A 57,532-nucleotide genomic window follows, 5' to 3' on the forward strand; every position below is an offset into this window, starting at 1 on the left:
GGGCGGGACGACCCTCGCGCTCGTGCCGTTCGGCTACGCGGACGGCATCCCGCGGAGCCCCGCCCGCTCCGCCCTCGGCCGCGTCGCAGCCGTCGGTGCCGCTCGCCGACTCCGCACCGCCGGCCTACGGGTCGCCGCCGCCGCCGCCCGCGTACCCCTCGGCGCCCGCCTACTCCTCCGCGCCCGGCCACCCCGCCGCCTACGCGGCCGCTCCGGCGCCCGTCGTCCCCCGCACGCTGAGCCTCGTCGGGATGATCCTCGGCATCGTCGGCCTGGTCATCACGCTCTTCGCCGCCGGTTTCGGCTTCCTGCTGTCGGCTCCGGCCGTCGTGCTCGGCTTCCTCGGACGCCGGCGCGAGCCGGCCGCGCGCGGCTTCGCGCTGACCGCGATCATCACCGGGTTCGCCGGCATCGCCGTCTCGCTGATCTACCTGGCGGTCTTCCTCGTCTTCGTCGTGGTCGCCCTCGCCGCCGGCACCTCCGGCTACTGAGCCGGCGCGGGCCGCTCGACGCGCTCCGCGAGCAGCGCGCGGTGGCGCCCGGCGATCCGCGTCAGGATCAGCACCGCGCTGCCGGTGCCGGAGAGGCCCAGCCGCTTGCGGAAGCGGGCGGGGTCGACGTCCACCCCGCGCTTCTTGATCTCGAGCACGCCGATGCCGCGGGTGCGCAGCTCTTTCGCCAGCGTGCGCTCGTCCAGCGGCAGCTCGGCGAGGACCCGGAAGCTGCGGAGGAAGGGCGAGGCGGCCGCATGGTCGCCGGTCAGGTAGGCGATGCCGGGCGAGAGCATCCGCGAGCCGCTGGAGCGCGCGAGCTCGCCCAGGAGGCGCGCGCGGATCGCGGAGCCGTCCGGCTCGTGCACGAACGCGCCGAGGGGGCCGACCTCCTCGTCCTCGCTGTCGCCCGCCGCGGTGAGCTCGGAGGAGCCGGTCGCGCCGAGCAGCAGAGCGGAGCGGCGCACGCCCGGGCGCGCCAGAGAACCGAACCAGAGCCCGGTCTCGACCAGCTCCCCGTCGACCGAGACCCACTGCGCCTCGGCGTCCCGCGGCAGGCGCTCGCGGTCGAAGCCGGGACCCACCTTCACGCCCACGGGACGATGCTCGGCCAGGCCGAACGCGAAGTCGAGCGAGGGGGAGTAGTCGTCCGGATCGTCGAGCCGGCGGGTCTCGCGGTGGCCCGCCGTGCGGCGTGCCGGGTCCAGGTAGACGGCGTCGAAGCCGTCGAGGTCGAAGGCCTCGGCCGTCGAGTGCACGGCGCTCGCCGCGGGGAACGGGGCGAGGTTGAAGCTGGCCAGGGTCGCGGTGACCTCGTCGGCCTCGACGGCGGTGACCGCCAGGTCGATCGCGGCCATCGCGAGGGCGTCGCCGCCGATCCCGCTGCCGAGGTCGGCGACGCGCGCCGCTCCCGCCGCGGCGAACCGGCCGGCGTGCAGGGCGGCGACGCGCAGCCGCGTCGCCTGCTCGAGTCCCGCGTCCGTGAAGAGCATCGAGCGGGCGAACTCTCCGAACTTCGCCTCCGCCTTCTGCCGGAGCCTCGCCTGGGTGAGCACCGCGGCGACGAGGACGGGGGAGTGGCCGGCGGCCCGGAGGCGTGCCACGGCCCGCACCAGGTCGTCGGACCGGTAGCCGTCGAGGGAGTCGAGGAGCCGGAGGCCCTCGGGGGAGAGGAGCTCGACCAGCTCGTCGCGTCGCATCCGGCCATGGTAGGCCACGGCCTCCCGGCGGGTCCGCCGCCCCGCTTGGCACTCTGATTGCACGAGTGCCAGCGGAGCCCCTACGATGGATCTAGCACTCTCGGAGCGTGTGTGCCAGAACCGCGTTCCGCCCACATCGTCGTCAAGAAAGAGGTCAACCGTGTCGGTGTCCATCAAGCCGCTCGAAGATCGCATCGTCATCAAGCAGGTCGAGGCGGAGCAGGTGACCGCTTCCGGTCTCGTCATCCCCGATACCGCCAAGGAGAAGCCGCAGGAGGGCGAGGTCGTCGCCGTCGGACCCGGTCGCATCGACGACAACGGCAACCGCGTGCCGCTCGACGTCGCCGTCGGCGACAAGGTGATCTACTCCAAGTACGGCGGAACCGAGGTCAAGTTCGGTGGCGAGGACCTGCTGGTCCTCTCCGCTCGCGACGTCCTCGCGGTCGTCGTCCGCTAGGCAGCATCCCTCGGAAGGGCCCGTCGACCTCGGTCGGCGGGCCCTTCCGTCGTTCCCGGTCCTCCTCGCGACCAGTGGCCTGATCCGCCCGCTGCGGGGCCGTCCTCCCACCCCGCGCCTGCGTAGCATCGGGGGAGTGACCAGCTCCCGCACCCCTGCCGAGGCCGTCTCGCCGTCCCCTTCGGACGTGCCCGTCGGCGAAGGAGTGGAGGCGCTCGGAGCGGCGGGACGCCCGGGCGGGATGTCCGGCACGGGGCTGCTGTTCGCGTTCTCGGCCTACCTGCTCTGGGGTGCGATGCCCCTCTACTTCATCGCGATGGCGCCGGCCTCGCCGTTCGAGATCGTCGCGTTCCGGGTGCTCTTCTCGCTCGTCTTCTGCGTGATCCTGCTCACGGTCCTCCGCGGCTGGCGCTCCTTCGGCGCGCTGCTGCGCCGCCCCCGCCTGCTCGGCGTGATGGCGATCGCGGGCGTGCTCATCTACGTCAACTGGCAGGTCTACGTGATCGCCACGACCACGGGCCACGTCATCGAGGCGGCCCTGGGCTACTTCATGAACCCGCTGGTCACGGTGCTGCTGGGCGTCCTGGTGCTGCGCGAGCGCCTCCGGCCCCTGCAGTGGGCCGCGATGGGCGTCAGCGCGGTCGCGGTGCTGGTCATCGCGGTGGGCTACGGATCCTTCCCGTGGATCTCGCTCGCCCTCGCCTTCTCGTTCGGCCTCTACGGCCTGGTGAAGAGCCGCGTCGGCGGCACGGTGGACGCGGTCGGCGGGCTGACGCTCGAGACGCTCTGGCTGACGCCGCTCGCCGTGGTGCAGCTGGCGGTCGTCGGCTCCACGGTGGGGCTGACCCTGACGACGGAGGGGACGGGGCACGCCCTCATCCTCGCCTCGGCCGGGATCGTCACGGCCGTCCCGCTGCTCCTGTTCGCGGGCGCCGCCCGGCGCCTCCCGCTGTCGATCGTCGGCTTCGTGCAGTACCTGACGCCGTTCCTGCAGTTCCTCGTCGGGGCCTTCGTCCTGCACGAGGAGATGCCGCTCGAGCGCTGGATCGGCTTCGCGCTGGTGTGGGCCGCCCTGGCGATCTTCTCAGGCGACCTCGTCGCCGCGGAGCGCAGACGGCGCCGATCCTCCGTCTGATCTGCGGAACGCGTCGTCCTGGCGCGGCGCGACAGCGGAATGGTAACGATCCGGTCGCGAAACGTATTGGTAACACCCCTGTATTGTTCACGGCTGCTTCGAAGGTTAGGTTGGCCGAGCGGTTGCCACCGGCGCCGCTCCCACTGACACACACCTCTCAAGGAGCAACATGGGCGTTTACGCGAAGGCCGGCTCGGCCCGCGCGCGGTCCCTCCGGGCAACCCTCGGCGGCGTCGCCATTCTGGGCGCCAGCGCTCTCGTCCTCGCCGGCTGCGCCGGCGGCGGCGACAGCGGATCGAGCGGCGACAGCGGCTCGGGCGACCTGTCCCTCAAGATCGGCACGATCCTCCCGCAGACCGGCACCCTCGCCGTCCTCGGCCCGCCCGAGATCGCGGGCGTCGACCAGGCGGTCGTCGACATCAACGACGCCAAGGCCGGCATCACGATCGACGTGGAGCAGAAGGACTCGGGCGACACCACGACCGACATCGCGACGCAGTCGGCCACGTCCCTCATCGCCGACAACGTCTCCGCCATCATCGGCGCGGCGTCCTCGGGCGTCTCGAAGACCTTCATCGACCAGGTGACCCAGGCGGGCGTCGTCCAGATCTCGCCGGCCAACACCTCGCCGGACTTCACGACCTACGACGACGACGGCTACTACTGGCGCACCGCTCCCTCGGACGTGCTCCAGGGCCGGATCCTCGGCAACAAGATCCTCGGCGACGGCAAGACCAACGTCTCGATCCTGTACATGAACGACGCGTACGGCACCGGCCTCGAGAAGAACATCAAGGAGACCCTCGAGGCGGGCGGAGCATCCGTCGCGGCCGAGGAGATCTTCGAGCCGGCCTCGACCGACTTCAACTCGGCGCTGACCTCGGTCCTCGCCCCGAACCCCGACGCGCTGGTCGTCATCTCGTTCGACGAGATCAAGACCATCGCGGAGCAGCTCTCGGCCAAGGGCTTCGACTTCTCGAAGCTCTACGGCACGGACGGCAACTACGGCGTCATCGGCGAGTCCGACACCAACGTCGACATCGCCGGCGCCCAGTTCACCAACCCGGGCGTCCAGGCGTCCGAGGACTTCCAGGGCAAGCTGCAGTCGCTCGTCGAGTCGCAGGGCAACGACGCGCTGACCGTGTTCAGCTACGCGCCGGAGTCGTACGACGCCACGGTCCTGACCGCTCTCGCCGCGCTCCAGGGCAAGGCGACGGACGGTGCGACCATCCGCGACAACCTCATGTCGGTCTCGGAGGGCGGCACCAAGTGCACGACCTTCGCCGACTGCGCGAAGCTCATCGCCGACGGCGAGGACGTCGACTACGACGGCCTCTCCGGCCCGATCTCGTTCGACGAGAACGGCGACACCAGCGAGGCCTCGGTCTCGATCTACAAGTACGGCACGGGCAACACCACCTCCTTCGAGGAGACCGTCGAGGGTTCGCTGAACTGACGACGCGGTGACGCGGCTCCTGCCGCATCCCTGAGGGGCTCGGTCTTCGGACCGGGCCCCTCCGCCGTTCCCGGAGCGGAGAGCAGGAGACGCGCCGGTCGTGCGGACGCAGCGAGGCGCGGCGGTCGTCCGGGAGGGTGGCCGCTGTCGGGTGCGGGCGGACGGCTCCGCGGCGTCCAGGGCCCGGCGTGGCGTCGAGGAGCCACCCGGGAGGAGGAGCGGCTCTGACGGCCTGTACGCGCCTCCGAGCGCCTCTCCCGGCCTCGAGGGGGCGCCCTGCCGAACCGCGGGCGGGAGCGACGACGTCGAGCGGGAACGCAGAAGCGCGCGCCCTCCAGTGGGAGGACGCGCGCTCGTGGAGTGCGGAGGGCCTAGGAGGCGCGGAGCAGCTCCGCCTCCTGCGCCAGGCGGTACGTGACGAAGGAACGGCTGTAGTTGCGGCGCTTGCCGCCGGTGGTCTCGGCGATGACGACCTGGGCGTAGACGCCGACGACGCGCCAGCGCTCGTAGTCGCCGATCGCACCGGTGCCGAAGCCGGCTCCGAGTTCCACAGGGGCGGGGGTGTATCTCTTCATGGTCGGCTCCTTCGAGGCGGACGACGCGGCGCTCGAGGCGCTGCGGGGAGGGGAGGAGATCGGCGGCCGATCGCGGTCCCTACCGGGGGAGAGGGGAGCGGGACGTCCCCCTGCAGGGCTGTCCCGTGTACCCAAAACTACGGCAGGCAGGGCGATATCCTGTCCCCCTCGTGGGTGTCGCTGGTGCGGAGAGACTCTCGCTGTCCTGCCCTCGTCCCGCGGACAGGAGACCGAGGGTCCGGCCCGCCGTTCCGCCGACTTCCCGGGGGTTCGGCGGGCATCGCGGAGAGACCGGTGAAGGCCTGTCCGCGCCGGGAGAGCGGCCCCCCCGCCTCCCTTCTGCGGCACCCCGTGCCGGCGCGTCTCCGGGCACCGAGCCGCCTGCCTTCCCGCCCTGCTCGGAGTGGTCTCCGAGCCGCCCGGCGCCCTGCGCGAGCGGCCCCGCCTCCGCCCCGGAGCCGCACCGGCCCCTCGGCCCGCTCGCGCCCGCTCCGCGCCCCGGCAACGACGAAGGGCCCGCCGTCCGGAGACGACGGGCCCTTCGCAGCGGGGGTCAGCCGCCGACGGTCGGGGTGCTCGTGGTGACCTCGTTGGTCGTCGCGAGCGTGCCCAGGTAGAGCTCGATGACCTTCGGATCGTTCATCAGCTCCCGGCCCGCGCCCTCGTAGGCGTCGCGGCCCTGGTCGAGGACGTAGCCGCGGTCGCAGATCTGCAGCGCCCGCCGCGCGTTCTGCTCGACGATCATGATCGAGACGCCCGCGCGGTTGATCCGCTGCACGTTGACGAAGGTCTCGTCCTGCCGCATCGGGGACAGGCCGGCGCTGGGCTCGTCGAGCAGCAGCATCGACGGGTCCATCATCAGAGCCCGCGACATCGCCACCATCTGGCGCTCACCGCCCGAGAGCGACCCCGAGCGCTGCTTGAGCCGCTTGCTGAGCTCCGGGAAGAGCTCGGTGACGAACTCGAGCCGCTCCTTGTACAGCTTCGGCTTCTGGTACATGCCCATCTCGAGGTTCTCCTCGATGGTGAGCGACGGGAAGACGTTGTTGTTCTGCGGCACGAAGCCCACGCCCTTGGACACCAGCTTGTCGGCCTTGAGGCCGGTGATGTCCTCGCCGTTCAGCAGGACGGTGCCCTGGCGGATGTTGACCAGGCCGAACATCGCCTTCAGCAGCGTCGACTTGCCTGCACCGTTCGGGCCGATGATTCCGACCAGCTCGCCGCGCTTCACGTAGACGTTCGAGCCGTTGAGGATGTTGACCCCCGGCACGTAGCCCGCGTGCAGGTCGTGCGTCTCGAGGGTGTTCGGAGTCGTCGTGTCGGCGGTCATCTCTCGTCCTTCTCGAATTCGACGGCCGGGGCGTCGGTCGTCGGGGCGACGCTCGTCGGCGCGGAGGCCGACGGGGACGCCGTTCCGGCCGCCGGAGCGTCGTGGCCGGGCGTCGGGATGCCGGCCTGCTCCGCCTGCCGCTCCACGTCCTCGCGGACGAGGTCGGAGTCCATCTCCTCGGCGATCTCGAGCTGGCCCTCGATCGTGCCCAGGTCGGTGTCGTGGTGCGCGCCGAGGTACGCGTCGATGACGGCCGGGTCGTTCATCACGGTCGAGGGCGGGCCCTCGGCGACGACCTTGCCCTCGGCCATCACGATCACCCAGTCGGCGATCGTGTTGACCATGTGCATGTCGTGCTCGACGAAGAGCACGGTCATGCCCTCGTCCTTCAGGTTCACGATGTGACCCAGGAGCGACTGCGTCAGCGCCGGGTTCACGCCGGCCATCGGCTCGTCGAGCATGACGAGCTCGGGCTCCGACATCAGCGCCCGCGCCATCTCGAGCAGCTTCTTCTGGCCGCCCGACAGGCTCGACGCGTAGTCGTCCCGCTTGGTGTCCAGCTTGAACTTCTCGAGCAGGCGGATCGCGCGCTGCTCGATCGAGTCCTCCTCCTTCGACCACAGCGGGCGGATGAGCGAGGTGAAGATGTTCTCGCCCTTCTGCCCCTTCGCGCCGAGCAGCATGTTCTCGAGCACCGTCATGCCGCCGAGCGCCTTGGTGAGCTGGAACGTGCGCACCATGCCCATCCGCGACACCCGGTAGGCCGGGACGTTGGCGAGGTTCTTGCCCTTGAAGTTCCACTTGCCGGTGTTGGGCTTGTCGAAGCCCGTCAGCAGGTTGAAGAACGTGGTCTTGCCGGCCCCGTTCGGGCCGATCAGGGCGGTGATGGATCCGCGGGGGATCTCGAGGTGCTCGACGTCGACCGCGGTCAGGCCGCCGAAGCGGCGGCTGACGTTGTCGGCGACGACGATGGGGTCCTTCTTCCTGACCCCGGGGACGATTGCTTCCTCGGTGATGTCCGAGACCGGCGTCTTAGGCAAAGTGCAGATCCTTCTTCTTGCCGAAGATCCCCTGGGGTCTGAAGATCACCAGGAGCATGAGGGCTACCCCCACCACGATGAACCGGATGGGTCCGGTCTGCACGGTGGTGAGGCGGATGAGGTCGTTGTTGAGGACCCCGGTGTCGATCCCGAGCGTGAGCAGTCCGTCGGTCAGACCGAGGACGACCCAGAAGATGATCGAGCCGACGACGGGTCCGAAGACCGTCGCGGCGCCGCCCAGCAGCATGATCGTGTAGAGGAAGAACGTGAGCTGGGTGCCGTAGTTGTCGGGCTGGAGCGAGCGGGGGAGGATGAACAGCGCTCCTGCGAGGCCTCCGAGCACGCCGCCCAGGATGAGCGCCTGGATCTTGTACGAGAAGACGTTCTTGCCGAGCGAGCGCACGGCGTCCTCGTCCTCGCGGATGCCCTTGATGACGCGGCCCCAGGGGCTGCGCATCAGGAGGAACACCAGGAGGCAGGCCAGGAGCACGAGGCCCCAGCCGACGATCCGCACCCACCACTGGTCCTGGCTGTAGGTGAGGACGCCGATGCCCCAGCGGCCCTCGGGGAGCGGGTTGAGGTCGTTGAACGCCTTCGCCGCGCCGTTGATGCCCTCCGAGCCGCCGGTGATCGCCGAGAACTCGGGGGTCTTGACCGAGAGCCGGATGATCTCCGCCGCCGCGATCGTCACGATCGAGAGGTAGTCGGCCCGCAGCCGGAGCGTCGGGATGCCCAGGATGAGCGCGAAGACGGTCGCCGCGACGATCGTCGCGAGGAAGGAGCCCCAGACGGGCCATTCGAACTTGACCGAGGTGATGGCGAAGGCGTAGCCGCCCACTGCCATGAAGCCGGCCTGTCCGAAGTTGAGCAGCCCCGTGAATCCGAAGTGGATGACCAGGCCGATGGTCGCCAGCGCGTACGCGGCGACAGTGGGATCGACGATCTGCCCGATCGCCAGCCAGATGAAGTTGAGGTTCATGGTGTCCTAGCCGATCCGTTCCTTGCGGCCCAGGATTCCCTGCGGCCTGACCAGGAGGATGATGATCATGAGAACGAGCGGAGCCACGTACTTGAGGTTCTCCGGGATCCAGATCGTCGAGATGTTCATCATCAGTCCGATGATGAGCGAGCCGACCAGCGCGCCGTAGGCGGAGCCGAGTCCGCCGAGCGTGATCGCCGCGAAGATCAGCAGCAGGATCGACGCTCCCGTGTCCCAGCGCAGCGACTGGTAGTAGCCGATGTAGACGCCCGCCAGCGCGGCGAGAGCGCCCGACATCACCCAGACGACGCGGATGACGCGCTCGACGTTGATGCCCGAGGCGGAGGCGAGGGCCCGGTTGTCCGAGACCGCCCGCATCGCCTTGCCGATCTTCGTCTTCGTGAGGACGTAGGCCACGGCGACGATGCAGACGACGCCGACGACGGCGCCGACGATGTCGGTGAACTTCAGGCTGATCCCGAGCTCCGGCACCGTGAAGAACGGAGCGGTGCTGTTGGGGAGCGAGAGGCGGTCGGCTCCGAAGAAGAAGACGAACACGTAGCGCAGGGCCAGCGAGAGGCCGATCGTCACGATCATCAGCGGGATGAGCTGGATGCCCTTCTTCCGCAGCGGCTTCCAGAGCAGTCCGTCCTGGACGAAGCCGAAGGCCCCGCCGAGGATCACCGCGATCGGGATGGCCAGCAGCGCCGGGAGTCCGAAGACCCCGGAGAAGAGGTACGCCATCAGCGCGCCGAAGGTGACCAGCTCGCCGTGGGCGAAGTTGTTCAGGCCGGTCACGCCGTAGATCAGCGAGGCGCCGATCGCCGCGAGGGCGATCAGGAGCCCGAAGATCAGTCCGGTGACGACCTTCGGCCAGAAGATGATCCAGAACGTGTCGGCCGACACCGGCTGGTTCACCGCGTTGGACGTCCCGTCGGGGTTCGTCGCGTCGTTGCCGGTCGTGCCCTCGGTCGCGGGGCTCGTCGGAGCCGCGGAGTCCGTCGGGACCGGGACGGTCGCTCCGGAGCCCTTCGGGTTGGCCGTCGAGACGATGAAGTTGACGATCTGGTTCTGCGAGGCGACGATCTTCACCTGCTTCGGGTTCTGACCCGCGGCGGGGTAGCCCTTGTCGGCGGGCAGGGACTCCTCATCGACGGTCACCGTGTAGGTGCCCGCGGCGTCGAGGGGGAACGTGGCCCGGCCGTCCTCGCCGGTGGTCACGGTCGCGGAGGCGTCGCCGCCGATCTCGACGGTCACCCCCGTCAGGTTCTCGTTCGTCCCCTGCACGCGGACCCAGGCGATGATCGACTGGTCGGCGGTGGTGGCGGCGAGTGCGGCGGGGGCCGCCGCGGCGATCCCGGTGAGGGTCGCGGCGAGCAGACCCAGGGCCAGGAGCCGGTCTCGGAGCCTCGGGCGTCTCCTATCCACGGGGCGCCTCCCGGTCCGTCGGATGCAGGGTCGTCGAGCGCTGGCGGCGCATCGAACGGCTGGCTGTGAGCAAGACGTCTACCTCTCGTCAGGGTGCACAGACGGATGGGGTCTCCGGGCACGCCCGAATCGCCGTCGTCAAACAACGTTGGTTGACCATACGTTCCGCATATGTCGGCGGTGTTTCACCGTCCGCACTTACGCGTGACGACATTATGAGGGAGAGGAGAGCGCTCCAGCGCCCATCCGCGGCCCGGCGGCCGCGCCGTCGAGGAATACCGCGAGCCTCACGGCGCTTAAGATCGAACAACCGTGGCGCTCGTGAGCGGACTCCTCCCGTCCTCTCCGGGCTCCCGCACTCGACCTGCTAAGGGGCATTGATGGACCAGCCGGATCCCTTCGGATTCCTCGGACTCACCTACGACGACGTCATGCTCCTCCCGGGGCACACCGACGTCATCCCGAGCGAGGCCGACACGGCCTCCCGTCTCACCAAGCGCATCAGCGTGGCGACCCCGTTGCTCTCCGCGGCGATGGACACCGTCACCGAGGCGCGCATGGCGATCGCGATGGCCCGCCAGGGCGGCCTCGGCGTCCTGCACCGCAACCTCTCGATCGCCGACCAGGCCGACCAGGTCGACCGGGTGAAGCGGAGCGAGTCGGGCATGGTCTCGAACCCCGTCACCACCACCCCGGACGCCACCGTCGCCCAGGTCGACGACCTCTGCGGCCAGTACCGGATCAGCGGCCTCCCCGTCGTCGACTCCACCGGCGTGCTCGTGGGCATCATCACCAACCGCGACATGCGCTTCGTCTCGCCGTTCGAGAAGGCGACCACGCTCGTCCGCGACGTGATGACCAGAACCGGCCTGATCACGGGCCGCGTCGGCATCCCCGACAGCGAGGTCATCGCCCTCTTCGCGCAGCACAAGATCGAGAAGCTGCCGCTCGTCGACGCGCAGGGCAAGCTCGCCGGCCTCATCACGGTCAAGGACTTCGACAAGTCGGAGCAGTACCCCAACGCCACGAAGGACGACGAGGGCCGCCTCCGGGTCGGCGCCGCGATCGGCTTCTTCGGCGACGCCTGGCAGCGCGCCACCGCCCTGCTCGACGCGGGCGTCGACGTGATCGTCGTCGACACCGCCAACGGCGACTCCGCCGGCGTGCTCGACATCATCCGCCGCCTGAAGTCCGACTCCGCCTTCGCCGGCGTCGACGTCATCGGCGGCAACGTCGCGACCCGCTCCGGGGCGCAGGCCCTCGTCGACGCGGGCGCCGACGCCATCAAGGTCGGCGTCGGCCCCGGCTCGATCTGCACCACCCGCGTCGTCGCCGGCGTCGGAGTCCCGCAGGTCACCGCGGTCTACGAGGCGTCCCTCGCCGCGCGCGAGTCCGGCGTGCCGGTGATCGCCGACGGCGGCCTCCAGTACTCCGGCGACATCGCCAAGGCGCTCGTCGCCGGCGCCGACACCGTGATGCTCGGCTCGCTCCTCGCGGGCTGCGAGGAGAGCCCCGGCGACCTCGTGTTCCAGAACGGCAAGCAGTTCAAGACCTACCGCGGCATGGGCTCCCTCGGCGCCCTGCAGACCCGCGGCGAGCGGACCTCCTACTCGAAGGACCGCTACTTCCAGTCCGACGTGCCCACCGACGACAAGCTGATCGCCGAGGGCATCGAGGGCCAGGTGCCCTACCGCGGCCCGCTCGCGAACGTGGCGTACCAGCTCGTCGGCGGGCTCCGCCAGTCGATGTTCTACGTCGGAGCGCGCACCATCCCCGAGCTGAAGGAGCGCGGGAAGTTCGTGCGCATCACGGCGGCCGGGCTGAAGGAGTCGCACCCGCACGATGTGCAGATGGTGGTGGAGGCGCCGAACTACCGGCGCTGAGGGGTCTGGTGGGGGCCGGCGGCGGATCGGGATCGCGGCCCCTCTGCCCGATGGGCCTGCGGCCCATACGCCCACCACGCCGGAGGGGCCGCGATCCCGATCCGCCGCCTCCCTCCGGGAGACGAGCACCGATTCTCGGCTGAGGGGTGGGGGGACGCAGCGCGAGCGGCGCGGGGCGCCGCCGCGACTGCGGGGGGAGGCTTCCGCCTGTGCCGTCGCGGGGGAGTGGTCGTGCACCGCGCGCGAGCGCGACGGAGTGGGGACGGGCTTCCCGCGTTGCAGCGAATCGTGGTGGCGGCCGCGCAGGTTTCACCTGTTGGTGGAGTGCGCCCGCTCGCGCGATCGCGGCCCGGTGAGGAGCCCGGTAGGAGCGGTAGCAGGCGATCCGCTCTCCAGCGGATCGTCGTAGCGCGGACGCGACCCGCTCTTCGGAACGCGACCATCCGCTGGGGCCGACCGCGGGCGAGCGGCGAGCGGGCGGTCGTGAGCCAGGGGTGACACTGCTCAGCGGTAACCGGCGATCCGCGTGCGAGCGGATCGGCGTAGCGCGGACGCAGGACGCTCTGCGGAACGCGACCGCCCGCTCGGGCCGACCGCGGGCGAGCGACGAGCGGAGCGAGGAGCGAGCCACAGTAAACTCTGCGTCATGGAGATCGAGATCGGGCGCGCCAAGCGCGCCCGCCGCGCGTACGCCTTCGACGACATCGCCGTCGTCCCGAGCCGCCGGACGCGCGACCCCGAGGTCGTGTCGGTGAAGTGGTCGATCGACGCGTACCAGTTCGCGACGCCGATCCTCGCCGCGCCGATGGACTCGGTGGTGTCGCCGGCGACGGCGATCCGGCTCGGGCATCTGGGGGCGCTGGGCGTCCTCGACCTCGAGGGTCTGTGGACGCGGTACGAGGACCCGGAGCCGCTGCTCGAGGAGATCCGCCGGCTTCCGGCCGAGACCGCGACGCAGCGGATGCAGGAGATCTACTCCGCTCCGATCCGCCCCGAGCTGGTGACCGCGCGCCTGGCCGAGATCCGCGCCGCGGGCGTGACCGTCGCCGGGGCCCTGTCGCCCCAGCGGACCGCGGAGCTGTACCAGACCGTCGTCGACGCCGGGGTCGACGTGTTCGTCATCCGCGGCACGACCGTCTCGGCCGAGCACGTCTCGCGCGATACCGAGCCGCTGAACCTCAAGAAGTTCATCTACGAGCTCGACGTGCCCGTCATCGTCGGCGGCGCCTCCACCTACACCGCGGCCCTGCACCTCATGCGCACGGGCGCCGCGGGCGTCCTCGTCGGGTTCGGCGGCGGTGCCGCCTCCACCACTCGCACGACGCTCGGCATCCAGGCTCCGATGGCGACCGCGGTCGCCGATGTCGCCGGCGCTCGCCGCGACTACCTCGACGAGTCGGGCGGACGCTACGTGCACGTCATCGCGGACGGCGGCCTCGGCACCTCCGGCGACATCGTGAAGGCCGTCGCGGTGGGCGCGGACGCCGTGATGCTCGGCTCGGCGCTGGCGCGCGCGACCGACGCTCCCGGCGGTGGCTGGCACTGGGGCGCGGAGGCGCACCACCCGCAGCTGCCGCGCGGCCGCCGCGTCGAGGTCGGCACCGTCGGCACCCTCGAGCAGGTCCTCTACGGCCCGGCGACCGGCGCCGACGGCACGGCGAACCTCATCGGCGCCCTGCGCCGCTCGATGGCGACGACCGGCTACTCCGACCTCAAGGAGTTCCAGCGGGTCGAGGTCGTCGTCGCGCCGTACCAGCCCAGCTGACGCTCACCGACCGAGGCGATCCTCGACCGTCGAGGCCGCCGCGAACAGCGGGCTCCCTCGACGGCCCGGGGGTCCCTGGACGCGGCGGACGCCGGCGCGGGTCGGCCGGACGGGCTGGCGTCGTAGGCCTCGCGCCAGCCCGGCGGACGACGCTGCGGACCCGCGCGCGCGGATCCGGTCTTCCCGGCGCTTCTCGGCGAGAAGCACGTGCTCGGGCGAGCGGCCCCCGAGGAACGCCGGGTCGGTTCGGATCGACGGCGGTCTGCGCCATATCCGAGACGGCGCGTCCGTCGATCAGTGCGGGTGGGGGCGGACGCGCGCTCCGCGACGCCGTTCCACGTCCGGCTGCCAGGTCCGTCGCCCCTCGACATGCACGGTCACCGCGAGCGGCTCGACCAGGGGGGGTCCCGGACCGCCGCCGCCGACTCGCGGAGGACGAAGGGCGCGCTCCCGGTCGCGGCCACGGCGTCGATCCGCGCCCGCTGCCGCTCGTCCGCGGAGGTCCTCGCCCACTCGCCGGTCCGCGCGTACCGCTGCGCAGCCGCACGGACTCGTCCGACCGGCGGCACGCCCCGTCTCGACAGATCCCCACTGCACGCTTCCGCCCCCCTTTCCCTCCCTCCGCTCCTTCTGTGGAGACTCCCCCCACCCCCTGTGGACAGCGAGGGACGCAGGACCGCCGAGCCGGCCGGGAACTGCGGGATCCCTCGACGGGTCGGGGTTCCCTCGGCAGGAGGGCTCCGCACGCGCCTAAGCTGGAAGTCCCGAGTGGGAGCGCCGCACGGCGCGGAGGGAGCACGCATGGTCGAGGTCCGCAGGGTCAAACTGCCCGGTGTCGGCGTTCTGCACACGTTCCTGACGGCCGACGGCGGGAAGGTCGGCGTCATCGCCCACCGCTCCGGCCACAGCGACCTGATCACGTTCGCCGAGGGCGACCAGGATGGCGCCAAGGTGTCGCTCCGCCTGAGCGACGACGAGGCGCACACCCTCGCCGAGCTCCTCGGCGGCACGCAGATCACGGAGTCGCTGACCGCGCTCGACCAGATCCCGGGCCTCTCGATCGACTGGTTCACCGTCGACTACGACGACCACATCGCCGGACAGCAGCTCGGCAAGCCCGCCGACCGAGGGATCGTCGGGCTGACCGTCGTCGCCGTGGTCCGGGGCGACGCCGCCAATCCGGCGCCGGCCCCCGACTTCCGCGTCTTCCCCGGCGACACCCTCGTGGTCGCCGGCAGCCCCGAGAAGGTCGCCAAGGCGTTCGCGTTCTTCCGCACCGGCAGCTTCGCCAAGACGGTCGACGCCCCGCCCGGAGCCTGAGGATGCACCACGGCGAAGACCTCATCGTCCTCGGCGTCCTGTTCGTCGTCGCCTACGTCCTCGGCCGGCTGGGGAGGACGATCGGGCTCCCGGCCATCCCGATCTACATGGTCGTCGGGCTCCTCGCGAGCCCGAACTTCCACCTCTTCCCACTCGATTTCGAGTCGAGCTACATCGAGCTGACCGCGGTCTTCGGGCTGATCCTGCTGCTGTTCAATCTCGGCCTGGAGTTCGACCAGGACGAGTTCTTCGGGAACGCCGGCCGCCTGATCCTCTCCGGCGGCTCCTACATCGCGGTCAACATGGCCGTCGGCCTCGGCTTCGGCTTCGCGCTGGGCTGGGGGAGCCGCGAGGCGCTGATCATCGCCGGCATCACGGCGACGAGCTCGAGCGCGATCGTCACCAAGCTGCTGATCGAGCTCAAGCGCCTGGCGAACCCCGAGACGCCGATGATCCTGGGCGTCACGGTCGTCGAGGACATCTTCATCGCGGTCTACCTGGCGATCGTGTCCGTGGTGCTCTCGGGCGAGACGGAGCCGTGGCCGGTGGTGCTCAAGCTCGTCATCGCGTTCGCGTTCCTCGTGGTGATGTTCGCGATCGCCCGCTGGGGCGGGAAGGTCGTCTCCCGCTTCTTCCGCACCCGCGACGACGAGCTGTTCACGATCCTGTTCTTCGGTCTCGCCATCCTGTTCGGCGGGATCGGCGAGGTCCTCGGAGTGACGGACGCGATCGGCGCGTTCCTGATCGGACTGGTCATCGGAGCGACGCGGTTCCGGTCGAGGGTCGAGCACATCGCGATCCCGCTGCGCGACGTGTTCGGAGCCTTCTTCTTCGTCAACTTCGGTCTCGGGCTGGATCCCGGTGCGTTCCCGAGCGTCGTGGTCCCGGTGCTGATCGCCGCGGTGATGACCATCGTCCTCAACCTCGGCGCGGGGCAGTTCGTCGCGTGGCTCAACAAGCTCGGACCGCGCGCGGGCCTGAACGCGGCGTTCATCCTGCACAACCGCGGCGAGTTCGCGCTCATCCTGGCGACGCTCTCGCTCTCGGCGGGGCTCGACGAGCGGATCCAGCCCTTCGCCGGCCTCTACGTGCTGATCATGGCGATCGTCGGGCCGATCCTCGCCTCGCGCTCCGAGAGCATCGGCGCGTTCCTCTCGCGGCGGCGGCACCGCCCGGCACCCGCAGCGGCCACGGCCATGGACGAGGAGGACTTCGCGCTCGTGGAGGCGGCGATGGCCGCGCCCGCCGTCTCCGCGGAGGAGGCCCCGGCTCCTCCGAGGCGCCCCGCGGAGCCGGACGAGCTCGACGACGAGTTCCCCGATCCGATGCGTCAGGCGCTCATCGACCAGGCGATGCAGCAGTCCGACGGCGCCGACGACGCCCGGCCCCGCCGCCCGAGGGAGCCCGACTACTGATCCCACGGAGCTCCCACACTCACGGGTTAGGCTCGATCCGGCCCGCGGGACACCGCACGGATCGAGGGCGGACGAGGGACGAATGACGCAGAGCACGGTCGGGCAGGTGGCCCGGCGCCCGCGCTGGATCGCCGCGCTGGCGCTCGCACTCCTGATCGCCGGGCTCTTCGCCGCGCTCGGGCAGTGGCAGGTCGGACGCGCGGTCGAAGCCGCCGCGCCCGACTCCGGAGTGTCGGAGACGACGCTCCCGCTCGCCGAGGTCGCGGCCCCCTCCCGCTCGATCACGGCGACCGCCGACGGACAGCGCGTGGAGGGCTCGTCCGTCTTCGTGCCGGGCGGTGCCGAGACCCTCGGCGGCCGCCTGAACGGCGAGCAGCCGGGCTGGTGGGTCATCGCCCGTACCCGCACCGCCGACGCCGACCTGGTGCTCGCCTACGGCTGGACGCAGGACGAAACGCAGGCGCAGTCCGTCGCGGACGCGCTCAACAGCGGGAGCGAGCAGGCGCCCTCCTCCTTCACCGGCCGCCTCGTGGCCAACGAGGCCGCGGAGGCGCCGGCGGAGGGCCTGGACCCCGCCACCCTCACCGCGCTCTCCGTCCCCGCGCTGATCAACCGCTGGCCGGACCCGCCCCAGGACGTCTACCAGGGCTACGTCGTCGTCGACGAGCCGGTCGCCGGACTCGGGGCCATCGACTCCCCGGCGCGCGTGAGCGACGTCTCGCTGAACTGGCTCAACGTCTTCTACGCGATCGAGTGGGTCGTCTTCGCCGGCTTCGCCCTCTACCTCTGGTTCCGCCTCGTCAAGGACGCGTGGGAGCGCGAGGCCGAGGAGGCGCTCGACGCCGAGGAGCGCGCCCGCGCCGACCTGGGCGACCGGGCCGAGGCCCCCGCCCCCGCACCGTAAACTGGTCGTCATGCCCCTCGAGCCCAAGCCCGCGCAGTTCCCTGCGATCCGGAGCGCGCTGCGCTTCTACCGGGTGACCTCGATCATCACCGGCGTGATGCTGCTCCTGCTCTGCGCGGAGATGCTCCTCAAGTACGTCTTCCACCTCGAGCTGTTCGCCTTCGGCCAGCAGGGCGTCCTGCACTTCGCCCCGATGTACGAGGTGCCCGGAGGCGAGTTCACGTCGAGCGGCACCGGCGCGAACCTGTCCACCGGCATCCTGATCGCGCACGGCTGGTTCTACGTCGTCTACCTCTTCGCCGACTTCCGCCTGTGGAGCCTCATGCGCTGGCCGTTCACGCGCTTCGTGCTCATCGCGCTCGGCGGCGTGGTGCCCACCCTCTCCTTCTTCGTCGAGACCCGCATCGCCCGCGAGGTCGAGCAGTACCTCGAGCGCCGGACCGCCGGCACCGACCCGAAGACCCCGACCGACTCCGTGGAGGCCCCCCATTAGCGAGCAGCCCACCGCTCCCCAGCCGCACCTGGCCGCGCAGCCCGTCCTCGTCGTCGACTTCGGCGCGCAGTACGCGCAGCTGATCGCCCGCCGGGTCCGCGAGGCGAACGTCTACTCCGAGATCGTGCCCTCCAACGCCACGGCCGCCGAGATCGCCGCGAAGTCGCCCGTCGGCATCATCCTCTCGGGCGGCCCCTCCAGCGTGTACGAGGAGGGCGCCCCGCAGCTCGACCCCGCGATCTTCGACCTCGGGGTCCCGGTCCTGGGCATCTGCTACGGCTTCCAGGTGATGGCGAAGACGCTCGGCGGCGAGGTCGCCAACACGGGGCTGCGCGAGTACGGAGCGACGGACGCCGCCCTCTCGACCGACGGTGGCGTGCTCCTCGGCGAGCAGCCCGCCGACCAGACGGTGTGGATGAGCCACGGCGACTCGGTCGCACAGGCACCCGAGGGCTTCGAGGTCCTCGCCTCCACGAGCTCCACCCCGGTCGCCGCCTTCGGCAACGACGAGCGCCGCCTCTACGGCGTGCAGTGGCACCCGGAGGTCAAGCACTCCGCCTACGGCCAGGCCGTCATCGAGAACTTCCTCCACCGCGCCGCGGGCATCCCGGCCGACTGGAACTCCTCCAACGTGATCGACGACCAGGTCGCCGTGATCCGCGAGCAGGTCGGCACCGGACGCGTCATCTGCGGCCTGTCCGGCGGAGTCGACTCCGCCGTCGCCGCTGCGATCGTGCACCGTGCCATCGGCGACCAGCTCACCTGCGTCTTCGTCGACCACGGACTCCTCCGCAAGGACGAGCGCCGCCAGGTCGAGGAGGACTACGTCGCCGCGACCGGCGTCCGCCTGGTCACCGTCGACGCGCGTGAGCAGTTCCTCGACGCGCTCGCCGGCGTCAGCGACCCGGAGCAGAAGCGCAAGATCATCGGCCGCGAGTTCATCCGCACCTTCGAGGCCGCCGCCGAAGCGCTCGTGCTCGAAGCCCAGGGCGAGGGCGAGACGATCGACTTCCTCGTCCAGGGCACGCTCTACCCCGACGTCGTCGAATCCGGCGGCGGCACCGGCACCGCCAACATCAAGTCCCACCACAACGTCGGCGGACTCCCCGAGGACCTGCAGTTCGCGCTCGTCGAGCCGCTCCGCACCCTCTTCAAGGACGAGGTCCGCGCGATCGGCCGCGAGCTCGGCCTCCCCGAGGTCATCGTCGGCCGCCAGCCCTTCCCCGGACCCGGCCTCGGCATCCGCATCGTCGGCGAGGTCACCCAGGAGCGGCTCGACCTCCTCCAGGACGCCGACGCCATCGTCCGCGCCGAGCTCACCGCCGCCGGCCTCGACACCGAGATCTGGCAGTGCCCCGTCGTCCTCCTCGCCGACGTCCGCTCCGTCGGAGTCCAGGGCGACGGCCGCACCTACGGCCACCCCATCGTCCTGCGCCCCGTCTCCTCGGAAGACGCGATGACCGCCGACTGGACCCGCCTGCCCTACGACCTCCTCGCCAGAATCTCCAACCGCATCACCAACGAGGTGAGCGGCGTGAACCGGGTGGTGCTGGATGTGACGTCCAAGCCCCCCGGCACCATCGAGTGGGAATGATTCCGCGGGTCTCCGCACGGTCATCTGCGGCGTTGTCGGCGGTTGCGATACCTCCGGTATCGCGCCCTTCTCCGCCTTGCAGCTGACCGCGCGGAGACCCGCGAAACGTCAGGAACGGCTCCCTTCGAAGGGGGCCGTTTCTTGTTGAGGGGAGAGTGTGGGGGAACGAGCCCCTGCGGGGCCGTTCCCGGGTGCAGGTAGAGGGGAACGAGCCCCTGCGGGGCCGTTCCCGGGATGCAGGTCGGGGAACGAGCTCAGGTGGCTGTTCAGGGAACGGGTGGCCGCGGTTCGGCCGGGGGATCGGTCGGGGCTGACCGGTGCCTGGCGAGGCGTTCCGAGTGGCGGGCAGCGGGACGAGGCCCTGCGGGGACGTTCCTGGGGTGCCGGCGGAGAAGCGAGCTCCTGCCGAGCGGTCGGGGAACGCGGGTCGGCGCTGGTCCGGGGGCCGAGGTGCAGGCGGCAGGCGCGCGAGCGCGGGTCAGGCGGGGGTGTCGAGCACGCCGATGAAGCGGGTGCCGATGCCGTCGTACTCGTCGCGGCGGTGGCCCTCGGGGTGGTACGGCCAGGAGGCGGGGGAGTGGTCCTCGCAGACGAGGAACGTGAACTCGGGCCACCACTTCTTCGGGCGGGCGGCCTCGGAGCGGCCGCAGACGGCGCAGTCGAGGGTCACCCACACGGGACGCCTGCCGGTGCGGTTCGCGCGCGACTGGACGAGCCAGGCGGGCGGATCCTGCTCGAGGGCGGCGAGCTCCTCCTCCGACAGACGGGTGGGGATGCCGTGCCGCGTCGCCATCTCGAGGGGGATGTCGAGGCGCTGAGCGGCCTCGCGACGCGTGATCATCCGGCCACCCTAACCCAGCGCCGCGCGCGGACCCCGAGGCCGCAGCGACGCGCGCGCGAGCAGCCACTCCAGCGGGCCCTGCCCCACGAGCCGCCTCCAGAGGAGAGCGGCGACGATCGAGCCGACCACGAAGACGCCGAGCAGCGTCCAGCTGCGCCACGCCTCGAAGTCGAACGGCTCGTACGGGACCAGGTACACCGCCAGCGCCACGAGCTGCAGCGAGTAGATCGTCAGCGGCATCGCACCGACGGCCGCGATCGGAGTCGCCGCCCGTGCCAGGAGCGGCAGCCGCTGCAGCAGAGCCGTCAGCGCGCCGAGGACCACGCAGGCGACCCCGCCCGCCCCGAGGAGCTCGGCGGTGGTGCTGGCGTGCGCCTCCACCGCCTCCGGACCCCCGAGCAGCCGCCCGCCGCCGTAGCCGAGCACGGCCGAGACGGCGCCGCCGACGACGACCCAGCGCTGGGTGGTCGCGGACCGGACGTCGCAGCGCGCGATCAGGAGGCCGAGCACCACGTACGCCAGCCACGACGGCACCGGGTAGTACTGGGTGAACCAGATGAGGGGCTGCGCGGCCAGGAGCGCCTCGTCGGGCGACATGGTCGAGAGCCAGGAGCCGCCGGCGCTGGTCAGCGCGTCGACCGCGAGGGGCCCGGCGATCGCCGCGGCCGCGACCAGCACAGCGAGGACCGCCCGCGGCAGGAAGAGCAGCAGCGCCGCGACGAGGAACATCACCCCGTAGTGCGGCAGGATCACCGCGATCGGCGTCCCGAGCAGGGTGAGGGCGACGCCGATGACGAGCAGGTACAGCCCGCGGAGCAGGATCGATCCCGTGTCGTGCCAGGGCCGCGAGGAGCGCTGTGCTCCGCCCGTCATCAGCCCTATCGACACTCCCGCCAGCACGGCGAAGAGGACGGAGCTGCGGCCGTTCCAGAGCATCTCGCTCTCGACCGGGGCGAGGTGGGCGGCGAACATGCCGAGGACGGCCAGGCCGCGTGCGACGTCGAGGCCGACGATCCGGGAGTCTGCGGCGCTCATCCCTCCATCGTGCCAGGCGCTCCCGGCAGCGCACCGGGAACGGCGCTGGGGCCGGGAACGACGACGGGCGCCCGACCCGGAGGTCGAGCGCCCGTCGGACGTGGTGCGCCGTGCTACTCGCGGAAGATCGCGACGAGGCGCAGGATCTCCAGGTACATCCAGACGACGGTGACCAGGATGCCGTAGGCGCCGGTCCAGCCGTAGATGCGGGGGAGGCGGTTGCGCACGCCCTGCTGGATGAACTCGAAGTCCATCACGAGCGAGTACGTGGCGAGCGCGACGGCGATGAGGCCGATCACGATGCCGATGAAGCCGGTGCGGAGACCGAAGCCGCCGCCGACGCCGAAGAGGCCGAGGCCCAGGTTCACCAGCGAGAACACCGCGTAGCTGATCATGCCGATGAAGAAGATCTTGTTGAGCTTCGGCGAGGTGCGGATCTTGCCGTTCATGAACAGCGCCAGGGTGACGCCGATCACGATGACGGTCGCCATGAGGGCCTGGACGACCGCTCCGGCGTACGCGCTCTCGAAGAACTTCGAGATCGCACCGACCGCGATGCCCTGGGTCGCGGCGTAGCCGAGGATCAGGGCCGGCGACGGCTGCTTCTTGAAGGCGTTGACGATGCCCAGCACCAGCGCGACGAGCACGGCGGGGAGCATCAGGTCCGGGACGAACCAGCCGACGGCCGCACCCGCGAGGAGCACGACGAAGGCGAGGGCGGTCTTGGCGAGGGTGTCCTCGACCGTCATCCGGTCGGTCTCGACGGAGCCGGCGGCCGGACGGGAGTACATCTGGTCGAGCGTGCCGGGGGAGACGTCCGGGAGGTCCTGCACGCGGCCGGCGTAGCCGCGGTTGCTGAACTCCGGGCGTCCGAAGGCCGGATTGTTGCTTGCCATGGTTCCTCTTCTCTCAGGTGCGCTGGTCTCCGAGGGAACTCGCGGATCTGAGTCGCTGTGGGTGCGGGGTGCGCCGCGGATCCGAGAGGACTGCGACGATGGACACCACCATATCTGAGAGCACCTCTCAGAGTCTGGCTGTTCTCTTCGAGCGGACCTCGACTCCGCTGCGAGCCGCGCAGTGCCGCCCGTAGGATCGCGGCATGCCCGCGCGTCAGTCACCGCTCGTCATCGGCCACCGCGGAGCGAGCGGCTACCGACCGGAGCACACCCGCTCCGCCTACGAGCTGGCGATCGCGCTGGGCGCCGATGCGCTCGAGCCCGATCTGGTGGCGACCCGCGACGGCGTGCTCGTCCTCCGCCACGAGAACGAGATCTCCGGCACGACTGACGTCGAGAAGCGCCCGGAGTTCGCTGCGCGCCGCACCACCAAGCGGATCGACGGCCGCGAGATCACCGGCTGGTTCACCGAGGACTTCACCTGGGACGAGCTGTCGGAGCTGCGGGCCCGCGAGCGGCTGCCGGCGGTGCGCGGCTCCAGCGCCACGTTCGACGGGCAGTTCCCGCTGCTGCGCTTCAGGGAGCTGCTGGCGCTGCTGGACCGGGCGGCGGAGGACGATCCGCTCGCTCCGCCGGGGCTCGTCGCCGAGATCAAGCACGCGACGTACTTCGCCGGGATCGGGCTGCCGCTGGACGTGCTGCTGCGCGAGGAGCTCGCCGCCGCGGGCTGGGGTCCGCGCGACCCGCGGCTCACGATCGAGAGCTTCGAGAAGACCGTGCTGGAGCGGCTCGCGGTGAGCGGAGTCGGCACCCGCCGGATCTACCTGCTCGAGTCGCGGGGCGCCCCGCCCGACCTCGTGGCCGCCCACGGCGCCGCCGCGGCCCCCTACTCCGCCTTCACCACGCCGGCGGGACTGCGGAACCTCGCCGGAGTCGTCGACGGGATCAGCGTCGACAAGAGCATGCTCTTCTCGCGGGACGCGGCCGGCCGGGCGACGGGGACCGGTCCGCTCGTCGAGGACGCCCACGCGGCCGGGCTCGAGGTCTACTGCTGGACGCTGCGCGCCGAGAACCGATTCCTCGAGAAGGTGCACCGCCGCGGGAAGGACCCGGCGGAGTACGGCGGCTGGCAGGAGGAGTTCGCGATGATCCTCCGCTCGGGAGTGGACGGCGTCTTCGCCGACCAGCCCGATCTGGCGATCGAGGCGCGGGCGGCCGAGCAGGAGCGTCTGCTCCGCGGCTGAACCCGGATCGTGATCGGGCGCTCCTCCGGCGCGTGCCGAGCGGACGCGGAGGCTGCGCTGGCATCATCGGCTCACCACCGCCCGCCCGACCCTCGAGAGGAGGCCCCGTGTCCACCCGAGAGCGCATCGCCCGCCGCTGGATCACCACCGCCGTCCTCGCCGTGATCGGCGTCGTCGTCGTCTACTGGCTCGCCGTGCTCACCCCTCAGGGCCAGGGCGTCGAGAACTCGGGGCTCCGGGGCGCCGACCTCGTCTTCGGCCGGGCCACCGGCGCCGCCGCGGGGGCGCTCGCGGACGTCACCCCGCTCTCCATGGTCGTCGGCGCCCTGCTCGTCGCGGCGATCGCGCTGATCCGGAGGCGCCCGGCGCTGGCCGTCGCCTCCGTCGGCTCGATCGTCGTCACGGCCGGGCTCACCCAGCTGCTCAAGAACGTGGTCCTCGAGCGGCCCGAGCTGGTCGACACCGACTCCTGGTACACCGGCGGCAGCTTCCCGAGCGGGCACACCGCGGCGGCCGTCTCGGTGGTCTTCGCCCTGGCGATGGTCGTCCCCGGGCGCGCGCGGACCGTCGTGCTCGCGCTGGGCGGCGCGGTCGTGGTGCTGGTCGGCAACCTGACGATGGCCGCCTCCTGGCACCGGGCGAGCGACGTCCTCGGGGCCGACCTCGTCGCGCTCGCCTCCGCCTCCGCCGCCTGCGCGTGGCTGACCACCAGGGCCCAGGTGGGCCGAGCGCCGAAGAGGCCCGCGCGGCGCGGGGTGAACCGGTTGCTTTTGGTGTGCTCGGTGATCGTGGTGCTGCTGCTCGCGGCTCTCGCCGTCCAGGGCATCCAGTACTACCCCGACGACACGAAGGACCTCACCGCCTTCGCGCTCCTGCAGCTCCTGGCGGTGTCGACGTCGGCGCTCGCCGTGCTCGGCTTCTCCCTCGCGTGGCGCGGACTGGACGTCGGTGGGGCACTCACCTCGCCCGCGCCGCGTCAGCGGACCGCCTGACCGCTCCCGGTGTCGGAGGGGCGATCTACACTCGGAGGGACATGAGCTTCCTCTTCGATCCGAGCGACTCCCGCGCCACCCCGGTCATCGTCGGCCCCCCCGGCGGCCCCGGGGACGCGCCCCGCACCGACCCGGCGCACGAGCAGCTCGTCGCGGGGCTGAACCCCCAGCAGCGCGAGGCGGTCGAGTACCGCGGAGACGCGCTGCTCATCGTCGCGGGTGCGGGCTCGGGCAAGACCAGCGTCCTCACCCGGCGCATCGCGAGCCTCCTGGGCAACGGCGAGGCCTGGCCGAGCCAGATCCTCGCGATCACGTTCACCAACAAGGCCGCGGCCGAGATGCGCGAGCGCGTCGAGAAGCTGGTGGGGCAGAGCGCCGAGGGGATGTGGATCTCGACCTTCCACTCCGCGTGCGTGCGGATCCTGCGCCGCGAGGCCGAGAACTTCGGCATGACCAAGTCGTTCACGATCTACGACTCGGGCGATCAGCGCGCCCTGCTCAAGCGCATCGTGAAGGACCTCGAGGCCGACTCGCTCGGGATCACCGTCGCGAGCGCCTCCGCGAAGATCTCCAAGCTCAAGAACGAGCTCGCCGACGTCGACTCCTACGCCCGCACCGCGAACCTCAGCGACCCGAACGAGGAGATGTTCCTCCAGGTCTTCCGGGCCTACTCGCGGGCGCTCGAGGGGGCGAACGCGTTCGACTTCGACGACCTGATCGCGCAGACCGTCTACCTCTTCCGCGCCTTCCCGCACGTCGCCGCGAAGTACCAGCGGCGCTTCCGCCACGTGCTGGTCGACGAGTACCAGGACACGAACCACGCCCAGTACTCGCTGATCCACGAGCTGACCCGGCCCGTGCCGCCGGCGACGATGGCCGCGGCGCAGTTCGACCGCCCCTACCGCGGACCGGTCACGGCCGACGGCTCCATCCCGGGGGCCTCGCTCACCGTCGTCGGCGACTCGGACCAGTCCATCTACGCGTTCCGCGGCGCCGACATCCGCAACATCGTCGAGTTCGAGCGCGACTTCCCGGGCTGCCGCGTGATCCTGCTCGAGCAGAACTACCGCTCGACGCAGAACATCCTCTCGGCGGCCAACGCCGTCATCTCGAACAACTTCGACCGTCGCGCGAAGAACCTCTGGTCCTCCAGCGGCGACGGGGAGAAGATCGTCGGCTACACCGGGTACTCGGGTCACGACGAGGCGCAGTTCGTGGTCGACGAGATCGCCCGCCTGCACGCGGCGGGCACCGGCTACGACGAGATCGCGGTCTTCTACCGGACCAACGCGCAGACCCGCGCGCTGGAGGAGATCTTCATCCGCTCCGCGCTGCCCTACCGGATCCTGGGCGGCACGAAGTTCTACGAGCGCGCCGAGATCAAGGACGCCCTGGCGTACCTGATCACGGTGGCGAACCCGGCCGACGTGCTGGCGCTGCGGCGCATCATGAACACTCCGAAGCGGGGCATCGGCCCCGCGACGGAGGCGCAGCTGCAGTCGTTCGCCGACACCAACGCGGTGACCCTGCGGGAGGCGATGCGCAACGCCGGCTCGCTCGGGATGGGCCCGAAGGTGACGAAGGCGATCGTCGACCTCGCGACCCTCCTCGACGAGTGCGCGCTGATGCTCGACCCCGCACGGGAGGGCGGCGAGGCGAAGGTGCACGAGGTCCTGACGGCGCTCCTCACCCGCAGCGGCTACCTCGACATGCTCCGCGCCAGCCGCGACCCGCAGGACGAGGCCCGCGCCGAGAACGTCGACGAGCTCATCGCCGTCACCAAGGAGTTCGCGCGCAACAACCCGGACGGCGGGCTCGTGGACTTCCTCACCGAGGTCTCGCTGGTCGCCGCGGCCGACGACCTCGACGACGACTCCGGCACCGTCTCGCTGATGACGCTGCACACGGCGAAGGGCCTCGAGTACGACGCCGTGTTCCTCACCGGCATCGAGGAGGACCTGCTCCCGCACCGCATCTCGGCGAACGAGCCCGGCGGCCCGGCCGAGGAGCGGCGGCTGTTCTACGTGGGGATCACCCGGGCCCGCAAGCGCCTCTACCTCTCGCTCGCGATGACCCGCGCGCAGTACGGCGAGACGTCGGTCGCGATGCCGAGCCGGTTCCTGCAGGAGATCCCGGGAGAGCTGATCCAGTGGCGCCAGTCGCCCGGCGCGGCGACCTCGCGCGGCGGCACGCAGCCCCGGGCCCTGAACGCTCAGCGGCCCGGCTTCGGCAAGTCGCGATCGAACACCGAGTTCCGGGAAGCGCTCGCCGCGGCGCCGAAGGCCAAGGGCGAGTTCCCGAACCGGATCACCGGCATGGTGCGCGACAACGGCGACCTCGAGCTGATCGCGGGCGACCGCATCCGGCACACCGACTTCGGTGAGGGGCGCGTGAACGCGGTGACGGGCGAGGGCTCGAAGCGCGTCGCACACGTGCTCTTCGACCAGGTGGGCGCGAAGAAGCTGCTGATCAAGGTCGCGCCGATCGAGAAGATCTAGTCCGGTGGCGGCCGGATCGGCGGCCGCGCGGCTCGCGACGGAGGCGTTCTCCCCGGCGGTCCTCGCGGTGCTCGTGCCGGTCGTGGTCGGCGCGCGCGTCGCGGATCCGCCCCTGCTCGGTGTCGCCTGGGGAGCGCTCGCAGCTCTCTTCGTCGGGGTGGTGCCCTACCTCGTCATCCGCCTGCTGATGCGCACCGGCCGGATCCACGGCGACCATCACGTGCCCGACCGGCGCGAGCGGGCGCTGCCGATCGCGCTGGCGCTGGTGTCGATCGCGGCCGGACTGGTGCTGCTCGCCGCGCTCGGCGCTCCTGCCGCGGTGACCACGTTCGGCGTGGTGACGGTGGCCGTGGTGCTCGCCGTCGGCGTGGTCAACCTGGTCTGGAAGCTGTCCGGGCACGCGGCGGTGGTCGCCACCTGCGCCGTCGTCGTGCTGATCGCCTACGGACCGCTCTCCCTGCTGATCAGCGTGCCCATCGTCCTCTGGGTGCTCTGGTCGCGGGTGCGCCTCGGCGCGCACACCCCCGCCCAGGTCCTCGCGGGCGCCGCCGTCGGCACCGTCCTCGCCGGGACCGTCTGGTCCCTGCTCGGCTGACGTCCGTCCCTTCCCGTGTGCCCTCTTGCGGAAGGGGTCAGCCGGCGTAGCGCGCGACGAGCTCCCGCTTGAGGATCTTGCCGCTGGGCCCGAGCGGGAGGGCGTCGACGAACTCGACGCGGCGGGGGAACTTGAAGGCGGCGAGATGCTCGTTCGCGTAGGCGATCAGCTCCTCCGCGGTGGCGGTCGCCGACGGGGCGAGGATCACCGCGGCCATCACCTCCTGGCCGTGGCGCTCGTCCGGGATCCCGAAGACCGCCGCGTTCTGCACGGCCGGGTGCCCGATCAGCACCTCCTCGACCTCGCGCGGGTACACGTTGTAGCCGTTGCGGATGATCATGTCCTTCGTGCGGTCGAGGATGCGGATGTAGTCCTCCTCGTCCTTCGTGCCCAGGTCGCCGGTGCGGAACCAGCCGTCGATCACCGCCTCCGCGGTCGCCGCCGGGTTGCCGAGGTACCCCTTCATCAGGTTGTGCCCGCGCACCACGATCTCGCCGAGCTCGCCCCGGGGGAGCAGCTCGACTCGGTCGGTCACGTCGGGGCGGGCGACCTCGACCTCGACGCCCCAGATCGGCGTGCCGACCGTGCCCGGCCGCGGCGGGACTCCGACGTGGTTGAAGGTGGCGACCGGGGAGGTCTCGGTGAGCCCGTAGCCCTCGTAGATCTCGACGCCGAACACCTCGCGGAAGCGCTCGATCACGGCGACGGGCAGGGCGGCGCCTCCCGAGACCGCGTAGCGCAGCGGCGGCCGGTCCTCGCGCCGGGTCGCGGCGTCGAGCAGGGCGACGTACATCGTGGGCACGCCCTCGAAGACCGTGCAGCCGTGGGCGATCATCGCCTCGAGCGCGGCGTCGCCGTCGAACTTCGGCACCAGGACGACCGTCGCGGCGGTGCGGAAGGCCGTGTTCATCGCGCAGACCTGCCCGAAGGTGTGGAAGAGCGGCAGCGCCCCGAGCACCACGTCGCCGCGGTGCAGGTCGAACGTGTTCATCAGCAGCACGTCCGACTGCGAGACGATCGCGAAGTGCGTCCCCTCCGCCCCCTTCGGGCGGCCGGTGGTGCCGCTGGTGTAGAGGATCGTCGCCGTGTCGGAGGGGGAGCGGGGCACGTAGCGGTCGATCGGGGTCGCCTCCGCGGCGAGGTCCTCCAGGCGCGGGAGGGGCGAGGCGGTGCCGTCGGGCACCATCACGCTCAGCACGGGGACGCCGGCGAGGTCCGCTCCGGCGGCCCCCTCGGCGAGCAGCGGAGCGGCGCACACGAGCGCGACGGCTCCGGAGTCGCGCAGGACGTAGGCGATCTCGTCGTGCTTGAGCAGGGCGTGCACCGGGACCACCACGGCGCCGAGCGCGAGGACGGCGAAGTAGCCGCGGGGGAAGTCGGGGACGTTCGGGACGAGCAGGGCCACGCGGTCGCCCGGTCCGATCCCCTGGGCGCGCAGGGCTCCGGCGTAGGCACGGGTCTGCCGCCAGAGGGTCGCGTAGTCGACGGCCTGCTCGCCGACGCGGATGGCGATCGTGTCAGGGGTGCGCCGCGCCGCCTCCGCCAGGATGGCCGCGACGGAGAGAGTGCCGAAGCCGGCGGCGGGCGGGGGAGCGGCGGGGGCCTCGGCCGTGCGGGGTTCGGTGATGCTCATCAAGGCTCCAGTCGTCGTTGACCGCCGCGGCGGATGCCGGGTGCTTCACCGTAGATCCGCCGGGCGGCCGCGTCGAGCGATCCGCACCGGATGTTCAGCACGGACGGGCGGGCAGTGCGCATCCCGGCGCCGAGCGGAAGGGGGTGCGGGAGGCGCGGGCGGCTGCCTACAGTCGGACTGCTGCGGCCCGGTCCCGCGGGTCGGACGACGGGAGGCGCGATGCGCGGCGAGGCGACGCTCTACACGGACGCGGTGGTGACGGCTCCGTTCGCCCTCGCGGTGATCGCGGAGGCGACCGGCTCGCGAGTGGTCAGCGCGCGGACCGCGGACGCGCACGTTCCGCTCTACAGCGGTCCGACGAGCGCGCGGGTCGAGATCGCGGGGTTCGGCGACAGCGTGCCGGTCACCGTCGACGTGCGCGACGAGCGCGGGATCGACGAGGCGCGCGCGGCCGCGCAGGCGCTCGGGCTGGAGCTAGCCGCCTACGCGGGCTGGGAGGTCGTGGCCGGCTTCTGAGCGTCGCGTCGGACCCGGGCGAGGTAGTAGCGGCTGGGCGCCGTCCTCACGATCGCGGGAAGCAGGCGGTAGACGGCGAAGGTGCGCGAGAGCGCCCGCTCGAACCGCGCCTCCTGCCGTGCGGTCCAGTGGAAGCCGAAGGGCTCGCGGAGCGCCGCCGGGAGCAGACCGGCGGTGATCAGGCGGAGGTAGGGGCCGAGCGGGCGCAGGTACCAGGCGGCGATGCTCGGGCCCAGCAGGTCGTGGGCGACCCGGCGGGCCGCGAGCGTGACCTCGAGGCGCTCCAGCTCCCGCTCCCAGTAGGCGTCGAACGCGGTGCGGGAGTCGGGCCAGAGGTCCGCGGGCATCTGCAGGGCCGCGCCGACGACGACGGAGCGGCGCACGATGTCGTCCGCCTCCTCCTTGCTCAGCGCACCGAAGGCGCCCTCGTAGAGCTGCAGCATCGACTGGGTGAGCGTCGCCGCGACCCAGCGCTGCAGCTCCGGGTCGAAGGCCGTGTAGCCGGGGCCGCGCACGGGCACGTGCGCCCTGTTCACGCGGCGGCGGACGGCGCGGACGTCCTCGGGAGTGCCGTAGTGCAGGACGTAGAGGTAGGAGAGCGTCCCGTGCAGGCGGTTCACGGCCCGGTGCACGAAGTCGGAGTGGTCGGCGACGCCCTGCCCGACCGCCGGGTGCGCGATCTGGAGGAGGATCGCGCGCGCCCCCGCCAGCAGGAACACGCCCTCGCGGAAGACGTCCGGGGTGCGGGTGGCCGACGACATGGCTCCACGCTACGCGGGAGCGGCGGGCGGAGGAGGGGCCGGTGACCCCCGGCGGGCGTCCGGCGGGCGCGGAGCGACCGCACGGGAAGCCCGCGGCGGGTGCGGAGTAGACTCGGCGCGGCCCAGGGACAGTGCCGAGACTCCGGCGTCGTCCGGGCCACCTCGAACTCGAAACGCAAGCGCGCTCGGCGCGGAATGGGAATGCAGCGTGGATCTCTTCGAATACCAGGCCCGTGATCTGTTCGAGAAGTACGGCGTCCCCGTGCTCCCGGGCATCGTCGCCGACACGCCGGAGGAGGTGCGCGCCGCGGCGGAGAAGCTGGGCGGCGTCACCGTCGTCAAGGCGCAGGTCAAGATCGGCGGCCGCGGCAAGGCGGGCGGCGTGAAGGTCGCGAAGACCCCCGAGGACGCGTTCGCCGCGGCGCAGTCGATCCTCGGCCTCGACATCAAGGGCCACGTCGTCAAGCGCGTCATGGTCGCCGGCGGTGCGCGCATCGACCGCGAGTTCTACTTCTCGGTGCTGCTGGACCGGGCCAACCGCTCCTACCTCTCGCTCACCTCCTACGAGGGCGGCATGGAGATCGAGCAGCTCGCCGTCGAGCGCCCCGACGCCCTCGCGCGCGTCGAGGTCATCCCCGGCCAGGGCATCGATCAGGCCAAGGCCGAGGAGATCGCCCGCGCGGCGAAATTCCCGGAGGAGCTGATCGCCAAGGTCGCGCCCGTCCTGGTGAAGCTGTACGACGTCTACACCGGCGAGGACGCCACGCTCGTCGAGGTGAACCCGCTCGTGCTCACCGAGGAGGGCGACATCGTCGCGCTCGACGGCAAGGTCTCGCTCGACGAGAACGCCGGCTTCCGCCACGCGGACCACGCCGCGCTCGAGGACAAGGACGCCGCCGACCCGCTCGAGGCGAAGGCCAAGGAGAACGACCTCAACTACGTGAAGCTCGACGGCGAGGTCGGCATCATCGGCAACGGCGCGGGCCTGGTCATGTCGACCCTCGACGTCGTCGCCTACGCCGGAGAGAGGCACAACGGCGTGAAGCCGGCCAACTTCCTCGACATCGGCGGCGGAGCCTCCGCCCAGGTGATGGCGAACGGCCTCGACGTGATCCTCGGCGACGAGCAGGTCAAGAGCGTCTTCGTCAACGTCTTCGGAGGCATCACCGCGTGCGACGCGGTCGCCAACGGCATCCTCCAGGCGCTCGAGATCCTCGGCGACTCGGCCACGAAGCCGCTCGTCGTCCGCCTCGACGGCAACAAGGTCGAGGAGGGCCGCGCGATCCTCCAGGCCGCCGCCAACCCGCTCATCACGCTCGCCGCGACCATGGACGAGGGCGCCGACAAGGCCGCCGAACTCGCCGCCGCGTAACGGACCCGACGACTCAAGGAATCAGAGAACAAGCATGTCGATCTTCCTCACCAAGGACTCCAAGGTCATCGTCCAGGGCATCACCGGCGGCGAGGGCACCAAGCACACCGCGCTGATGCTCAAGGCCGGCACGAACGTGGTCGGCGGCGTCAACGCCCGCAAGGCCGGCACGACCGTCACCCACGGCGACGTCGAGCTCCCCGTCTTCGGCACCGTGAAGGAGGCGATGGAGGCCACCGGCGCCGACGTCTCCATCGCGTTCGTGCCGCCCGCCTTCTCGAAGGACGCCGTCATCGAGGCGATCGACGCCGAGATCGGCCTCCTCGTCGTCATCACCGAGGGCATCCCGGTGCAGGACTCCGCGGAGTTCTGGGCGTACGCGCAGGAGAAGGGGAACAAGACGCGGATCATCGGCCCCAACTGCCCCGGCATCATCACGCCGGGCGAGTCGCTCGTGGGCATCACCCCCGCGACGATCACCGGCAAGGGCCCGATCGGCCTCGTCTCGAAGTCGGGCACCCTGACCTACCAGATGATGTACGAGCTGCGCGACCTGGGCTTCTCGACCGCGATCGGCATCGGCGGCGACCCGATCATCGGCACGACGCACATCGACGCGCTCGCCGCGTTCGAGGCCGACCCCGAGACGAAGGCGATCGTGATGATCGGCGAGATCGGCGGCGACGCCGAGGAGCGCGCCGCGGACTTCATCAAGGCGAACGTCACGAAGCCCGTCGTCGGCTACGTCGCGGGCTTCACCGCCCCCGAGGGCAAGACGATGGGCCACGCCGGCGCCATCGTCTCCGGCTCGGCCGGCACCGCGCAGGCCAAGAAGGAGGCCCTCGAGGCTGCGGGCGTGAAGGTCGGCAAGACGCCCTCCGAGACGGCCGCCCTGCTCCGCGAGGTCTACGCGGCGCTCTAGCGCCCGTCCTCCCCGCACCACCGTCGGAACGGACGGTGCCCCTGCTCCGGCGGGCGGCGCCGTCCGTTCCGTCGTCGGGGCGGGTCCGGCCGGAGTAGCGTCGCAGCGTGACCCGCCGCCTCGGACTCGACCTGCTGACCTTCGTGCCGTACCCGGAGGGCCCCGAGCAGCCCGGCGACGCCGCGCGGAGCCTCGAGGACGGGCTGGCCCTGCTCGAGCTCGCCGAGGATCTCGGCTACGGCACCGGCTGGGTCCGCGTGCGGCACTTCGAGCGCTACCTCGCGTCTCCGATGACCTTCTTCGCGGCCGCCTCCCAGCGGACCCGCCGCCTCCGCCTCGGGACCGCGGTCATCGGCGCCCGCTACGAGTCGCCCGTGCGCCTCGCCGAGGACGCCGCGACCGTGGACCTGCTCTCGGGCGGACGCCTCGACCTCGGCGTCAGCAGCGGCTTCGCGCATCTCTCCTCCGTCTTCGACGGGGTGTTCGGGCAGGCCGAGCGCGACTTCCGCGAGGAGGCGCAGGAGCGCATCGCGCGACTCCGCGAGGCGCTCTCGGGCGCCGTGCTCGGCGTCGCGGAGTCGGCCCTGATGTCGGTCCCGGTCGGCGCTCCGCTGGTTCAGCAGCCGCACGCGCCCGGCCTCGCCGACCGGCTCTGGTACGGGGCGGGAACGGTGTCCTCCGCGGTCCGGGCAGGCGAGCAGGGCATGCACCTGCAGGTGTCCACGCTCAACACGGAGGAGACGGGCCTGCCGTTCGCCGAGCAGCAGGCGGTGCAGATCCGCGCCTACCGCGAGGCCTTCGCCGCAGCGCACCCGGGGCGCACGTCGAGGGTGACGGCGGGCCGGATCGTGCTGCCGCTGCTCGACGCCGCCGACGAGGAGGCGCACCGCCCCTTCATCGAGGGCTACCTCGCGCGGATGGACGACGAGGGCCGCCCCCGCACGGCCGACCGGTCGATCATCGCCGCCCCGATGCGCTTCAGCCCCCTCCACGTCGGGAGCCCGGAGCGGATCGTCGCATCGCTCGCCGCGGATCCGGCGCTCGCGGAGGCGGACGCGCTCACGGTGACGCTCCCGGCGGTCGGCGGGGTGGAGCCGCACCGGCGCATCCTGCGCGCCGTCGCCGAGCGCATCGCCCCGCAGCTGGGCTGGACGCCCGGCGCCTGAGGATCAGCGCCGCGCGAGCAGTGCCCGGACGGGCCGCTGCAGCAGGAGCAGGAGCAGCCACCAGAGCCCGACCGACGGGACCAGCAGCGCCAGCGCCAGTGCGACGAGGAGCAGCGCGAAGGGCAGCAGGGCGGGCGCGAGCGGCAGGGGCCCTGCGCCGGGCCGCCTGAGCTCCGGGTGCAGGGAGAGGCGCAGCTCGATCAGGACCAGCGCCCCGCTCATCGCGGCCATCGTGCCGATGTAGAGCCCGATCGTCGCCCGGGAGTCCGGGAACAGCGCCAGCGCGCTCGTCGAGAACGGGAAGAACGCCAGCGCGGCCAGCCACAGCAGGTCCAGCCACACCAGGGCGCCGTCGTAGTCCCCGGCGATCTCGAAGACGCGGTGGTGGGGGATCCAGAAGACGGCGATGACCGCGAAGGAGAGCGCGAAGGCGAGGACCGAGTCCAGGTGCTCCGCGAGCAGCGCCGGGACTCCGCCGCCCTCCCGGGCGACCTCGGGAGCCAGCTGCACCAGCGGCAGGACGAGGACGGTGATGGCGATGGCGGCGGTCGCGTCCGAGAAGTTGACGAGCCGGTCGAGCCCGCGCTCCGTCCGGCGGTGGGCCGCTCGTCCCCCGGGGCGACCGCGGTGCACCAGGCGCTCGATTGGACCCGAGAGCAGGAGCAGCAGGAGCGCGAACATGTTGACGGCCGGCACCGCGACGGCGAGCACGAGGGCCGCGAGGAGGACGCCGATCACGATCAGCGACCTCGAGAGGGAGCGCCGCGGCTCCGCCCCCGGGGCCAGGAGATCCGGATCGCGGCGCACGATGAGCTGCATCGCGAGGGTCGCCGCGCTCGCCGCGATCATCGTGCCGATGTAGAGCGCGATGACGCTGCCGTCGGTGTCGAGCACGTTCGAGATCAGGTTCGCCGCGAAGGGGAGCAGGACGACCGCGGCCAGCCAGACGAAGTTCGCGACGACGAGCGCGGGCGAGTACCGGGCCACGCCCTCGAAGACGGAGTGGTGGACCGCCCAGAGCCGTCCGATCACGGCGAACGTGATGAAGAAGGCGGAGAGGGTGCCGTAGTGACCTGTGAGGAGGGACCCCAGATCGGCCGCGCGGCCCTCCTCGACCACGTCGACGAGGGGGAGGACGAGGAACGTGATGGCGATGGCGACGACGGCGTCGGAGAAGTTCACGAGGCGGTCCAGGCCGCGCTCCGTCCGTGCGTCCGAGGTCCCCGTCATGGCTCCGACACTAGAGGGCCGGGCGGCGCGCCCCTGACCCGCCTCCGAGCGCGCCGCCGCTAGGCTCGTCAGGCCCATGAACCGGATCACCGTCGCCCTCCTCGCCGCCTTCGACGCCGCGCTGTCGGCGCTGATCGGGATCGCGATCCCGCTCGTCCCGCTGACCGTCCTCTGGGCCGTGCAGTACGACACGACGGTCGACTTCGGCGTGTTCTGGCGGGTCGCCGCCGACGCCTGGCTGCTCGGCCACGGGGCCGACCTGCAGGCGGCGCTGGCCCCCGACTCCGCCCTCGCCGTCGCGCTGCCCGGAGGCGCGGACGCCTTCCCGGTGACGATCGCTCCGCTGGCCTTCGCACTCCTCACCGTGCTGCTCGGCGCGCGTACCGGCCGCCGCGCCCAGGAGTCGCCGTTCCGGGCCATCGGCGTCCTCGTCGCGATCGCGACCTACCTGGCGATCGCGCTCCTGGTCTCGCTCGGATCCGCGGACCCGGCCGCCACCGTCGATCCCCTGCAGGGGACGCTGCTGCCGCCGCTCGTCTTCGCGCTGGGGGTGCTCGTCGGAGCAGCGCTCCACTCCGCCCGCAGCGACGAGGCCGACCCCCTCGGCGAGCTGGCCGCCTCCGCGCTCGACCGCGTCCCCGCGCCGGGGCCTGGGCTCGTCCTCGCGTCGCTGCGCGGGGGAGCGCTCGCCGCGGCCGGCGTGGTCGGAGTCGCGGCGGTGCTCGTCGCCGTGCTGCTGGTCGTGCACTACACCTCGGTCGTCGCGCTCTACGAGAGCCTCGGCGCCGAGGCGCTCGGCGGCCTGGCCCTCACTCTCGGGCAGCTCGCGTTCCTCCCGAACCTGGTGATCTGGGCGGCGAGCTGGCTGATCGGCCCGGGCTTCGCCCTCGGCACCGGCTCCTCCGTGAGCGCGGCCGGAACGCTGCTCGGACCGATTCCGTCGATCCCGGTCCTCGCCGCACTGCCCGCAGGGGACTCGGCCTTCGGATTCCTCGGACTGCTCGTTCCGCTGCTCGCCGGGTTCGCCGCGGGATGGCGGCTGCGGCGCGGCGTGATCGAGGCGCTCGACGGACGCTCGCTGCTGCGCTGGGGTGCCGCCGCGGCCGGCGGGATCGGCGTGGTCGGCGGCCTGCTGCTCGGGCTCCTCGCCTGGTTCTCGGCGGGCGCCGCCGGGCCCGGGCGGCTCGCCCAGGTGGGCCCGGACCCGCTCGTCGTCGGGGCGGTCGCCGCCCTCGAGCTCGCGCTGGCCGCGGGCCTGGGCCTCGCCGCGGGCCGCAGCCGACGCGGCTGACGCCGGCGGAGGCGTCCCCCTAGACTTGCGCAGTGCTGAAGTTGGTCGTGCTCCTCTCCGGCGGCGGATCGAACCTCCGCGCCCTGCTGGACGCCACCGGCGACGAGGGCTTCCCCGCCCGCATCGTCGCGGTCGGCAGCGACACCGACGCCGAGGGCTTCCGCCACGCCGAGGAGCGCGGAGTCCCCGCCTTCACGGTCGCGCCGCGCGACTTCTCCTCCCGCGACGAGTGGGGCGCCGCCCTGCTCGGGCGCATCCGGGAGTGGGAGCCCGACCTCGTCGTCTGCGCGGGCTTCATGCGCATCCTGCCGCCCGTGGTGGTGGACGCGCTCAGCCCGCGGATGATCAACACGCATCCCGCCCTGCTGCCCCTCTTCCCCGGCGCCCACGCCGTCCGTGACGCCCTCGCCGCCGGCGCGACCGAGACCGGCGTCACCGTGCACGTGATCGACACCGGCGTCGACACGGGACCCGTCATCGCCCAGGAGAGCCTCGCCGTGCTCCCCGGCGAGAGCGAGGACGCGCTGCACGAGCGCATCAAGACCATCGAGCGTCGCCTGCTGGTGCAGACGGTGCTCGACATCGCCCACGGAACCGTCGACCTCGAGGAGCTCGCCCGCGCATGAGCATCACCGCCCACGACCCCAGCATCTACGACGACCGCGACCGGGTCCCCGTCCGCCGGGCGCTGATCTCGGTCAGCGACAAGACCGGCCTGCTCGAGCTCGGAGCGGCGCTCGCCGCGGCCGGCGTCGAGCTCGTCTCCACCGGCTCGACCGCAGCGACCCTCCGCGGCGCCGGCCACGAGGTCACCGACGTCTCGGCCGTCACCGGGTTCCCGGAGTCGCTCGACGGCCGCGTGAAGACGCTGCACCCGGCCGTGCACGCGGGCATCCTCGCCGACCTGAGGCTCGCCTCGCACCGCGAGCAGCTGGAGCAGCTCGACATCGCCGCGTTCGAGCTGGTCGTGGTGAACCTGTACCCGTTCCGCGAGACCGTCGCCGGCGGCGCCGACGCGGCGACCGTGGTCGAGAACATCGACATCGGGGGCCCGGCCCTCGTCCGCGCCTCCGCGAAGAACCACGCGAACGTCGCGATCGTCGTCGATCCGGCCGACTACTCCGGGATCGCGACCGCCCTCGCCGACGGCGGCACGACGCTCGCCGCGCGCCGCACCCTGGCGGCCCGCGCCTTCGCGCACACCGCCTCCTACGACTCCGCCGTCGCCGCCTGGTTCGCCGGGCAGGAGGCGGCCGAGGGCGTCGAGGGCTCGGTCGAGATCCGCGGGACCCTGCAGCAGGTCCTCCGCTACGGCGAGAACTCGCACCAGAAGGCGGCCCTCTACGTCTCTCCCGACGGCACCGGCATCGCGCAGGCGACGCAGCTGCACGGCAAGGAGATGTCCTACAACAACTACGTCGACGCCGACGCGGCCGTCCGCGCGGCCTACGACTTCGTGCTCCCCGCCGTCGCGATCATCAAGCACGCGAACCCCTGCGGCATCGCGATCGCGAGCTCGAAGGCGATCGACCTCATCGCCTCCGCCCACCGCCGCGCCCACGAGTGCGACCCGGTGTCGGCCTTCGGCGGCGTCATCGCCGCGAACCGGCCCGTCACCCTCGCCATGGCCGAGACGGTGAAGGAGATCTTCACCGAAGTGCTCGTCGCCCCCGGCTTCGAGCCCGAGGCGCTCGAGGTGCTGAAGACCAAGAAGAACCTGCGCCTGCTGCAGCTCCCCGACTTCTACGCCCCCGTCGAGCGCGAGTTCAAGCAGATCTCCGGCGGCCTGCTGCTGCAGGAGCCGGACCGCTTCATCGGCGGCCCCGGCGAGGTCAGCTCCGGCTGGCAGCTCGTCGCCGGCGAGCCCGCCGACGCCGACACGATGCTCGACCTCGAGTTCGCGTGGAAGGCCTGCCGCGCCGTCAAGTCGAACGCGATCCTCCTCGCCAAGGGCGGCGCCTCCGTCGGCGTCGGCATGGGTCAGGTCAACCGCGTCGACTCCTGCCACCTCGCCGTCACCCGCGCCGGCGACCGCGCCCCCGGCACCGTCGCCGCCTCCGACGCGTTCTTCCCCTTCGCCGACGGCCTCGAGGTGCTCCTCGCCGCCGGCGTGAAGGCCGTCGTCCAGCCCGGCGGCTCCGTCCGCGACGCCGAGGTCATCGACGCGGCCGCCCGCGCCGGCGTCACGATGTACACGACGGGGGAGCGGCACTTCTTCCACTGAGTGACGGGCGCTCCGCGCCCGTCACTCGGTGGAAGAAGTGGTGTTCGATCTCCCCGCCGCTCCCTGCGCGGCGGGGCGCGGTCGGCTTCGCGACGGGGTGCGTTCCGTAGAGCGGGGTGCGTCGCCGGTCGCGGGAATCGCTTGGCACGCGATTCCCGCTGAACCGGCTCTGCCTTGCGGTGCTCGTCTTCCCGGCCGCATCCTGCGGGGCGCGGTCGGCTTCGCGACACGGAGCGTTCCGTGGAGCGGGGTGCGTCGCCGGTCGCGGGAATCGCTTGGCACGCGATCCCCGCTGAGTCGGCTCTGCCTTGCGGCGGGCGTCTTCCCGGCCGCTGCTCGCGCGGCGGGGTGCGGTCGGCTTCGCGACGTGAGGCGTTCCAGGGAGTGGGGGCGTCGCGGGTCGCGGGCATCGCCGGGCACGCAAGGCCCGCTGAAACCGCTCTGCGGTGCGGTGGGCGGCTCTTAGGGGGCTGCTAGGGGATCGACAGGCGAGGCGCGGGCGGGGGCGCGTAGGGTCACCGGGTGCCTTCCGACTCGACGCCCGCGTCCACTCCCGACACCCCGACCGCCGCGACCACGATCGCCCCGAACCGGGACCGCGCGCCCGGGACGGGCCGCCGGATCCTCGTCGCGCTGCTCGCCGCCGCGGCGACCGCGCTCGTGGCGCACCTCGCCAACCTGCTGGCCTTCTTCATCGGCAACCAGCTGCAGCCCGGCTCCATCCCGCAGGTCAACGCCTACTTCCTGCTCTCGAGCGTGCTCGGCTTCGTGGTCGTCCTCGTCCTCGCCGTCGCGGGGATGCTCGGACGCACCTGGAGCGCCGCCCTCGCGGGACTCGTCGCGGGTGTGGTCGGAGCCGTGTTCGGCACGCTCGTCCAAGCCAGCGCCACCGGCGAGGCCGTCACGGGCGCCGTCTGGGCCTCCATCTTCCAGACCTTCGCCGGACTCAACCTCGTCTTCCTGCTCGCGTTCACCGTCTCGGCGGCGAGCGTCGGCCGCGCGCTCTGGAACCGCCTCCGCACCACGGGCGCGCCGGCCGCCGTCGTCACCGACCGCCGCATCGCGATCGTCCGGGCCCCGGCCGCCGACCTCTCGGCGGGCGAGCTCACCCACCTCGAGCGCGTCCCCGTCGACCAGCAGCGCGCCCAGCAGCAGTGGGAGGCGTACGTCGACCTGCTCGAGCGGGCCGGCTGGGAGACGGTCGAGGCCGCACCGGCGCCCGGACTCGCCGACTCCGTCTTCCTCGAGGACGCGGTCGTCGTCTTCGGCGACCACGCCGTGATCGCCCGGTCCGGAGCGGAGTCCCGCCGCGGAGAGACGGCAGGCGCCGAGGAGGCCGTCCGCGCCCTCGGCCTGACGGTCGACCGCATCGAGGAGCCGGGCACGCTCGACGGCGGCGACGTCCTCAAGGTGGGATCGACGGTCTACGTCGGCCGCGGAGGCCGGACCGACGCGGCGGGGGTAGCCCAGCTGCGCGCGATCCTCCGCCCCCGCGGGTACGACGTCGTCGCGGTCCCGCTGACCAAGGTGCTGCACCTCAAGAGCGCCGTGACCGCGCTGCCCGACGGCACGGTCATCGGCTGGGAGCCGGTCGTCGACGAGCCGCGCCTGTTCCCCTCCTTCCTGCCGATGCCCGAGGAGGCGGGCGCCCACGTGGTCGTCCTCGACGACGACACCCTCCTGATGGCCGCCTCCGCTCCCCGGAGCGCCGAGCTGCTGCGGAGCCTGGGCTACCGCGTCCTCACCGTGGACGTCTCGGAGTTCGAGAAGCTCGAGGGCTGCGTCACCTGCCTCTCGGTCCGCGTCCGCTGACGGCGGAGGCGGGGGGAACCGCCGGATCGCGGCGGCCGCTGGACGGAGCACATAGCCCGGGTATAGCCTTCAAGGCTGCCCGGAGCTCTCCGGCCCGGTGGCACCTCCCGCCTCCCCTGCCGGGTGGGCGGGGAGGCCCCGCCCTCGTCGCGAAAGCCCTCCGCCGTGTCCGCTCCCGCCCTCCCGTCTCCCGGCGCCCCCGCGCAGAAGCGCCCGAGCACGCTGCAGACCCTGCTGCGCCTCGTCCCCTTCGTCGGCGACTCCCTGCCCCGGCTGGTCGGCGGCATCGCGGTCGCGCTCGTGGCGAGCCTGGTGTCGCTGGTCATCCCGATCGTCCTGCAGCAGCTCGTCGACGGGCCGCTGGGGGACGGAGCGGCCTCCGCCGGCTCCGGCGACCTCGGGCCGCTGATCGGCCCGGTCGCCGTCATCCTCGTGCTCGGCGTCGTCGAGGCCGGTGCCATCGCGCTGCGGCGCCGGATGGTCCTCACCCCCAGCACGCGGATCGAGGCGCGCATGCGCTCGGCGCTCTACAGCCGCCTGCAGGACCTCCCCGTCTCGTTCCACGACCGCTGGCAGAGCGGGCAGCTCCTGTCGCGGGCGATGAGCGACCTCAGCCTCATCCGCCGCTGGATCGCCTTCGGCTTCGTCCTGCTCGTGGTCAACGCGCTGACGATCGTCGTCGGCTTCGGCGTCCTCGTCTACTGGAACCCGATCCTCGGCGTGCTCTTCGTCGTGTGCTCGATCCCGGTCTGGATCTACGGGTTCGCGTTCGAGAAGCGCTACTCGAGCATCGCGCGCCGCAGCCAGGACCAGGCGGGCGACCTCGCCACGACCGTCGAGCAGTCGGTGCACGGCATCCGCGTCCTCAAGGCCTTCGGCCGCCACCAGCACGCGCTGGAGAACTTCGCCGGCCAGGCCGAGAAGCTCCGCGGCACCGAGATCGACAAGGCCCGCGCCATCGCCGGGATCTGGCTCGTCCTGCTGCTGGTGCCGGACATCGCGTTCGCGCTCTGCCTGCTCGGCGGGGTCTGGCTCGCCGCGGCCGGCCAGCTGAGCGTCGGCGAGCTGTTCGCCTTCTTCGCCACCGCGACCGTGCTGCGCTGGCCGGTGGAGTCGATCGGCTTCCTCCTCTCGATGACCTTCGACACCCGCACGGCGGTCGACCGCTACTTCGAGGTGATGGACAGCCGGAACACCATCACCGACCCGGAGGACCCCGACACGATCCTCGAGCCGCGCGGTCGGGTCCGCTTCCGCGACGTCCACTTCCGCTACCAGGACGCCCCCGAGCGCTACCGCGACCTCCTCGACGGCGTCGACCTCGAGGTCGAGCCGGGCGAGACGATGGCACTGGTCGGCATCACCGGCTCCGGGAAGACGACGCTCACCGCGCTGCTCCCGCGCCTCTACGACGTGACCGGCGGAGCCATCGAGCTCGACGGCGTCGACATCCGCCGGCTCCGCCGCGACGAGCTGCGCACGCACGTCGGCATGGCGTTCGAGGACGCGACGCTCTTCTCCATCAGCGTGCGCGAGAACGTCCTCCTCGGCCGACCCGACGCGACCGAGGAGGAGTTGCTCGAGGCCCTCGAGATCGCGCAGGCCGACTTCGTCCACCGCCTCCCCGAGGGCCTGGACACGAAGGTGGGCGAGGAGGGGATGAGCCTCTCCGGCGGCCAGCGCCAGCGCCTGGCCCTCGCCCGCGCGGTGGCCGCGCGTCCGGCGGTGCTCGTCCTCGACGACCCGCTCTCGGCGCTAGACGTCGACACGGAGGCGCGCGTCGAGGCGGGGCTGCGCCGCGTGCTCGGCGACACCACGGCGATCATCGTCGCCCACCGCCCCTCGACGGTGGCGCTCGCCGATCGCGTGGCACTGATGGAGGAGGGCCGCATCACCGCGGTCGGCACCCACAGCGAGCTGCTCGCGAGCAGCCCGCACTACCGCTTCGTCATCTCGAGCCTCGAGGAGGACGAGCTGACCCGGCCCGCCGGGACCGAGCGCATCGGCTCCCGCCCCACGACGACCCACCAGGAGACGCGATCATGAGCACGCTCGGTTCCTCCGAGGAGCGCGACGACCTCAGCAGAGCGGAGTCGGCGGCCCTGCGCCGGCGCTCGCTGCGGCTGCTCGGCTCCCTGCTGCGGCCGCTCCGGCTGCGGCTGGTGCTCACCGCGGTCGTGGTCGTCGTCGCGACCGCTGCCCAGGTCGCGGGACCGGCGCTGATCGCGGCGGGCATCGACAACGGCCTGCCCGCGGTCCTCGCGGGGAACGCGGTCCCGCTGGCGGTCACGGTCGGCGCCTACATCCTCACCGGACTCGTCGGCGCGCTCCTGGTCGCCTGGTACACCGTGCTCTCCGCGCGGGTGAGCCAGGCGATCCTGATCGACCTGCGCAAGCGGGTCTTCCTGCACACCCAGAAGCTGAGCCTGGAGTTCCACGAGAACTACACCTCCGGCCGGATCATCTCGCGCCAGACCAGCGACCTCGACTCCATCCGCGAGCTGCTCGACTCCGGCATCAACCAGCTGGTGCAGGGTGCGCTCTACATGGGCTTCGTCGCGATCGCTCTGGTCTCCCTGGACGGCGTGAGCGGCATCGTGCTCGCCTGCGCCCTGGTGCCGCTCGCGCTGCTCACCCGCTGGTTCCAGAAACGGTCGCAGGCGCTGTTCCGCGGCACTCGCGTCGCCTCGTCGCGGCTCATCGTGCAGTTCGTGGAGTCCATGACCGGCATCCGCGCCGTGCAGACCTTCCGCACGCAGAAGCGCAACGAGTCCGTGTTCGGCGGGGTCGTCGAGCAGTACCGGCTCGCCTACAAGCGCGTCTTCGGGGTGTTCGGCACCTTCGACCCCGGGCTCGTGCTGATCGGCAACGTCACCGTCGCCGTGGTGCTGTTCATCGGCGGCGTCCGCGTGCTCGACGGCGGGCTCGAGATCGGCGCGCTGCTGGCGGTCCTGCTCTACACCCGGCGCTTCTTCGACCCGGTGCAGGAGATGGCGATGTTCTACAACTCCTACCAGTCGGCGGCCGCCGCGCTCGAGAAGATCTCGGGCGTGCTGGCCGAGGAGCCGAGCGTCCCGGATCCGGCCCGCCCGGTCGACCTGCGCCAGGCGCGGGGCCGCCTCGGCTTCGAGGGCGTCCGCTTCGCCTACACCGCCGACCGCGAGGTGCTGCCGCGCTTCGACCTCGACATCCCCGCCGGGCAGACCATCGCCCTCGTCGGGTCCACGGGCGCCGGCAAGACGACGCTCGCCAAGCTGATCTCGCGCTTCTACGACCCGAGCGACGGCGTGGTGACCCTCGACGGCGTGGACCTGCGGCAGCTGCACCCGAAGGACCTGCGGCGCGCGATCGTGATGGTCACCCAGGAGGCGTACCTCTTCTCCGGATCCGTCGCCGACAACATCGCGATCGGGCGGCCGACCGCGTCCTACGACGAGATCGTCCGGGCCGCGCAGGCGGTCGGCGCGCACGAGTTCATCCAGGCGCTGCCGGACGGCTACGACACCGATGTGAACAAGCGCGGCGGCCGCGTCTCGGCCGGTCAGCGCCAGCTGATCTCGTTCGCCCGCGCGTTCCTGGCCGACCCGGCGGTGCTGATCCTGGACGAGGCGACCTCCTCCCTCGACATCCCGAGCGAGCGCCTGGTGCAGCAGGGCCTGCAGACGCTCCTGGCGGACCGCACGGCGGTCATCATCGCGCACCGCCTCTCGACGGTCGCGATCGCCGACCGGGTGCTGGTGATGGAGCACGGCCGCATCGTCGAGGACGGCACTCCGGAGGCGCTCATCGCCGGCGAGGGCCGCTTCGCCACCCTGCACGCGGCCTGGCGGGACTCGCTCGTCTGAGCGGCTGCCGCTCGCGACTGACGCACTTGAGCCGATCCCGGCTCAGGGGCGCCAGCGTGCGCTGCGCACGTCGACGCGCCAGCCGCCCGGCGTGACGACGAGGGGCGTGCCCTCGCGCTCGTACTCCCGGCGGGCGCGCTCCTCGTGGCCGACCGGGGGCGCTCCTCCCGCGCGGACGACGCGCCACCAGGCGGTGTCGGAGCCGTAGCGGGCCATCACCGTGCCGACCGCGCGTGCCGCACGCGTGCCGAGGACCGCGGCGATCTCGCCGTAGGCCATCACGCGGCCGGGCGGGATGGAGGCGACCACCTCGAGGACGGCGGAGACGAAGTCGGCCGGCTCCGCTGCCTCCGGCGCCGCGCTCAGAGCGTCAGCGCCCCGATGTTCTCGCCGTACTGCGTCTCGCCGACGACCTCGAAGCCGATCCAGCGGAAGAACTGCTCCGGGCCGTCCTCGCCGGACTCCCAGATCACCGTGAGGGTGTCGAAGCCGCGGGCGCGCGCCTCGTCGGCGGTGGCGCGGACGGCGAAGGTGCCCACGCCGCGGCCCTGCTTCGCCGCGTCGATGTTGATGCGCCAGATGCAGCTGCGGAACTCCTCCGCCGCCTCCGGGTCGAAGTGCGCGTGGATGAAGCCGACCAGCTCGTCGCCGTCCATCACGGCCCGCTGCCAGGAGGCGCCCGGGTCGATCACCGCGGCGGCGGCGGAGTAGGAGACCGGCGCGATGAACTGCTCCTGGCCGGGTTTGAGGCTCAGACCGTTCACGGCGGAGATGTTCGAGGCGGACAGCTCTTCCAGGCGGAGGTCACTCATGCCGTCACTGTACCGGCGGCGCAGGACGGCGGGCATCCTCCTGTCGGGCGACGTGCGCCGGCCCCGGCGCGGACGATCGAGAACTGTCTCGACATCGAGACAGTTCGGGCCTCGGGTAGGCTGGCGGAGGCCATCCGGAGCGGTGCAGAGCCGCCCGTCCCGCACAGGTGCGGGGTCATCGACACCATGGGAGAGCAATGTCCAAGATCAAGGTTGAGGGAACGGTCGTCGAGCTCGACGGCGACGAGATGACGCGCATCATCTGGCAGAAGATCAAGGACACCCTCATCCACCCGTACCTCGACGTGAACCTCGAGTACTACGACCTCGGCATCGAGTACCGCGACGAGACGGACGACCAGGTCACGATCGACGCGGCGCACGCCATCCAGAAGCACGGCGTCGGCGTGAAGTGCGCGACCATCACCCCCGACGAGGCCCGCGTCGAGGAGTTCGGCCTCAAGAAGATGTGGAAGTCGCCCAACGGCACGATCCGCAACATCCTCGGCGGCGTGATCTTCCGCGAGCCCATCATCATCTCGAACATCCCGCGCCTGGTCCCCGGCTGGAACAAGCCGATCATCATCGGCCGCCACGCGTTCGGCGACCAGTACCGCGCCACCGACTTCGTCTTCAAGGGCAAGGGCACGCTGACCGTCGAGTTCACGCCCGAGGACGGCTCCGAGCCGATGAGATTCGAGGTCTACAAGGCCCCGGACGACGGCATCGCGCAGGTCCAGTACAACCAGGACGCGTCGATCCGCGACTTCGCCCGCTCGTCGCTGAACTACGGCCTCTCGCGCAACTACCCGGTCTACCTCTCCACCAAGAACACGATCCTCAAGGCCTACGACGGCCGCTTCAAGGACATCTTCGAGGAGATCTTCGAGACCGAGTTCAAGGAGCGCTTCGACGCCGCGGGCCTCACCTACGAGCACCGCCTCATCGACGACATGGTCGCCTCGGCCATGAAGTGGGAGGGCGGCTACGTCTGGGCCTGCAAGAACTACGACGGCGACGTCCAGTCCGACACCGTCGCGCAGGGCTTCGGCTCGCTGGGCCTGATGACCTCCGTGCTCTCCACGCCCGACGGCAGCGTCGTCGAGGCGGAGGCGGCGCACGGCACCGTCACGCGCCACTACCGCCAGCACCAGGCCGGCAAGCCCACCTCGACGAACCCGATCGCCTCGATCTACGCCTGGACGCGCGGCCTCGCGCACCGCGGCAAGCTCGACGGCAACCAGGAGCTCATCGACTTCTCGCTCACCCTGGAGGACGTGGTCATCAAGACGGTCGAGTCCGGGAAGATGACGAAGGACCTCGCCCTGCTCGTCGGCCCCGAGCAGGGCTGGCAGACGACCGAGGAGTTCCTCGCGACCCTCGATGAGAACCTGAAGGCCCGCATGTCGGCGTGATCTCCGGCTTCAGCAGACGCGTCCGGCCCGCACGATCCACGGATCCTGCGGGCCGGAGGCGTATCCGGGCCCGGTGAGACGCGCCCTTGCCGAGCGCCTCAGAGCGCCCGGGCGAGCTCCTCCATCGCGTGGAGCGGATCGGGCCCCGACGGCATCAGCACGACGCTCGACGCACCGGCCTCGTGCAGCAGGCCGATGCGGCGACGAGCGTCCTCGGGGGTGCCCACGACGGCCAGTTGGTCGACCCAGGCGTCGGGCAGGTCGCGGACGAAGGCGGCGCGGTCGGCGCTCTCGGCCCGCAGGCGGGCGAAGTCCTCCGCGAAGGGGAGCGGCTCGATGTGCGGCGCCCAGTCCGGCTCGCCGATCCACTCGAGTCCCAGCCGGACCGCGTCGCGCGCGGCGGCCGCGTCGTCGTCCACGGCGGCCACGTTGTAGGCGACGATCCGTCCGGTGCCGCCGAGGTGGCCGCGGGCCGCCGCGAGGTACTCCGGAGTGACGGGCTCGGCCAGGACGACCCCGTCGGCGATCCGGCCCGCGAGCGCCAGCGACTTCGGTCCGCGGACGCCGGCCAGCAGCGGCGGCACGACGGCGGGCGGCGACTCCAGGACGAGGCCGTCCACGTGCACGTAGCGGCCGGAGCGGTCGGTGCGCTCGCCGGAGAGCAGCGAGCGGATCGCGTCGAACTGCTCCTCGAGCAGGGTGAGCGGGCTGCGCGGCCAGACGCCGAGGCCGCGCAGCCAGTGCGGCATCCCGTGCCCGATGCCGGCGTGGACGCGGCCGGGGAACAGCTCGGCGAGAGTGCCGAGCTCCATCGCGGTGAAGGCCGCCGTGCGCACGGCGGCGGGCAGGATGCCGATGCCGACGACGATCCGCTCGGTGGCGGCGAGCACCGCGCCGGCCTGGGCGATGCCGCCGCGGAAGCCGAGGTCCTCGACCACCCAGAGCTCGTCGAAGCCGAGCTCCTCGGCGCGGCGGGCGTAGACGAGCACCTCGGAGGCGGGGAGATCGCGGGGGAGCAGGACGCCGACAGCGGTGTCGGAGGAGGAGGCGCGCATCCGGCCAGCGTAGGGCGTGCGGACACGCGGAGGGCCCGCCCGCACGATCGCGGACGGGCCCTCGCTCGTCGTCCTACTCGGCGGCCGCCTCGCCGATCCGCACCTGCTCGGGGCGGGTGGTCGAGACGACCTCGATGCGGCGGGGACGCGCCTTCTCGCTGACCGGGATGGTCACCGAGAGCACGCCGTTGTCGCAGGACGCGGCGATGCGCTCGGTGTCGACGCCCCGGCCGAGGCTCAGCTGGCGGACGAAGGTCGCCGACTGGCGCTCCCGGGTGATCCAGGTGACGTCGTCGCCGCCCGCGACGGTGCGCTGGGCGCGGATGGTGAGGAGCTGCCCGTCGACGTCGACGTCGACGGACCCGGGGTCGATGCCGGGGAGGTCGGCGGTGAGGACGTAGTGGTCGCCGTCCCGGTACAGGTCGATCGGCATCCGGCGGGGCCCCTGGCCGGAGCCGAGGAGGGCGGTGGCGAGGCGGTCCAGCTCGCGGACGGGGTCGTAGGTGACAGCCATGAGATCACTCCATTCAGCCGTGCAACGAAGAGTTCCAAGAGTTGAGCCGACCCGGCTCAATGCGAATAAATTAGCACTCGCGGAGGGAGAGTGCCAACGGATCGGCCCCTTTCGGCGTCAACTTCGTTACCCGTTCGTAACAAAGCTGGGCAATCGAGTTCGTAGGGTCGTTTCTGTGTGGAAACCGATCCGGTTCCCAGCGAATGTGAGTAAGGACATCGATTGCCGATCCACCTGTCCCACCGACCACCCGTCCGCCGCGCTGAGAGGCGCATCCTCGCGGGCCTCGCCGTCCTCGGAGTCGCCGCGACCGCGGCCTTCGCCACCACCGGCGCCAGTGCCGCCCCTCTCGCCGGCAGTGCCTCGCTCGTCGGCGGGCTCTCCGTCGGCCAGAGCTTCGACGACGGCGACTACGTCGTCACCCTCGTCGAGCCCTCCGCGGCCACCTACCAGGGCAGCGATGCCCGTTTCGCCCGCACCGCGCCCGTCGACGGTGCGCAGCTGCAGGCCGCCTCGGCTCCGGTGGAGGACTACTCCGCCCACCTCGAGCAGCGCCAGGAGGACGTCGCCTCCGCGGTCGACGCCGCCATCGGCTACCACTACACCGTCGCCCTCAACGGCTTCTCCGCGACCCTCTCGGGCGAGCAGGCGGGCGAGCTCGCGAGCCGCCGCGACGTCGCGCAGGTCCGCAAGGTCGAGGACCTGAAGGTCGACCGCGCCGCGCAGGCCTCGCCGCTCGCCGCGGCCGCCGCCGGCACCCCGGTGCCCGACACCGGACAGCAGCGCTCCACCGACTTCCTCGGCCTCGAGGGCGAGAACGGCGTCTGGCAGAAGCTGGGCGGCATCGACAAGGCGGGCGAGGGCGTCGTCGTCGGCGTCATCGACTCCGGCATCGCGCCCGAGAACCCCTCCTTCGAGGGCGCGCCCCTGGCGACCTCGCCCGGAGCGGCCCCCTACACGGACGGCACCACCACCTCCTTCGTGAAGTCGGACGGCGGCACCTTCGTCGGGTCCTGCTCGCCGGGGCTCCCCGCCTCCGAGCAGTGGGACGGCGACGAGTGCAACCAGAAGCTCATCGGCGCACGCTGGTTCCTCGCGGACGAGGAGGTCGGCTCGACGGACAACCCCGAGTACCGCTCCCCGCGCGACGCCGACGGACACGGCTCGCACACCGCGAGCACGGCAGCCGGCAACAACGGCGTCGAGGCGAGCGTCGACGGCTACGACTACGGGAAGATCTCCGGAGTCGCCCCGGCCGCCAAGGTCGCCGCGTACAAGGTCTGCTGGAACGGACCCGACGAGGGCACCGACGACGACGACTTCTGCTCCGGAGCGGGCATCCTCGCGGCCATCGACGCCGCGACCAAGGACGGCGTCGACGTCATCAACTTCTCGATCGGCGGCGGCTCGGCCACCTCGACCCTGACCGCGATCGACGAGGCGTTCCTCAACGCCGCCGCCGCGGGCGTCTTCGTCGCGGCCTCGGCCGGCAACTCGGGTGCGGGCGCCTCCACGCTCGACCACGCGTCGCCCTGGTACACCACGGTCGCCGCGTCCTCCATCCCGACCTACACCGCGACCGCCGCTCTCGGCGACGGCCAGAAGTTCGTCGGAGGATCCATCTCGGTCCACGAGGACGTCACCGGACCGCTGGTGAACAGCGCCGACGTCGTCCGCTCGGGCGCCGAGAACCCCGCCATCTGCGAGACCGGCACCCTCGACCCCGACAAGGTGAAGGGCACGATCGTCGCCTGCACCGCGGGCGTCACCGCGCGCGTCTCCAAGTCGGCCGAGGTCGAGCGGGCCGGCGGCATCGGCATGCTGCTGCTCAACCCGACCCCGAATGCCCTGCACGTCGACGACCACTCGGTCCCGAGCATCCAGATCGACTCGCAGGCCTACCAGGCGATCACGACCTACGCCGGTACCGCCGGTGCGACCGTGACCCTCTCCGAGGGCAACTCGTCCGGAGCCTCCATCCCCGTCCCGCAGGTCGCCGGCTTCTCGTCGCGCGGACCCGCTGAGGCGGACGGCGCCGACGTGCTGAAGCCCGACCTCACGGCGCCCGGCGTCGCGATCCTCGCCGACAGCTTCAACGCCGAGGGCGACGACCCCGCCTTCGCGTTCGAGTCCGGCACCTCGATGTCGTCGCCGCACGTGGCGGGCCTCGGCGCGCTGATCCTCGGCGCGACCCCGAAGGCCTCGCCGTCCGCGGTGAAGTCGGCCATGATGACCTCCGCCTACGACAGCGTCGACCAGTCGGGCGCCGCGTCCGAGGACGTCTTCGCCCAGGGCGCCGGACACGTCGACCCGGCCGCGTTCCTCGACCCCGGACTGCTCTACCAGAGCGGCACGGAGGACTGGATCGCGTTCCTCAAGGGTGCGGGCTACGTCTTCACCTCGAACCCGGTGATCGACCCGATCGCCGCGATCGACCCGTCCGACCTCAACCAGGCCTCGATCGCGATCGGCGCCCTCGCGGGCACGCAGACCGTGACCCGCACGGTCACCTCGACCGGCGCGGGCACCTACACCGCCTCGGTCGACGGCCTCGCCGGGATCGACACCGTCGTCTCGCCCTCGACCCTCTCCTTCACGGGTGCGGGCCAGACGGCGGAGTACACGGTCTCCTTCACCACCGGCTCGGCGGCGCTCAACCAGTTCGCCACCGGCTACCTGACCTGGGCGAGCGCGGAGCACGACGTCCGCAGCCCGATCGCGGTGCGCCCCGTCCTGCTGGACGCGCCCTACGAGGTCTCCGGCACCGGCTCGACCGGCACCGGCACGGTGACGGTCACGCCCGGCATCACCGGCGCGCTGCCGCTCACCGCGAGCGGTCTCGCCGAGGGCGTCCTCGCCGAGGACGCCACTGCCGCTGACGGCCACTCGGCGACGCTCCCCACGGGGAAGTCGCTGACGACCACCGTCGTGGTGCCGGAGGGCGCCGAGTTCGCCCGCTTCGATCTCGACTCGCTCGACGACGCGGCCGACCTCGACCTCACCGTCACCAGCGAGAGCACCGACAAGGTCTTCACCTCGGCGACCGGCTCGGCCGACGAGCGCGTCGACATCGCCGACCCCGCTCCGGGCGAGTACACGGTCCAGGCCGATGTCTACTCGACCGCTCCGGGATCCTCGACCGTCACGTTCGACTTCCGCAGCTTCGTCATCACTCCGGAGAACGGTCTCGGCTCGCTGAGCACCGACCCCGCCGTGGTCGACGCCGTGCAGGGCGAGCCGATCGCGTACGCGGTCTCCTGGTCGAACCTGGCGGGCCCGGCCCGCTACCTCGGCCGTGTCGCCTACACCGATTCGGGACTCGCGACGCTCGTGAGCGTCGACGTCACCGAGGCGGTCACCCCCACCCCGACGCCGACCGCGACTCCGGAGCCCACGGGCACCCCGGAGCCGACCGCGACGCCGACGGCCGGCCCCACCGCCGGACCGGGGGAGCCCACCTCCACGCCGACCGCCGGACCGGGCGCGCCCGGCCACGGCGCCGGCGGCCTCCCGTCGACGGGCTTCGACGGCGGTCTCCTCGGAGCCGCCGCCCTCGCCCTCCTCGGTGCAGGTGCTGTGATCACCGGCCTCCGACGCCGCGCCCTGGCGCAGCGTGAGGCGGGCGCCGCGGAGTAGTCCTCCGCGACCGCCGCGAACGGCCGTCCCCCTGCTCCTCCAGGAGCGGCGGGGGCGGCCGTTCGCCGTTCCCGGGCCGGGGAGGCGGAGACGGGGCGGCTCGTGGTGCGTGCCGGGAGCAGGACCGGCCGGGCTGCGTGGGGAACGGCTCGAGAGGGAAGGCGGGAGGGGGTCGGGGGAGAGAGCGGCGATCAGGCGGGGCGGAGCACCTTCGACTGCGGGCCCGGCGGCGCGATCGGCCCTGGATCCCGCTGCGGTAGCGCATCGACGGCGGCGCATCGACGGGAGAGCGCAGTGGCGACAAGCGGCTGCGAGCCTGGACGACGCGTTCGGTTCCGCTCCGGGGCCGCGGCGAGCGCATGGGGACAGTGGTGCCCGCTCGGGGACAGCGGTGCCCGCTCGGGGACAGCGGTGCCCGCTCGGGGACAGCGGTGCCCGCTCGGGGACAGCGGTGCACGGCTCCGGGCGAGCGCCCCTCGGCCTGAGCGGCCGCCGTCAGGATCAGAGGGAGCGGCGTCCCGCGATGACGCCGGAGACGACGGCGAGGACGCCGAAGACGATCGCGACGACCGGCTGGCCGAGGTCCAGCCACGCCAGCGCGGCGGCGCCCATCACGAGCAGCTCGATCAGCGAGCGGCCGTAGACGTCGATCGCGAGGACCGCGCGCGGCGAGAGGAAGAGCGCCCAGATCAGCGCGGCGACCACCGGAGCGCCGATGCCGAGGACGATGTTCCACGGGAGGTCCCACGACGCGAAGCCCCAGAGGGTGAAGGTCGCCAGCGCGACGAGCTCCAGGAGGAACCGGAGGATCGCGTTCGGGCCGATCCTGATGTCGGTGCCCGCGGTGTCCGCTCCTGCTCGATTCACGCCGACCATGCTAGCCGCCGGAGGTCAGCGGAAGATGATGGTGCGGGCCCCGTCGAGGAGCACCCGGTCCTCCGCGAACCACTTGACCGCCTGCGTGAGCGTACGGCTCTCCTCGTCCTGCCCGATCGCCACGAGCTGGGCGACCGAGTGCGAGTGGTCCACGCGCACCACGTTCTGCTCGATGATCGGCCCCTCGTCGAGGTCGCTGGTGACGAAGTGCGCGGTCGCCCCGATCAGCTTGACGCCGCGGGCGTGCGCCTGCTTGTAGGGGTTCGCGCCCTTGAAGCCCGGCAGGAACGAGTGGTGGATGTTGATGGCGCGGCCGGCCAGTCGCGCGCAGAGCTCGGGGGAGAGGATCTGCATGTAGCGCGCCAGGACCACGAGCTCGACGTCGTGCTCCTCGACGACCTCCAGCACGCGCTCCTCGAACCCGCGCTTCGACTCCGGCGAGACCACGGGTCGCGACTCGAAGGGCACGCCGTAGAACTCGGCGAGGTCGCGAAGGCTGCCGTGATTGGACAGGATCATCGGGATGTCCACCGCGAGCTGCCCGGCGCGCTGGCGGAAGAGCAGGTCGTTGACGCAGTGCGCGGCGGTGGAGGCGAGGACGAGGGTGCGCAGCGGCCGGCCGACGACGTCGAGGCGCCAGGTCATCCCGTAGTGCTCCGTGATCGGCAGCAGGGCGGCGGCGAACTCCTCGCGGCTGATGGGCGACTCCACCTGCAGGCGCATGAAGAAGCGGCCGGTGTCGGCGCTCGAGAACTGCTGGCTCTCGGTGATGTTGCCGCGGGCCTGGACGACGGCACCGGACACGGCGTGCACGATGCCCGGCTGGTCGGGGCAGGCGAAGGTCAGGGTCCAGTGGTTTCCCGCGGGCCGGGCGCCGGACCACGCGGCGTCGCTGCCCGTCGGACGGGTGCTCACGGGGGCGGGCCGGGGAGTCGCGGACGCGGCGGGTTCGGGCTGCATCCGCCCAGGATAACGGTGGGGCACGGGGCGGTCCGCGCGCCTCAGCCCGCATCGACGGACACGGCGGCGACGGGTCCCGTCCGCCCGTCCGGGGAGGAGTAGCGGACGCCGATCGTGTGCCTCCCGGGACCGACCTCCAGGGTCGCGGCGAGGACGGGGGCTCCGGGAGCGAGGGACCGCACCTGCTCGCCGTCGACCAGGAGGTCGAGGCCGTCCGCGTCGGGGTCGGCGAGCACGAGCACGCCGACCGCGCCCCCGCTCGACGCGGCCCGGGCGAGGAGCACCGGAGCGCGCAGGTCGACCGTCTCGGGGGCGCTGACTCCTGCGGCGGTGCGCGCCAGCACCGTGGTCGTGCCCGCGGGGAGGGGGAGCGCCGGCGCGGTCCAGGAGCCGTCGGCGTTGGCGGTGGCGGAGCCCACGCGGCGTCCGTCGGAGGCGTCCTCGAGGAGCACCGCGGCGCCGGGCGCGGCGGTGCCCCGGGCATCGGGCAGCAGCCGGCCGTCGGTGTCGAGCGCGAGGGTCGGTGCGGCCGGAGCGGGAGGTGCGGCCGGAGTGGGGGTCGTGACCGGCGCGGGAGTCGAGACCGGAGCGGAGGTGCTCGGCGCCCCTGTAGGGACCGGCGCCGGAGTGCTCGGTGCGTGCGTCGCTGCCGGAGCCGGAGTGTCCGGTGGGGGAGTCACGGTCGGAACAGGAACAGGAACAGGAACAGGAACCGTGACCGGAGTGCTGGGTGCGGGGGTCGGGACCGGAACGGAGGGCAGGCCCGGGCCGTTGCCGATCGGGCCCGGCGCGGAGCTCCCGGTCGTGGTCCCCGGCGGCCCGGAGGGGGCCGGAGCCTCGGTGACGGCAGGGGAGGGCGCCGGTGCGGGGCTGCCGGTCACGGCAGGGCGGGACGGGGCGGGCTCGGCGGCAGGAGTCGGGGAGGCGGTCGCCTCGATCCCTCTCGACGCCGGTGCGCCGACGGGATCGTGGGACGGCTCCTGTTGCGGCGGGCGTCCCGTCCTCCCGGGGGTCGCGCGCGTCGCTCCGGCATCGTCCGACGCGGCCCGTCCGGCCACGGCCGGCACCGTGCTCCTCGGAGCGGCGCCGGAACCCCTGGACCGCCCCGCCGGATCGCCGTCCGCTGCACTCGTCCGGTCCGCGGCCTCCGGGTCCGTCTCCGGTCGGTCGGCGCTCGCCGTCGCTCCTCCGCTCGACGCCGGCGCAGCCGCCTCGGCCGTTGCGCGCTCGTCCACCCGCGCGGAGGCGTCCTCCGCCGCCACGAGCGCGCCGCCCCCGTTCCCGGACAGCAGCACCACCGCGCCGACGACTCCCGCGACCGCGAGTGCCGCCGCAGCGGACGCGGCGACGACTACTCCTGTTCCGCTGCCCGCTCTCGACGCTCGGACCGCTCTCGACGCTCGAACCGCGCTCGACGCCCGGACCGCGCTCGGCAGCGGACCGGAGGCCGCGCCAGAGCCCCCGCCCGCCGCCCAGGCTGCCGCACCGCTCACGCCGGCCGAGAGCGGCAGCAGCACCGACGCGAGGCGGCGCGCAGTGCTCTCGGCCTCCGCCAGCGCCTCCCGGCAGGAGAGGCACCCGTCCAGGTGCCGGTCGATGCGGTGCCTGTCCCGGACGGGGGCTCGTCCTCGCGCGTACGTCCCCGCCCGCTCGAGCACCCACTCGCACTCGCCCGTCGCCGAGGCGTCCGCCACGTGCTCCCGGATCCACGCGGAGCGCAGCCCCTCCCGCGCCCGCACCCCGAGCGCTGCGACCGCGTTGGGCCGCAGGCCCATCAGCGGTGCGGCGGCGGCGGGGGACAGGCCCTCCACCTCCGTGTACCAGAGCACCTCCTGCCAGCGCGGCGGCAGCGCCCGGAACGCGCGCGCGCCCAGGTCGCGCTCGAGGGCGGCGAGGGCGTGCGCCTCGGGATCGGGGCCGGCAGAGGGGAGGGCGCGGTCGGCCTCGTCGAACGGCCGCTCGTGCCGGTCCCGCCGGGCCCAGGATCCCGCGACGTTGCGGACGGTGGTGAAGAAGTAGGGGCGGAAGGCGCCCTCGGGTCCGCCGCCGCGCTCGATCGCCCGCAGGACGCGGAGGAACGCCTCCGAGACCAGGTCGTCGGGGTCGGAGCTGCTCGCCCACGCCCGGGCCACGGTGCGCCCGGCCGAGGAGTGGCGGCGCCAGAGCTCGGAGACCGCGTCGGTGCGGCCCTCCCGGACCAGCGCGACGAGCTCCTCGTCGCTGCGGCCGTCGATGCGCTCGGAGCGGCGTCGAGGACCCACGGCGACGCCCTCCCTCCCGGTCCCGCGCCGGGACCGCCCGAGGGATCGTCGCACGATCGCGCGTGCCCGCCCCCGACTGGCGCGACTCCCGCGCCACCCGGCCCGCTTGCTAGAGTGAGCCCGCCGCGACTGGCGTTCGGATGGGTGACCATCAGGGAGCGGCACCTCCTCCGGGGCAGCGCCCCGGACACTTTTCCCGCCGCACGCCTGGGCTGGAACGGATACCGTAGATCGGGTCGCCCGAACGAGCCGTGTCGCGCTGCAGCGACCTGCCGGGCCCCTTCCGTTTCCCAGCCAAGGAGCGTCCGTGTCCTCTTCCCCCGCCAGCCCCGGCGTCGCCGCCTCGTTCGACCAGCCCGTGTCGGTGGTCGACCCCGAGATCGCCGCCGTGCTCCAGCAGGAGCTCGACCGCCAGCGCGGCTACCTCGAGATGATCGCGAGCGAGAACTTCGTGCCGCGCGCGATCCTCGAGTCGCAGGGCTCCGTCCTGACCAACAAGTACGCCGAGGGCTACCCCGGACGCCGCTACTACGGCGGCTGCGAGTACGTCGACATCGCCGAGCAGCTCGCGATCGACCGCGCCAAGGCCCTCTTCGGCGCCGAGTTCGCCAATGTCCAGCCGCACTCCGGAGCCTCCGCCAACGCCGCGGCGCTCGCCGCGCTCGTGCAGCCCGGAGACACCATCCTCGGCCTCGAGCTCGCGCACGGCGGCCACCTGACCCACGGCATGAAGCTGAACTTCTCGGGCAAGCTCTACAACGCGACCGCGTACGGCGTCGACCCGCAGACCTTCCGCATCGACATGGACGCGGTCCGCGAGAAGGCCCTCGAGGTCCGTCCGCAGGTGCTCATCGCCGGCTGGTCCGCCTACCCCCGTCAGCTCGACTTCGAGGCGTTCCGCGCCATCGCCGACGAGGTCGGCGCGAAGCTCTGGGTCGACATGGCCCACTTCGCAGGCCTCGTGGCGGCGGGGCTGCACCCGTCGCCGGTGCCCTACGCCGACGTCGTGACGACCACCGTCCACAAGACGCTGGCCGGCCCGCGCTCGGGGCTCATCCTCGCGAAGCAGGAGTACGCCAAGAAGCTGAACTCGGCCGTCTTCCCCGGCCAGCAGGGCGGCCCGCTCATGCACGTGATCGCCGCGAAGGCGACCGCGTTCAAGCTCGCCGGCGAGCCCGAGTTCGCCGACCGCCAGGCACGCACCATCCGCGGCGCGCAGATCCTCGCCGAGCGCCTCACGGCGGCCGACTCGAAGGCCGAGGGCATCGACGTCCTGACCGGCGGCACGGACGTCCACCTCGTCCTCGCCGACCTGCGCGACTCGCCGCTGGACGGCAAGCAGGCCGAGGACCGCCTCCACGAGGTCGGCATCACGGTCAACCGCAACGCCGTGCCGTTCGACCCCCGCCCGCCGATGGTCACCTCGGGCCTGCGCATCGGCACGCCGGCGCTCGCGACCCGCGGCTTCGGCGACACGGAGTTCACCGAGGTCGCCGACGTCATCGCCGAGGCGCTCAAGCCCTCGGCCGACCTCGAGGCGCTGCGCGGCCGTGTCGCCCGCCTCACCGACGACTTCCCGCTCTACCCCGGGCTGTAGTCGATCCGCTGCACCACCCGCGCGGCGGAGGCCGGGGCACCGTCCCCCTCCGCCGCGCAACGACCGAGG

General features: G+C 72.2%; 47 protein-coding genes. 28 read left to right on the forward strand and 19 right to left on the reverse strand.

Features of this window, described 5'->3' with window-relative positions; translation table 11 throughout:
• Positions 1 to 95 precede the first annotated feature (95 nt).
• The gene (locus tag C5C36_RS05870) at positions 96 to 491 is read left to right on the forward strand and encodes a hypothetical protein (protein WP_104251221.1); all 396 of its coding nucleotides are present in this window, start codon (positions 96 to 98) and stop codon (positions 489 to 491) included.
• On the opposite strand, the gene C5C36_RS05875 is transcribed toward C5C36_RS05870, so the two are convergent.
• Entirely contained in the window at positions 485 to 1,690 is a 1,206-nt protein-coding gene (locus C5C36_RS05875) for an SAM-dependent methyltransferase (protein ID WP_104309418.1), read from the reverse strand. The two genes, C5C36_RS05870 and C5C36_RS05875, sit on opposite strands and share 7 nt — an antisense overlap.
• A gap of 160 nt (positions 1,691 to 1,850) precedes the next feature.
• On the opposite strand from C5C36_RS05875, the gene groES reads away from it, so the two are divergent.
• The 3 genes from groES (at position 1,851) to C5C36_RS05890 (ending at position 4,738) form a co-directional block, all read left to right on the forward strand.
• Positions 1,851 to 2,147 carry a co-chaperone GroES gene (gene groES, locus C5C36_RS05880; protein WP_097167691.1) on the forward strand — a complete coding sequence of 99 codons (297 nt, stop codon included), beginning with the start codon at positions 1,851 to 1,853 and terminating at the stop codon, positions 2,145 to 2,147.
• Between the two features lie 241 nt (positions 2,148 to 2,388).
• On the forward strand, positions 2,389 to 3,282 hold the full coding sequence (gene rarD, locus C5C36_RS05885; protein WP_104224726.1) for an EamA family transporter RarD: 894 nt from the start codon (positions 2,389 to 2,391) through the stop codon (positions 3,280 to 3,282).
• A gap of 169 nt (positions 3,283 to 3,451) precedes the next feature.
• On the forward strand, positions 3,452 to 4,738 hold the full coding sequence (locus tag C5C36_RS05890; protein ID WP_104234163.1) for an ABC transporter substrate-binding protein: 1,287 nt from the start codon (positions 3,452 to 3,454) through the stop codon (positions 4,736 to 4,738).
• A 371-nt stretch (positions 4,739 to 5,109) separates the two neighbouring features.
• On the opposite strand, the gene C5C36_RS05895 is transcribed toward C5C36_RS05890, so the two are convergent.
• The 5 genes from C5C36_RS05895 to C5C36_RS05915 all read right to left on the reverse strand — a co-directional run bounded on the left by C5C36_RS05895 (position 5,110) and on the right by C5C36_RS05915 (position 10,090).
• Positions 5,110 to 5,313, reverse strand: coding sequence for a hypothetical protein (locus tag C5C36_RS05895; protein ID WP_146076626.1), 204 nt, complete (start codon positions 5,311 to 5,313; stop codon positions 5,110 to 5,112).
• 553 nt (positions 5,314 to 5,866) lie between these two features.
• Positions 5,867 to 6,643 (reverse strand): ABC transporter ATP-binding protein, encoded by a 777-nt coding sequence (locus C5C36_RS05900; RefSeq protein WP_104224729.1) that lies wholly within the window; start codon positions 6,641 to 6,643, stop codon positions 5,867 to 5,869.
• The gene (locus C5C36_RS05905) at positions 6,640 to 7,683 is read right to left on the reverse strand and encodes an ABC transporter ATP-binding protein (RefSeq protein WP_104251056.1); all 1,044 of its coding nucleotides are present in this window, start codon (positions 7,681 to 7,683) and stop codon (positions 6,640 to 6,642) included. The genes C5C36_RS05900 and C5C36_RS05905 overlap by 4 nt, the downstream gene beginning before the upstream one ends.
• Complete coding sequence (locus tag C5C36_RS05910) at positions 7,676 to 8,662, reverse strand: branched-chain amino acid ABC transporter permease (protein WP_104224731.1); 987 nt, start codon at positions 8,660 to 8,662, stop codon at positions 7,676 to 7,678. The genes C5C36_RS05905 and C5C36_RS05910 overlap by 8 nt, the downstream gene beginning before the upstream one ends.
• Before the next feature lie 6 nt (positions 8,663 to 8,668).
• Positions 8,669 to 10,090 (reverse strand): branched-chain amino acid ABC transporter permease, encoded by a 1,422-nt coding sequence (locus C5C36_RS05915; RefSeq protein ID WP_104224732.1) that lies wholly within the window; start codon positions 10,088 to 10,090, stop codon positions 8,669 to 8,671.
• Positions 10,091 to 10,470: 380 nt separating this feature from the next.
• On the opposite strand from C5C36_RS05915, the gene guaB reads away from it, so the two are divergent.
• The 7 genes from guaB (at position 10,471) to guaA (ending at position 19,464) form a co-directional block, all read left to right on the forward strand.
• Complete coding sequence (guaB, locus tag C5C36_RS05920; RefSeq protein ID WP_104309419.1) at positions 10,471 to 11,973, forward strand: IMP dehydrogenase; 1,503 nt, start codon at positions 10,471 to 10,473, stop codon at positions 11,971 to 11,973.
• Positions 11,974 to 12,619: 646 nt separating this feature from the next.
• Positions 12,620 to 13,738: a GuaB3 family IMP dehydrogenase-related protein gene (locus C5C36_RS05925; protein WP_104224734.1), complete on the forward strand. Its 1,119-nt coding sequence runs from the start codon at positions 12,620 to 12,622 to the stop codon at positions 13,736 to 13,738.
• Positions 13,739 to 14,539: 801 nt separating this feature from the next.
• Entirely contained in the window at positions 14,540 to 15,058 is a 519-nt protein-coding gene (locus tag C5C36_RS05935) for a cation:proton antiporter regulatory subunit (protein WP_068256939.1), read from the forward strand.
• Positions 15,059 to 15,060: 2 nt separating this feature from the next.
• On the forward strand, positions 15,061 to 16,473 hold the full coding sequence (locus C5C36_RS05940; protein WP_104234167.1) for a cation:proton antiporter: 1,413 nt from the start codon (positions 15,061 to 15,063) through the stop codon (positions 16,471 to 16,473).
• An 82-nt stretch (positions 16,474 to 16,555) separates the two neighbouring features.
• On the forward strand, positions 16,556 to 17,377 hold the full coding sequence (locus C5C36_RS05945; protein WP_104309420.1) for an SURF1 family cytochrome oxidase biogenesis protein: 822 nt from the start codon (positions 16,556 to 16,558) through the stop codon (positions 17,375 to 17,377).
• A 10-nt stretch (positions 17,378 to 17,387) separates the two neighbouring features.
• The gene (locus C5C36_RS05950) at positions 17,388 to 17,870 is read left to right on the forward strand and encodes a DUF3817 domain-containing protein (protein ID WP_104234169.1); all 483 of its coding nucleotides are present in this window, start codon (positions 17,388 to 17,390) and stop codon (positions 17,868 to 17,870) included.
• Positions 17,871 to 17,898: 28 nt separating this feature from the next.
• Positions 17,899 to 19,464 (forward strand): glutamine-hydrolyzing GMP synthase, encoded by a 1,566-nt coding sequence (gene guaA / locus C5C36_RS05955; protein ID WP_104227304.1) that lies wholly within the window; start codon positions 17,899 to 17,901, stop codon positions 19,462 to 19,464.
• Positions 19,465 to 19,942: 478 nt separating this feature from the next.
• Here the strand turns inward: guaA and C5C36_RS05960 are convergent, their stop codons facing one another.
• From C5C36_RS05960 to C5C36_RS05970, 3 genes are all read right to left on the reverse strand, one after another.
• On the reverse strand, positions 19,943 to 20,305 hold the full coding sequence (locus C5C36_RS05960; RefSeq protein WP_104309421.1) for a DUF5997 family protein: 363 nt from the start codon (positions 20,303 to 20,305) through the stop codon (positions 19,943 to 19,945).
• Between the two features lie 9 nt (positions 20,306 to 20,314).
• Positions 20,315 to 21,340 carry a DUF418 domain-containing protein gene (locus C5C36_RS05965; RefSeq protein WP_104263478.1) on the reverse strand — a complete coding sequence of 342 codons (1,026 nt, stop codon included), beginning with the start codon at positions 21,338 to 21,340 and terminating at the stop codon, positions 20,315 to 20,317.
• Between the two features lie 113 nt (positions 21,341 to 21,453).
• Positions 21,454 to 22,236, reverse strand: coding sequence for a Bax inhibitor-1/YccA family protein (locus C5C36_RS05970; RefSeq protein WP_104263479.1), 783 nt, complete (start codon positions 22,234 to 22,236; stop codon positions 21,454 to 21,456).
• Between the two features lie 203 nt (positions 22,237 to 22,439).
• Between C5C36_RS05970 and C5C36_RS05975 the strand changes: the two genes are divergently transcribed.
• The 4 genes from C5C36_RS05975 (at position 22,440) to C5C36_RS05990 (ending at position 27,565) form a co-directional block, all read left to right on the forward strand.
• Positions 22,440 to 23,480, forward strand: a complete 1,041-nt coding sequence (locus tag C5C36_RS05975) for a glycerophosphodiester phosphodiesterase family protein (RefSeq protein ID WP_104263480.1) — start codon at positions 22,440 to 22,442, stop codon at positions 23,478 to 23,480.
• Between the two features lie 107 nt (positions 23,481 to 23,587).
• On the forward strand, positions 23,588 to 24,472 hold the full coding sequence (locus C5C36_RS05980) for a phosphatase PAP2 family protein (RefSeq protein ID WP_104309422.1): 885 nt from the start codon (positions 23,588 to 23,590) through the stop codon (positions 24,470 to 24,472).
• Between the two features lie 41 nt (positions 24,473 to 24,513).
• A complete protein-coding gene (locus tag C5C36_RS05985; protein ID WP_104261607.1) occupies positions 24,514 to 26,970 on the forward strand; it encodes an ATP-dependent helicase in 2,457 nt (818 codons plus the stop codon).
• 4 nt (positions 26,971 to 26,974) lie between these two features.
• Entirely contained in the window at positions 26,975 to 27,565 is a 591-nt protein-coding gene (locus C5C36_RS05990; RefSeq protein ID WP_104263482.1) for a phosphatase PAP2 family protein, read from the forward strand.
• A gap of 37 nt (positions 27,566 to 27,602) precedes the next feature.
• Here C5C36_RS05990 and C5C36_RS05995 read toward each other — a convergent pair whose 3' ends face one another.
• Entirely contained in the window at positions 27,603 to 29,198 is a 1,596-nt protein-coding gene (locus C5C36_RS05995; RefSeq protein WP_104263483.1) for a long-chain fatty acid--CoA ligase, read from the reverse strand.
• 219 nt (positions 29,199 to 29,417) lie between these two features.
• On the opposite strand from C5C36_RS05995, the gene C5C36_RS06000 reads away from it, so the two are divergent.
• Positions 29,418 to 29,714, forward strand: coding sequence for a hypothetical protein (locus C5C36_RS06000; protein ID WP_104263484.1), 297 nt, complete (start codon positions 29,418 to 29,420; stop codon positions 29,712 to 29,714).
• On the opposite strand, the gene C5C36_RS06005 is transcribed toward C5C36_RS06000, so the two are convergent.
• Complete coding sequence (locus tag C5C36_RS06005) at positions 29,681 to 30,475, reverse strand: oxygenase MpaB family protein (protein ID WP_104263485.1); 795 nt, start codon at positions 30,473 to 30,475, stop codon at positions 29,681 to 29,683. The genes C5C36_RS06000 and C5C36_RS06005 overlap by 34 nt on opposite strands.
• Before the next feature lie 208 nt (positions 30,476 to 30,683).
• On the opposite strand from C5C36_RS06005, the gene sucC reads away from it, so the two are divergent.
• From sucC to C5C36_RS06020, 3 genes are all read left to right on the forward strand, one after another.
• Complete coding sequence (sucC, locus tag C5C36_RS06010) at positions 30,684 to 31,847, forward strand: ADP-forming succinate--CoA ligase subunit beta (protein ID WP_104263486.1); 1,164 nt, start codon at positions 30,684 to 30,686, stop codon at positions 31,845 to 31,847.
• Between the two features lie 34 nt (positions 31,848 to 31,881).
• Positions 31,882 to 32,769, forward strand: coding sequence for a succinate--CoA ligase subunit alpha (gene sucD, locus C5C36_RS06015; RefSeq protein ID WP_104224929.1), 888 nt, complete (start codon positions 31,882 to 31,884; stop codon positions 32,767 to 32,769).
• 107 nt (positions 32,770 to 32,876) lie between these two features.
• Positions 32,877 to 33,935, forward strand: a complete 1,059-nt coding sequence (locus C5C36_RS06020; RefSeq protein ID WP_104263487.1) for an LLM class flavin-dependent oxidoreductase — start codon at positions 32,877 to 32,879, stop codon at positions 33,933 to 33,935.
• A 3-nt stretch (positions 33,936 to 33,938) separates the two neighbouring features.
• Here C5C36_RS06020 and C5C36_RS06025 read toward each other — a convergent pair whose 3' ends face one another.
• Complete coding sequence (locus C5C36_RS06025; RefSeq protein ID WP_181133780.1) at positions 33,939 to 35,165, reverse strand: TMEM175 family protein; 1,227 nt, start codon at positions 35,163 to 35,165, stop codon at positions 33,939 to 33,941.
• 76 nt (positions 35,166 to 35,241) lie between these two features.
• On the opposite strand from C5C36_RS06025, the gene C5C36_RS06030 reads away from it, so the two are divergent.
• The 6 genes from C5C36_RS06030 (at position 35,242) to C5C36_RS06055 (ending at position 44,337) form a co-directional block, all read left to right on the forward strand.
• Positions 35,242 to 36,456, forward strand: a complete 1,215-nt coding sequence (locus tag C5C36_RS06030; protein ID WP_104227293.1) for a DUF6350 family protein — start codon at positions 35,242 to 35,244, stop codon at positions 36,454 to 36,456.
• Positions 36,457 to 36,488: 32 nt separating this feature from the next.
• Entirely contained in the window at positions 36,489 to 37,082 is a 594-nt protein-coding gene (gene purN, locus C5C36_RS06035; RefSeq protein WP_104224933.1) for a phosphoribosylglycinamide formyltransferase, read from the forward strand.
• A complete protein-coding gene (purH, locus tag C5C36_RS06040; RefSeq protein ID WP_104263489.1) occupies positions 37,079 to 38,680 on the forward strand; it encodes a bifunctional phosphoribosylaminoimidazolecarboxamide formyltransferase/IMP cyclohydrolase in 1,602 nt (533 codons plus the stop codon). The genes purN and purH overlap by 4 nt, the downstream gene beginning before the upstream one ends.
• A 522-nt stretch (positions 38,681 to 39,202) precedes the next feature.
• Complete coding sequence (ddaH, locus tag C5C36_RS18175) at positions 39,203 to 40,492, forward strand: dimethylargininase (RefSeq protein WP_308470801.1); 1,290 nt, start codon at positions 39,203 to 39,205, stop codon at positions 40,490 to 40,492.
• A gap of 165 nt (positions 40,493 to 40,657) precedes the next feature.
• Positions 40,658 to 42,538: an ABC transporter ATP-binding protein gene (locus tag C5C36_RS06050; RefSeq protein WP_104263074.1), complete on the forward strand. Its 1,881-nt coding sequence runs from the start codon at positions 40,658 to 40,660 to the stop codon at positions 42,536 to 42,538.
• Positions 42,535 to 44,337, forward strand: a complete 1,803-nt coding sequence (locus tag C5C36_RS06055) for an ABC transporter ATP-binding protein (protein WP_104258297.1) — start codon at positions 42,535 to 42,537, stop codon at positions 44,335 to 44,337. Before C5C36_RS06050 ends, C5C36_RS06055 begins: the two co-directional genes overlap by 4 nt.
• A 42-nt stretch (positions 44,338 to 44,379) precedes the next feature.
• Here C5C36_RS06055 and C5C36_RS06060 read toward each other — a convergent pair whose 3' ends face one another.
• Together C5C36_RS06060 and C5C36_RS06065 are read right to left on the reverse strand one after the other, a co-directional pair.
• A complete protein-coding gene (locus tag C5C36_RS06060) occupies positions 44,380 to 44,703 on the reverse strand; it encodes an MGMT family protein (protein ID WP_104238475.1) in 324 nt (107 codons plus the stop codon).
• Positions 44,700 to 45,149, reverse strand: coding sequence for a GNAT family N-acetyltransferase (locus C5C36_RS06065; protein ID WP_104224946.1), 450 nt, complete (start codon positions 45,147 to 45,149; stop codon positions 44,700 to 44,702). Before C5C36_RS06065 ends, C5C36_RS06060 begins: the two co-directional genes overlap by 4 nt.
• Positions 45,150 to 45,346: 197 nt before the next feature.
• Between C5C36_RS06065 and C5C36_RS06070 the strand changes: the two genes are divergently transcribed.
• Positions 45,347 to 46,564, forward strand: coding sequence for an NADP-dependent isocitrate dehydrogenase (locus C5C36_RS06070; RefSeq protein ID WP_104224939.1), 1,218 nt, complete (start codon positions 45,347 to 45,349; stop codon positions 46,562 to 46,564).
• A 98-nt stretch (positions 46,565 to 46,662) separates the two neighbouring features.
• Here the strand turns inward: C5C36_RS06070 and C5C36_RS06075 are convergent, their stop codons facing one another.
• Together C5C36_RS06075 and C5C36_RS06080 are read right to left on the reverse strand one after the other, a co-directional pair.
• A complete protein-coding gene (locus C5C36_RS06075; protein WP_104263073.1) occupies positions 46,663 to 47,619 on the reverse strand; it encodes an LLM class flavin-dependent oxidoreductase in 957 nt (318 codons plus the stop codon).
• 73 nt (positions 47,620 to 47,692) lie between these two features.
• On the reverse strand, positions 47,693 to 48,133 hold the full coding sequence (locus C5C36_RS06080) for an Hsp20/alpha crystallin family protein (protein ID WP_104263072.1): 441 nt from the start codon (positions 48,131 to 48,133) through the stop codon (positions 47,693 to 47,695).
• Between the two features lie 222 nt (positions 48,134 to 48,355).
• Between C5C36_RS06080 and C5C36_RS06085 the strand changes: the two genes are divergently transcribed.
• Positions 48,356 to 51,769, forward strand: coding sequence for a S8 family serine peptidase (locus C5C36_RS06085; RefSeq protein ID WP_104263071.1), 3,414 nt, complete (start codon positions 48,356 to 48,358; stop codon positions 51,767 to 51,769).
• 501 nt (positions 51,770 to 52,270) lie between these two features.
• On the opposite strand, the gene C5C36_RS06090 is transcribed toward C5C36_RS06085, so the two are convergent.
• The 3 genes from C5C36_RS06090 to C5C36_RS06100 are packed head-to-tail and all read right to left on the reverse strand — an operon-like array spanning position 52,271 to position 55,866.
• Positions 52,271 to 52,636, reverse strand: coding sequence for a YrdB family protein (locus C5C36_RS06090; RefSeq protein WP_258069036.1), 366 nt, complete (start codon positions 52,634 to 52,636; stop codon positions 52,271 to 52,273).
• 24 nt (positions 52,637 to 52,660) lie between these two features.
• A complete protein-coding gene (purU, locus tag C5C36_RS06095; RefSeq protein WP_104247704.1) occupies positions 52,661 to 53,605 on the reverse strand; it encodes a formyltetrahydrofolate deformylase in 945 nt (314 codons plus the stop codon).
• A gap of 41 nt (positions 53,606 to 53,646) precedes the next feature.
• Positions 53,647 to 55,866, reverse strand: coding sequence for a sigma-70 family RNA polymerase sigma factor (locus tag C5C36_RS06100; RefSeq protein WP_146085311.1), 2,220 nt, complete (start codon positions 55,864 to 55,866; stop codon positions 53,647 to 53,649).
• A gap of 307 nt (positions 55,867 to 56,173) precedes the next feature.
• Here C5C36_RS06100 and glyA point away from each other — a divergent pair, with 307 nt between their 5' ends.
• Entirely contained in the window at positions 56,174 to 57,463 is a 1,290-nt protein-coding gene (glyA, locus tag C5C36_RS06105) for a serine hydroxymethyltransferase (protein WP_104224723.1), read from the forward strand.
• Positions 57,464 to 57,532 lie beyond the last annotated feature (69 nt).

The sequence above is a fragment of the Rathayibacter sp. AY1G1 genome (assembly GCF_002932095.1).
Lineage (GTDB): Bacteria > Actinomycetota > Actinomycetes > Actinomycetales > Microbacteriaceae > Rathayibacter.

Bases quoted from the DNA above. Each gene is read 5' to 3' on its own strand.
- C5C36_RS05875 (WP_104309418.1), bottom strand. From the start codon at position 1,690: ATGCGACGCGACGAGCTGGTCGAGCTCCTCTCCCCCGAGGGCCTCCGG.
- rarD (WP_104224726.1), top strand. From the start codon at position 2,389: ATGTCCGGCACGGGGCTGCTGTTCGCGTTCTCGGCCTACCTGCTCTGG.
- C5C36_RS05890 (WP_104234163.1), top strand. From the start codon at position 3,452: ATGGGCGTTTACGCGAAGGCCGGCTCGGCCCGCGCGCGGTCCCTCCGG.
- C5C36_RS05895 (WP_146076626.1), bottom strand. From the start codon at position 5,313: ATGAAGAGATACACCCCCGCCCCTGTGGAACTCGGAGCCGGCTTCGGC.
- C5C36_RS05900 (WP_104224729.1), bottom strand. From the start codon at position 6,643: ATGACCGCCGACACGACGACTCCGAACACCCTCGAGACGCACGACCTG.
- C5C36_RS05910 (WP_104224731.1), bottom strand. From the start codon at position 8,662: ATGAACCTCAACTTCATCTGGCTGGCGATCGGGCAGATCGTCGATCCC.
- guaB (WP_104309419.1), top strand. From the start codon at position 10,471: ATGGACCAGCCGGATCCCTTCGGATTCCTCGGACTCACCTACGACGAC.
- C5C36_RS05925 (WP_104224734.1), top strand. From the start codon at position 12,620: ATGGAGATCGAGATCGGGCGCGCCAAGCGCGCCCGCCGCGCGTACGCC.
- C5C36_RS05935 (WP_068256939.1), top strand. From the start codon at position 14,540: ATGGTCGAGGTCCGCAGGGTCAAACTGCCCGGTGTCGGCGTTCTGCAC.
- C5C36_RS05940 (WP_104234167.1), top strand. From the start codon at position 15,061: ATGCACCACGGCGAAGACCTCATCGTCCTCGGCGTCCTGTTCGTCGTC.
- C5C36_RS05945 (WP_104309420.1), top strand. From the start codon at position 16,556: ATGACGCAGAGCACGGTCGGGCAGGTGGCCCGGCGCCCGCGCTGGATC.
- C5C36_RS05950 (WP_104234169.1), top strand. From the start codon at position 17,388: ATGCCCCTCGAGCCCAAGCCCGCGCAGTTCCCTGCGATCCGGAGCGCG.
- C5C36_RS05960 (WP_104309421.1), bottom strand. From the start codon at position 20,305: ATGATCACGCGTCGCGAGGCCGCTCAGCGCCTCGACATCCCCCTCGAG.
- C5C36_RS05965 (WP_104263478.1), bottom strand. From the start codon at position 21,340: ATGAGCGCCGCAGACTCCCGGATCGTCGGCCTCGACGTCGCACGCGGC.
- C5C36_RS05970 (WP_104263479.1), bottom strand. From the start codon at position 22,236: ATGGCAAGCAACAATCCGGCCTTCGGACGCCCGGAGTTCAGCAACCGC.
- C5C36_RS05975 (WP_104263480.1), top strand. From the start codon at position 22,440: ATGCCCGCGCGTCAGTCACCGCTCGTCATCGGCCACCGCGGAGCGAGC.
- C5C36_RS05985 (WP_104261607.1), top strand. From the start codon at position 24,514: ATGAGCTTCCTCTTCGATCCGAGCGACTCCCGCGCCACCCCGGTCATC.
- C5C36_RS05995 (WP_104263483.1), bottom strand. From the start codon at position 29,198: ATGAGCATCACCGAACCCCGCACGGCCGAGGCCCCCGCCGCTCCCCCG.
- C5C36_RS06000 (WP_104263484.1), top strand. From the start codon at position 29,418: ATGCGCGGCGAGGCGACGCTCTACACGGACGCGGTGGTGACGGCTCCG.
- C5C36_RS06005 (WP_104263485.1), bottom strand. From the start codon at position 30,475: ATGTCGTCGGCCACCCGCACCCCGGACGTCTTCCGCGAGGGCGTGTTC.
- sucD (WP_104224929.1), top strand. From the start codon at position 31,882: ATGTCGATCTTCCTCACCAAGGACTCCAAGGTCATCGTCCAGGGCATC.
- C5C36_RS06025 (WP_181133780.1), bottom strand. From the start codon at position 35,165: ATGACGGGGACCTCGGACGCACGGACGGAGCGCGGCCTGGACCGCCTC.
- C5C36_RS06030 (WP_104227293.1), top strand. From the start codon at position 35,242: ATGAACCGGATCACCGTCGCCCTCCTCGCCGCCTTCGACGCCGCGCTG.
- purH (WP_104263489.1), top strand. From the start codon at position 37,079: ATGAGCATCACCGCCCACGACCCCAGCATCTACGACGACCGCGACCGG.
- C5C36_RS06055 (WP_104258297.1), top strand. From the start codon at position 42,535: ATGAGCACGCTCGGTTCCTCCGAGGAGCGCGACGACCTCAGCAGAGCG.
- C5C36_RS06065 (WP_104224946.1), bottom strand. From the start codon at position 45,149: ATGAGTGACCTCCGCCTGGAAGAGCTGTCCGCCTCGAACATCTCCGCC.
- C5C36_RS06070 (WP_104224939.1), top strand. From the start codon at position 45,347: ATGTCCAAGATCAAGGTTGAGGGAACGGTCGTCGAGCTCGACGGCGAC.
- C5C36_RS06075 (WP_104263073.1), bottom strand. From the start codon at position 47,619: ATGCGCGCCTCCTCCTCCGACACCGCTGTCGGCGTCCTGCTCCCCCGC.
- C5C36_RS06080 (WP_104263072.1), bottom strand. From the start codon at position 48,133: ATGGCTGTCACCTACGACCCCGTCCGCGAGCTGGACCGCCTCGCCACC.
- purU (WP_104247704.1), bottom strand. From the start codon at position 53,605: ATGCAGCCCGAACCCGCCGCGTCCGCGACTCCCCGGCCCGCCCCCGTG.